Annotated in this window: 53 protein-coding genes and 1 pseudogene (2 of these 54 cut by a window edge); 33 read left to right on the forward strand and 21 right to left on the reverse strand. The window is 67.0% G+C overall.

The features are described from left to right. A protein-coding gene (gene greA / locus ACO6D6_RS06075) for a transcription elongation factor GreA (protein WP_484784108.1) crosses the window boundary here: on the reverse strand, nt 1-266 show its 5' portion. Its footprint begins 232 nt before the window's first position; the window shows 266 of its 498 coding nt (coding positions 1-266); it begins with the start codon at nt 264-266; its stop codon lies off the left edge, out of view. A 74-nt stretch (nt 267-340) separates the two neighbouring features. Between greA and mca the strand changes: the two genes are divergently transcribed. After that, entirely contained in the window at nt 341-1,252 is a 912-nt protein-coding gene (gene mca, locus ACO6D6_RS06080) for a mycothiol conjugate amidase Mca (RefSeq protein ID WP_484784110.1), read from the forward strand. A gap of 315 nt (nt 1,253-1,567) precedes the next feature. On the opposite strand, the gene ACO6D6_RS06085 is transcribed toward mca, so the two are convergent. Next, a complete protein-coding gene (locus tag ACO6D6_RS06085) occupies nt 1,568-2,101 on the reverse strand; it encodes a rhomboid family intramembrane serine protease (RefSeq protein ID WP_484784373.1) in 534 nt (177 codons plus the stop codon). A 421-nt stretch (nt 2,102-2,522) separates the two neighbouring features. On the opposite strand from ACO6D6_RS06085, the gene ACO6D6_RS06090 reads away from it, so the two are divergent. Next, entirely contained in the window at nt 2,523-4,535 is a 2,013-nt protein-coding gene (locus ACO6D6_RS06090) for a thioredoxin domain-containing protein (protein WP_484784112.1), read from the forward strand. 175 nt (nt 4,536-4,710) lie between these two features. On the opposite strand, the gene trhA is transcribed toward ACO6D6_RS06090, so the two are convergent. Further along, on the reverse strand, nt 4,711-5,322 hold the full coding sequence (gene trhA, locus ACO6D6_RS06095) for a PAQR family membrane homeostasis protein TrhA (RefSeq protein ID WP_484784375.1): 612 nt from the start codon (nt 5,320-5,322) through the stop codon (nt 4,711-4,713). A 549-nt stretch (nt 5,323-5,871) separates the two neighbouring features. On the opposite strand from trhA, the gene ACO6D6_RS06100 reads away from it, so the two are divergent. The 3 genes from ACO6D6_RS06100 to ACO6D6_RS06110 all read left to right on the forward strand — a co-directional run bounded on the left by ACO6D6_RS06100 (nt 5,872) and on the right by ACO6D6_RS06110 (nt 8,608). After that, entirely contained in the window at nt 5,872-6,552 is a 681-nt protein-coding gene (locus tag ACO6D6_RS06100; RefSeq protein ID WP_484784113.1) for a uracil-DNA glycosylase, read from the forward strand. 324 nt (nt 6,553-6,876) lie between these two features. Next, a complete protein-coding gene (gene msrA, locus ACO6D6_RS06105) occupies nt 6,877-7,530 on the forward strand; it encodes a peptide-methionine (S)-S-oxide reductase MsrA (RefSeq protein WP_484784114.1) in 654 nt (217 codons plus the stop codon). A 94-nt stretch (nt 7,531-7,624) separates the two neighbouring features. Next, nucleotides 7,625-8,608 (forward strand): hypothetical protein, encoded by a 984-nt coding sequence (locus tag ACO6D6_RS06110; protein WP_484784115.1) that lies wholly within the window; start codon nt 7,625-7,627, stop codon nt 8,606-8,608. Between the two features lie 145 nt (nt 8,609-8,753). On the opposite strand, the gene ACO6D6_RS06115 is transcribed toward ACO6D6_RS06110, so the two are convergent. The 3 genes from ACO6D6_RS06115 to ACO6D6_RS06125 are packed head-to-tail and all read right to left on the reverse strand — an operon-like array spanning nt 8,754 to nt 12,295. Beyond that, nucleotides 8,754-9,980, reverse strand: a complete 1,227-nt coding sequence (locus ACO6D6_RS06115; protein WP_484784117.1) for an acetyl-CoA hydrolase/transferase family protein — start codon at nt 9,978-9,980, stop codon at nt 8,754-8,756. 7 nt (nt 9,981-9,987) lie between these two features. Further along, the gene (gene ypfJ, locus ACO6D6_RS06120; RefSeq protein ID WP_484784118.1) at nt 9,988-10,866 is read right to left on the reverse strand and encodes a KPN_02809 family neutral zinc metallopeptidase; all 879 of its coding nucleotides are present in this window, start codon (nt 10,864-10,866) and stop codon (nt 9,988-9,990) included. 52 nt (nt 10,867-10,918) lie between these two features. Next, the gene (locus tag ACO6D6_RS06125; RefSeq protein ID WP_484784120.1) at nt 10,919-12,295 is read right to left on the reverse strand and encodes an aminotransferase-like domain-containing protein; all 1,377 of its coding nucleotides are present in this window, start codon (nt 12,293-12,295) and stop codon (nt 10,919-10,921) included. Nucleotides 12,296-12,580: 285 nt separating this feature from the next. Here ACO6D6_RS06125 and eutH point away from each other — a divergent pair, with 285 nt between their 5' ends. The 7 genes from eutH to ACO6D6_RS06160 are packed head-to-tail and all read left to right on the forward strand — an operon-like array spanning nt 12,581 to nt 20,002. Next, nucleotides 12,581-13,723, forward strand: coding sequence for an ethanolamine utilization protein EutH (eutH, locus tag ACO6D6_RS06130; RefSeq protein ID WP_484784122.1), 1,143 nt, complete (start codon nt 12,581-12,583; stop codon nt 13,721-13,723). Nucleotides 13,724-13,727: 4 nt separating this feature from the next. Then, entirely contained in the window at nt 13,728-14,018 is a 291-nt protein-coding gene (locus tag ACO6D6_RS06135; protein ID WP_484784124.1) for a EutN/CcmL family microcompartment protein, read from the forward strand. 4 nt (nt 14,019-14,022) lie between these two features. Further along, the gene (locus tag ACO6D6_RS06140; protein WP_484784126.1) at nt 14,023-15,486 is read left to right on the forward strand and encodes an ethanolamine ammonia-lyase reactivating factor EutA; all 1,464 of its coding nucleotides are present in this window, start codon (nt 14,023-14,025) and stop codon (nt 15,484-15,486) included. 54 nt (nt 15,487-15,540) lie between these two features. Further along, complete coding sequence (locus ACO6D6_RS06145; RefSeq protein WP_484784127.1) at nt 15,541-16,908, forward strand: ethanolamine ammonia-lyase subunit EutB; 1,368 nt, start codon at nt 15,541-15,543, stop codon at nt 16,906-16,908. A gap of 7 nt (nt 16,909-16,915) precedes the next feature. After that, complete coding sequence (eutC, locus tag ACO6D6_RS06150; RefSeq protein ID WP_484784129.1) at nt 16,916-17,833, forward strand: ethanolamine ammonia-lyase subunit EutC; 918 nt, start codon at nt 16,916-16,918, stop codon at nt 17,831-17,833. 10 nt (nt 17,834-17,843) lie between these two features. Beyond that, on the forward strand, nt 17,844-18,500 hold the full coding sequence (gene eutL, locus ACO6D6_RS06155; RefSeq protein WP_484784131.1) for an ethanolamine utilization microcompartment protein EutL: 657 nt from the start codon (nt 17,844-17,846) through the stop codon (nt 18,498-18,500). An 11-nt stretch (nt 18,501-18,511) separates the two neighbouring features. Continuing rightward, nucleotides 18,512-20,002 carry an aldehyde dehydrogenase family protein gene (locus ACO6D6_RS06160; RefSeq protein WP_484784133.1) on the forward strand — a complete coding sequence of 497 codons (1,491 nt, stop codon included), beginning with the start codon at nt 18,512-18,514 and terminating at the stop codon, nt 20,000-20,002. A gap of 33 nt (nt 20,003-20,035) precedes the next feature. Here ACO6D6_RS06160 and ACO6D6_RS06165 read toward each other — a convergent pair whose 3' ends face one another. Then, on the reverse strand, nt 20,036-20,197 hold the full coding sequence (locus ACO6D6_RS06165) for a hypothetical protein (RefSeq protein WP_484784135.1): 162 nt from the start codon (nt 20,195-20,197) through the stop codon (nt 20,036-20,038). Between ACO6D6_RS06165 and ACO6D6_RS06170 the strand changes: the two genes are divergently transcribed. From ACO6D6_RS06170 to ACO6D6_RS06195, 6 genes are all read left to right on the forward strand, one after another. Beyond that, the gene (locus ACO6D6_RS06170) at nt 20,196-20,486 is read left to right on the forward strand and encodes a BMC domain-containing protein (RefSeq protein ID WP_484784137.1); all 291 of its coding nucleotides are present in this window, start codon (nt 20,196-20,198) and stop codon (nt 20,484-20,486) included. The two genes, ACO6D6_RS06165 and ACO6D6_RS06170, sit on opposite strands and share 2 nt — an antisense overlap. A gap of 92 nt (nt 20,487-20,578) precedes the next feature. Further along, nucleotides 20,579-21,214, forward strand: a complete 636-nt coding sequence (locus ACO6D6_RS06175) for a cupin domain-containing protein (RefSeq protein WP_484784139.1) — start codon at nt 20,579-20,581, stop codon at nt 21,212-21,214. Then, on the forward strand, nt 21,211-22,035 hold the full coding sequence (locus ACO6D6_RS06180) for a hypothetical protein (RefSeq protein WP_484784141.1): 825 nt from the start codon (nt 21,211-21,213) through the stop codon (nt 22,033-22,035). The genes ACO6D6_RS06175 and ACO6D6_RS06180 overlap by 4 nt, the downstream gene beginning before the upstream one ends. A gap of 20 nt (nt 22,036-22,055) precedes the next feature. Further along, the gene (locus ACO6D6_RS06185) at nt 22,056-22,346 is read left to right on the forward strand and encodes a cupin domain-containing protein (RefSeq protein ID WP_484784142.1); all 291 of its coding nucleotides are present in this window, start codon (nt 22,056-22,058) and stop codon (nt 22,344-22,346) included. Nucleotide 22,347: 1 nt separating this feature from the next. Then, on the forward strand, nt 22,348-24,120 hold the full coding sequence (gene pta / locus ACO6D6_RS06190; protein WP_484784144.1) for a phosphate acetyltransferase: 1,773 nt from the start codon (nt 22,348-22,350) through the stop codon (nt 24,118-24,120). Between the two features lie 284 nt (nt 24,121-24,404). Further along, on the forward strand, nt 24,405-25,076 hold the full coding sequence (locus tag ACO6D6_RS06195; RefSeq protein ID WP_484784145.1) for an NUDIX hydrolase: 672 nt from the start codon (nt 24,405-24,407) through the stop codon (nt 25,074-25,076). A gap of 32 nt (nt 25,077-25,108) precedes the next feature. Here the strand turns inward: ACO6D6_RS06195 and ACO6D6_RS06200 are convergent, their stop codons facing one another. The 3 genes from ACO6D6_RS06200 to purS form a co-directional block, all read right to left on the reverse strand. Then, the gene (locus ACO6D6_RS06200; protein WP_484784147.1) at nt 25,109-25,936 is read right to left on the reverse strand and encodes a Bax inhibitor-1/YccA family protein; all 828 of its coding nucleotides are present in this window, start codon (nt 25,934-25,936) and stop codon (nt 25,109-25,111) included. A gap of 146 nt (nt 25,937-26,082) precedes the next feature. Continuing rightward, on the reverse strand, nt 26,083-26,757 hold the full coding sequence (gene purQ, locus ACO6D6_RS06205; protein ID WP_484784149.1) for a phosphoribosylformylglycinamidine synthase subunit PurQ: 675 nt from the start codon (nt 26,755-26,757) through the stop codon (nt 26,083-26,085). Then, nucleotides 26,757-26,996 (reverse strand): phosphoribosylformylglycinamidine synthase subunit PurS, encoded by a 240-nt coding sequence (purS, locus tag ACO6D6_RS06210; RefSeq protein ID WP_484784151.1) that lies wholly within the window; start codon nt 26,994-26,996, stop codon nt 26,757-26,759. The genes purQ and purS overlap by 1 nt, the downstream gene beginning before the upstream one ends. Nucleotides 26,997-27,044: 48 nt before the next feature. On the opposite strand from purS, the gene ACO6D6_RS06215 reads away from it, so the two are divergent. Then, nucleotides 27,045-27,902 carry a DUF2510 domain-containing protein gene (locus ACO6D6_RS06215; protein WP_484784152.1) on the forward strand — a complete coding sequence of 286 codons (858 nt, stop codon included), beginning with the start codon at nt 27,045-27,047 and terminating at the stop codon, nt 27,900-27,902. Between the two features lie 9 nt (nt 27,903-27,911). Here the strand turns inward: ACO6D6_RS06215 and ACO6D6_RS06220 are convergent, their stop codons facing one another. The 4 genes and pseudogenes from ACO6D6_RS06220 to ACO6D6_RS06235 form a co-directional block, all read right to left on the reverse strand. Continuing rightward, nucleotides 27,912-28,718 (reverse strand): TIGR02452 family protein, encoded by an 807-nt coding sequence (locus ACO6D6_RS06220; RefSeq protein WP_484784153.1) that lies wholly within the window; start codon nt 28,716-28,718, stop codon nt 27,912-27,914. A 37-nt stretch (nt 28,719-28,755) separates the two neighbouring features. Next, nucleotides 28,756-29,601: pseudogene (locus ACO6D6_RS06225) on the reverse strand (phosphoribosylaminoimidazolesuccinocarboxamide synthase); the annotation flags it as partial. Nucleotides 29,602-29,785: 184 nt separating this feature from the next. Next, nucleotides 29,786-31,684, reverse strand: a complete 1,899-nt coding sequence (locus ACO6D6_RS06230; protein WP_484784154.1) for an FtsX-like permease family protein — start codon at nt 31,682-31,684, stop codon at nt 29,786-29,788. Further along, nucleotides 31,681-32,391: an ABC transporter ATP-binding protein gene (locus ACO6D6_RS06235; protein ID WP_484784156.1), complete on the reverse strand. Its 711-nt coding sequence runs from the start codon at nt 32,389-32,391 to the stop codon at nt 31,681-31,683. The genes ACO6D6_RS06230 and ACO6D6_RS06235 overlap by 4 nt, the downstream gene beginning before the upstream one ends. A gap of 260 nt (nt 32,392-32,651) precedes the next feature. Between ACO6D6_RS06235 and ACO6D6_RS06240 the strand changes: the two genes are divergently transcribed. The 4 genes from ACO6D6_RS06240 (at nt 32,652) to ACO6D6_RS06255 (ending at nt 36,752) form a co-directional block, all read left to right on the forward strand. Further along, on the forward strand, nt 32,652-33,878 hold the full coding sequence (locus ACO6D6_RS06240; protein ID WP_484784158.1) for a sensor histidine kinase: 1,227 nt from the start codon (nt 32,652-32,654) through the stop codon (nt 33,876-33,878). After that, the gene (locus ACO6D6_RS06245; protein ID WP_484784159.1) at nt 33,875-34,534 is read left to right on the forward strand and encodes a response regulator; all 660 of its coding nucleotides are present in this window, start codon (nt 33,875-33,877) and stop codon (nt 34,532-34,534) included. Before ACO6D6_RS06240 ends, ACO6D6_RS06245 begins: the two co-directional genes overlap by 4 nt. Nucleotides 34,535-34,767: 233 nt before the next feature. Then, complete coding sequence (locus ACO6D6_RS06250) at nt 34,768-35,646, forward strand: ABC transporter ATP-binding protein (protein WP_484784160.1); 879 nt, start codon at nt 34,768-34,770, stop codon at nt 35,644-35,646. Next, nucleotides 35,643-36,752: an ABC transporter permease gene (locus ACO6D6_RS06255; RefSeq protein WP_484784161.1), complete on the forward strand. Its 1,110-nt coding sequence runs from the start codon at nt 35,643-35,645 to the stop codon at nt 36,750-36,752. Before ACO6D6_RS06250 ends, ACO6D6_RS06255 begins: the two co-directional genes overlap by 4 nt. Before the next feature lie 60 nt (nt 36,753-36,812). Here ACO6D6_RS06255 and ACO6D6_RS06260 read toward each other — a convergent pair whose 3' ends face one another. After that, nucleotides 36,813-37,307, reverse strand: a complete 495-nt coding sequence (locus ACO6D6_RS06260) for a hypothetical protein (protein WP_484784162.1) — start codon at nt 37,305-37,307, stop codon at nt 36,813-36,815. Between the two features lie 1,416 nt (nt 37,308-38,723). Between ACO6D6_RS06260 and ACO6D6_RS06265 the strand changes: the two genes are divergently transcribed. After that, complete coding sequence (locus ACO6D6_RS06265) at nt 38,724-39,947, forward strand: MFS transporter (RefSeq protein WP_484784163.1); 1,224 nt, start codon at nt 38,724-38,726, stop codon at nt 39,945-39,947. Between the two features lie 99 nt (nt 39,948-40,046). On the opposite strand, the gene purB is transcribed toward ACO6D6_RS06265, so the two are convergent. Then, entirely contained in the window at nt 40,047-41,477 is a 1,431-nt protein-coding gene (gene purB / locus ACO6D6_RS06270) for an adenylosuccinate lyase (protein WP_484784165.1), read from the reverse strand. Between the two features lie 319 nt (nt 41,478-41,796). Beyond that, nucleotides 41,797-43,023 carry a phosphoribosylamine--glycine ligase gene (gene purD, locus ACO6D6_RS06275; protein ID WP_484784167.1) on the reverse strand — a complete coding sequence of 409 codons (1,227 nt, stop codon included), beginning with the start codon at nt 43,021-43,023 and terminating at the stop codon, nt 41,797-41,799. A gap of 195 nt (nt 43,024-43,218) precedes the next feature. On the opposite strand from purD, the gene ACO6D6_RS06280 reads away from it, so the two are divergent. From ACO6D6_RS06280 to ACO6D6_RS06290, 3 genes are all read left to right on the forward strand, one after another. Then, nucleotides 43,219-44,961 (forward strand): WD40 repeat domain-containing protein, encoded by a 1,743-nt coding sequence (locus tag ACO6D6_RS06280; RefSeq protein WP_484784168.1) that lies wholly within the window; start codon nt 43,219-43,221, stop codon nt 44,959-44,961. Between the two features lie 118 nt (nt 44,962-45,079). Then, nucleotides 45,080-46,057, forward strand: a complete 978-nt coding sequence (locus tag ACO6D6_RS06285) for a WD40 repeat domain-containing protein (protein WP_484784169.1) — start codon at nt 45,080-45,082, stop codon at nt 46,055-46,057. 168 nt (nt 46,058-46,225) lie between these two features. Next, complete coding sequence (locus ACO6D6_RS06290) at nt 46,226-46,732, forward strand: EXLDI protein (protein WP_484784170.1); 507 nt, start codon at nt 46,226-46,228, stop codon at nt 46,730-46,732. Between the two features lie 177 nt (nt 46,733-46,909). On the opposite strand, the gene ACO6D6_RS06295 is transcribed toward ACO6D6_RS06290, so the two are convergent. The 4 genes from ACO6D6_RS06295 to ACO6D6_RS06310 form a co-directional block, all read right to left on the reverse strand. Continuing rightward, the gene (locus tag ACO6D6_RS06295; RefSeq protein ID WP_484784172.1) at nt 46,910-47,272 is read right to left on the reverse strand and encodes a DUF488 domain-containing protein; all 363 of its coding nucleotides are present in this window, start codon (nt 47,270-47,272) and stop codon (nt 46,910-46,912) included. Between the two features lie 4 nt (nt 47,273-47,276). After that, nucleotides 47,277-48,566: an ATP-binding protein gene (locus ACO6D6_RS06300; protein ID WP_484784173.1), complete on the reverse strand. Its 1,290-nt coding sequence runs from the start codon at nt 48,564-48,566 to the stop codon at nt 47,277-47,279. A gap of 93 nt (nt 48,567-48,659) precedes the next feature. Then, nucleotides 48,660-48,854 (reverse strand): YdeI/OmpD-associated family protein, encoded by a 195-nt coding sequence (locus ACO6D6_RS06305; RefSeq protein WP_484784175.1) that lies wholly within the window; start codon nt 48,852-48,854, stop codon nt 48,660-48,662. An 11-nt stretch (nt 48,855-48,865) separates the two neighbouring features. After that, the gene (locus ACO6D6_RS06310) at nt 48,866-50,149 is read right to left on the reverse strand and encodes an adenylosuccinate synthase (protein WP_484784177.1); all 1,284 of its coding nucleotides are present in this window, start codon (nt 50,147-50,149) and stop codon (nt 48,866-48,868) included. A gap of 215 nt (nt 50,150-50,364) precedes the next feature. Here ACO6D6_RS06310 and dhaK point away from each other — a divergent pair, with 215 nt between their 5' ends. The 6 genes from dhaK to ACO6D6_RS06340 form a co-directional block, all read left to right on the forward strand. Next, nucleotides 50,365-51,360: a dihydroxyacetone kinase subunit DhaK gene (dhaK, locus tag ACO6D6_RS06315; RefSeq protein ID WP_484784179.1), complete on the forward strand. Its 996-nt coding sequence runs from the start codon at nt 50,365-50,367 to the stop codon at nt 51,358-51,360. After that, entirely contained in the window at nt 51,360-51,980 is a 621-nt protein-coding gene (gene dhaL, locus ACO6D6_RS06320; protein WP_484784181.1) for a dihydroxyacetone kinase subunit DhaL, read from the forward strand. Before dhaK ends, dhaL begins: the two co-directional genes overlap by 1 nt. Before the next feature lie 3 nt (nt 51,981-51,983). Continuing rightward, nucleotides 51,984-54,386 carry a phosphoenolpyruvate--protein phosphotransferase gene (gene ptsP / locus ACO6D6_RS06325; RefSeq protein ID WP_484784183.1) on the forward strand — a complete coding sequence of 801 codons (2,403 nt, stop codon included), beginning with the start codon at nt 51,984-51,986 and terminating at the stop codon, nt 54,384-54,386. 79 nt (nt 54,387-54,465) lie between these two features. Next, the gene (locus tag ACO6D6_RS06330) at nt 54,466-55,245 is read left to right on the forward strand and encodes a hypothetical protein (protein WP_484784185.1); all 780 of its coding nucleotides are present in this window, start codon (nt 54,466-54,468) and stop codon (nt 55,243-55,245) included. Between the two features lie 129 nt (nt 55,246-55,374). Then, nucleotides 55,375-56,112: a hypothetical protein gene (locus ACO6D6_RS06335; protein ID WP_484784186.1), complete on the forward strand. Its 738-nt coding sequence runs from the start codon at nt 55,375-55,377 to the stop codon at nt 56,110-56,112. A gap of 334 nt (nt 56,113-56,446) precedes the next feature. Next, on the forward strand, nt 56,447-56,519 hold the 5' portion of the coding sequence (locus ACO6D6_RS06340; RefSeq protein ID WP_484784187.1) for a hypothetical protein. Its footprint extends 629 nt past the window's final position; 73 of the gene's 702 nt are visible here — the first part of the coding sequence; its start codon is at nt 56,447-56,449; its stop codon lies off the right edge, out of view.

The following is a 56,519-nucleotide window of genomic DNA, read 5'->3' on the forward strand; positions in this document are numbered from 1 at the left end:
ACCTCGTCGGGATCGCCCTGGGCCTCGCCCACCTGGGCGCGTCGCAGCAGGTGCTCGAGCTGGCGGATGCGCCCCTCCATCTGCCCCTGCTCCTCGCGGGCGGCGTGGTAGCCGCCGTTCTCGGAGAGGTCGCCCTCCTCGCGGGCGGCGGCGATCCTGGCGGTCACCTCGGGGCGACCCACGGTCTTGAGATGGGTGAGTTCGGCCTCGAGCTTGTCGTGGGCCTCCTGGGTGAGCCACACCGTTTCGGCGTTGGTTTCGGACATCCCGACATGCTAGCACCGGCCCTTCTCAATCCAAGGCGAGCCGGATTCGGCTGCTTCGCCCACGACCCGCCAGAATGTCTTCCATGACCTCGCACCCCAAGGGCCCATTGCGCCTGCTGCACGTGCACGCCCATCCCGACGACGAGTCGAGCAAGGGCGCCGCAACCACCGCCAAGTACGTGGCCGAAGGCGTGGAGGTCATGGTCGCGACCTGTACCGGCGGCGAACGCGGCGACATCCTCAACCCGGCCCTGGCCGGCGATCCCGGGATCCTCGAGAACCTGCCCGCCATCAGGGCAGCCGAGATGGCCCGCGCCCGCGAGATCCTGGGGATCGAGCAGGTGTGGCTGGGTTTCGTCGATTCCGGTCTACCCGAGGGCGATCCCCCGCCGCCGCTGCCCGAGGGCTGTTTCGCCCTGCAGGATGTCGCAGTGGCCGCGGGACGGCTGGTCAAGGTGATCCGCGACTTCCGCCCGCACGTCGTGACCACCTACGACGAACGCGGCGGCTACCCGCATCCCGATCACGTCCAGTGCCACCGCATCACCGTCGAGGCGTTCAAAGCGGCGGCGGATCCGTCGCTGTGGCCGGAGCACGGCCCCGCGTGGCAGGCGGCGAAGCTGTATTACCACATGAGCTTCCACCGGCGCCGGTTCGCGGCCCTGGAGGCGCTGATGCACGAGCAGGGTCTCTCCCCCAGCCATTCCATCCCGGCCCGCGACGACGACCCCTTCTCGGACGGCCGCCTCACCACTTTCGTCAACTGCGCCCAGTACTTCGGGGTGCGTGACGACGCATTGCGGGCGCACGCCACGCAGATCGACCCCGAAGGGCCGTGGTTCGCGGTGCCATTGGCGATCCAGCAGGCCGGCTGGCCGACCGAGGACTACCAGCTGGTGGTCTCGAAGGTGCCGACCATGATCCCGGAGGACGACCTGTTCACCGGACTGCGGGAGGTCCCCCTGGTACCGGAGTTCATCATCTGACCCTCACCCCGCCCAACCACCCGCTCCCCGGGTTTTGCTGGCCTTGTAACGGGTTTGCTGGCCTTGTGCCAGGTTTGCTGGCCTTGTGCCAGGTTTGCTGGCCTTGCGCCCGGTTTGCTGGCCTTGCGCCCGGTTTGCTGGCCTTGCGCCCGGTTTGCTGGCCTTGCGCCCGGTTTGCTGGACGTATTTGTGTTCGCCTGCGCTGTAGAGCCAGCAAACTTCAATACGTCCAGCAAACCCATGGGAAGGCCAGCGAAACAGGATCAAGGCCAGCAAACCGCAGCGCCGGCGTCAGGGACGCGCGAATGCCTGGTATTACACCCGGGACGCGGATTTCACCCGCCGGGTGGCGGGGTCGTTGCCGTGGAGGAACTTCGCTGCGATGAAACCACCGATGGCCCCACCGAGGTGTCCCTGCCACGAGACCCCCGACGCTCCGGGAAGCACGCCCAGCAGGATCGAGCCGTAGAAGAAGAACACGGCCACCGACAGCGCTATCTCCCAGATGTTGCGGGTGAAGAAACCTCGCACCAGCAGGTAGGCGAGGTATCCGAACACCAGGCCGGAGGCGCCCAGGGTGATGGTGTTGGAGGGCGCGATGAGCCAGACGGTCAGTCCGGAGGTGACGACGGTGATGAGGGTCACCGCCAGCCAGCGCCCCGGACCCGCCAGCCAGGTGAGCAGACCGAGGATCAGGAACGGCACCGAGTTGCTGATCAGGTGCGGAAAACCGAAGTGGAGCCACGGGGCCGTGAGGATGTGGGGCAGCGATCCGAAGCTCCGGGCGATGATGCCGAACTGGTCCAGGGCGTTGAAGGACGCGCTGTCGATGATCTCCAGCACCCACATGAGCGCGAGCAGACCACCGACGACCACGATTCCGGGTTTGACCCCTTCCAAAGAACGACGCTCAGCAAAGGCCTGGTTGCTCATGCCTCCAGTGTGACAGCGTGTTCAAGTCTTCCACGGCATGGTTTCGACACGGGCCGCTCCTTCGTCGCAGCCCGGCCCAACCAGCTTCAGGAAGGACGATCCCGACACGGGCCGCTCCTTCGTCACAGCCCGGCCCAACCAGCTTCAGGAAGGACCACCCCGACACGAACCACTCCTTCGTCACAGCCCGGCCCAACCAGCTTCAGGGAGGACCACCCCGACACGAACCACTCCTTCATCGCAGCCCGACTCAACCAGCTTCAGGGAGGACGACCCGGCTCGACCGGCTTGGGAGAGGATGGTCCCGGATTTCGCGGAAGCCCTAAGCTTGACCCTCATGGCGAACCGACTCGCAGATTCCTCCAGCGACCACCTCCTCCAATACGCCCACCATCCGGTGGACTGGTGGCCCTGGGGCCCCGAGGCGTTGGCGCACGCCGTGGAGACGGACAGGCCGATCCTGCTCAGCATCGGCTACGCGTCGTGCCACTGGTGCCATGTGATGGGGAGCGAATCGTTCGAGAACCCGGAGGTGGCGGAGTTCATCAACGCCCATTTCGTGCCGGTCAAGGTGGATCGCGAGCAGCATCCCGTCCTGGACCAGGTTTTCATGACGGCCACGCAGCTGATGAATGAGGGCGCCGGCGGCTGGCCCCTGACTGCTTTCCTCACCCCGGAGGGTCGCCCGTTCTTCACGGGCACCTACTTCCCGCCCGAACCGCAACCGGGACGCCCGTCGTTCACGCAGGTGCTCCAGGCCTTGGCCGAGACCTGGGAAACCGACCGGCAGACCCTGGTCGCGGGCGCGGACATGGTGGCCGGGCATCTGGCTGCCCTCGCCACGGCGCCCCTGACCGACGACGCCCCCGAGGTGCACGCCGCCGTCGCGACGATCGCCGCCGACTTCGACCTGATCCACGCCGGTTTCGGCACCGCCCCGAAGTTCCCGTCCGCGACCGTTCTGGATGCGCTGCTGGTGCGCGGCGACGCCCGCAGCCTGGAGCTGGCGCAGCGCAGCCTGGAGACGATGGCGCGCGGCGGCATCTGCGACCAGATCGGCGGGGGTTTCCACCGCTACGCCGTCGATCCGGGTTGGGTGGTGCCGCACTTCGAGAAGATGCTCGACGACAACGCCCTGCTGCTTGGCACCTACATCCGCGGCTGGCGGCGCACCGCCGACCACGACGAGGGGCTTCGGGCGTTGCTGGAACGCACCGCCTACGGCATCGCCGGTTTCCTGGAGCAGGAGCTGCGCGACGAGAACTGCGCCTTCATGGCGGGTCTGGATGCCGATTCCTGCGACATCCGTGGCGCAGTCTTCGAGGGCATCCACTACCTGTGGTCGCCGGAGCTGATCATCGACGCTCTGGGTGAGGAGGACGGCGACTGGGCCACCCAGGTTTTCCACGTCACCGCAGGCGGCACGTTCGGGGAGGGTCTCTCGACGCTGCAGCTGCGCGGCCGCCCCGATTTCGACAAGCTGGCGGAGGTCTCCGGGAAGCTCCTGGCCGAGCGGGGGCGCCGGTTCCCGCCCGCCAAGGACCGCCTGATCGTGACCTCGTGGAACGCCCTGGCGATCTCGTCGTTGGTCACGGGCGCCCTGATCTGGAACGAGCCGCACTGGCTGGAACTGGCCCTGGATGCGGCCCGCTACCTGGTGGACACGCATCTGGTGGACGGCGAACTGCGGCACTCATCGCGGGCGGGGCAGGTCGACGATTCACCCGCGACCGCCGAGGACCACGGCACCCTGGCCGATGCCCTCGCCACGCTTGCCGGGGCGACGGGGAACGCCACCTGGTTGCGTCACGCCGAGGTCCTCTGCGACCGGGCGGTGGAGCTCTTCGGAGCCGACGACGGCGGGTTCTTCGACGCTGCGGCGGGCGAGTTGTTCGTGCGCCCGCGTTCCCTGACCGACAACGTCACCCCGTCCGGGACGAGCGCCCTGGTGCGGGCGCTGCGACGGGTAGGGTTGCTGACGGAGCGCCCCGACCTGCTGAAGCGGGCCGACGAGGCGGCCACCACCACCTGGGCGACCGTGGCGGAGAATCCACGGTTCGCGGGCTCCGCCCTGGAGGACCTGATGATCGCCGAGGAGGCCCGCCGCGGCCTGAAACCCGCAATGGTCGTCGTCGCCTCCGATGATCCGTTCGACGAGCTGGCCCGCGCGGCCTGGCGGCTGGCACCGGCGGGGTCGGTGATCCTGACCGCCCCGGCGGGTGCGGAGGGTTTCGGTTCGTGGCTTGAGGGCCGCGGGGAACGGGCCGTGTACGTGTGCCGCGGGGAACGCTGCTTCGACCCGGTGACCGACTACACCGAGCTGAAAACCCCCCTCTGGCATCGGGCCTGACCCGCCCTCCTCGCCCGGGCGGTCAGAAAACACCCGGGGAAAGGATCCGGGCCGTACCGCGAAGATTCCTGCCGGGCTCCTCACGACCGGCGGCATCTGGATCAGCCCCCGCGATGTTCCCGGGTTTGCGCACCGTTCGTGTCCTTACCGGAAATGTGGCCCCTTTCGTCCCGGTTCAGAGCACCGCCAGTCCGATTGCGACCCCGTGACAGATGGCGGCCGCGATGGTGCAGGCGTGGAAGACCTCGTGGAATCCGAAGAGGCGGGGGTTGAGGCGCGGGCGACGGGTGCCGTAGGCCAGCGCCCCGAGTGAGTAGACCAGGCCGCCGGCAAGCATCAGCAGCACCACCGTTGGACCTCCCGCGGTCCAGAACTCACCCAGCCAGCCGAGGGCCGCCCACCCCATGGCGACATAGAGCAGCGTGTACAGCCAGCGCGGCGCACCCAACCAGCAGATCCTGAAGACGATCCCGAAGGCCGCGATCCCCCAGATCAGGCCCAGCAGCACCCACCGGGATCCCCCGTCGAGGAGGGTGAGGGTCAGTGGGGTGTAGGTGCCTGCGATGAAGACGAAGATGTTGGAGTGGTCGAGACGACGGAACAGCGCCTTCGTCGGCTCGTTCCAGTTCCCGCGGTGGTAGGCGGCCGAGATACCGAACAGCTGCACCCCGCTCAGGGTCCACACGGCGCAGCCGATGCGCCCGGGAAGGGTCGGGGCCAGGGCCGTCAGCACCAGTCCGGTGATCAGCAGTGCGGGCGCAAACCCCAGGTGCAGCCAGCCCCGCATGAGGGGTTTGCGGGGTCGTTCCCCGCCGTCGGTCACGGCGGCAATGTCTTCTTCGGGTTTGTCGGTCACAGCAATCATCACAAACCTACGCTTCCGTAACTTACGCTTCCGTAGGTTACCCCTGGAGACCCCGGAAACCAAGTCTCGGAGCCGACTGGTCCGGTCCGTGAGCGGGTCGTGTCGGAGCCGCCTCGCGCATGTCCGGGGACTTGTGGCCGGGCCTGCTGTTCAGGTTCCGGATGGTTTCGACTCGGGCCGCTCCTTCGTCGCGCCCCGGCTCAACCAGTTTCAAGAAGTCCCACACCCTCGTCGCCGCCCCCTGACCCCCTTCCCCCTTGTACAGGAATCGCAGAAGAAAAACAGTTCAACGTCGTGTGGCGACGTTGAACCGTCGAACCTCTGCGATTCGTGCACGGGACGGAGGGCGGGAAGAGGGGTGGTTTCGACACGGGTCGCTCCTTCGTCGCAACCCGGCTCAACCAGCTTCCGGGAGTTCACCGCGACCCGGCTGGGCCGGTTTCAGAGGGTGGGTCTCGCTAGAGTGACGCCATGGCACGCCCCCTGAAAGAACTCATCGCCCCCGACTGGGCCGAGGCCCTGGCCGATGTCGAGGACCAGATCCACGCCATGGGAGATTTCCTCCGCCAGGAGCTCGCGGAGGGACGCAGCTACCTACCAGCCGGCGACAACGTGTTGCGCGCTTTCAGCAGGCCGCTGGCCGATGTGCGGGTGCTGATCGTCGGGCAGGATCCGTACCCGACCCCGGGGCACGCGGTTGGTCTGTCGTTCTCCGTCGCCCCCGATGTGCGCCCCATCCCCCGTAGCCTGCAGAACATCTACCAGGAACTCAACGACGACCTCGGCGTCCCGCCCGCCCCGCACGGCGACCTGAGCGCCTGGTTCGAGCAGGGTGTCCTGCTGCTGAACCGGGTGCTGACCGTCTCCCCCGGAAAGGCGGGATCGCACCGCGGCAAGGGCTGGGAGGCCGTCACCACCGCCGCCATCACCGCCCTCGCGGAGCGTGGCGGCCCGCTGGTGGCGATCCTGTGGGGCCGCGACGCACAGTCCACCCGTTCCCTGCTGGGCCAGACCCCCGTCATCGCCAGCGCCCACCCGTCGCCACTGTCGGCGCGCAACGGGTTCTTCGGGTCGAAACCGTTCAGCCGCGCGAACGAGGCCCTCGTGTCGCAGGGCGCCGACCCCGTCAACTGGGACCTCAACAACACCTGAGAACCGGTCACGACGCAGCTCAACCAGCTTCGCGAAAAACAAAGCCGGCCCAGCCGGGTCGCGATGAACTCCCGGAAGCTGGTTGAGCCCGGCCGCGATGAACTCCCGGAAGCTGGTTGAGCCAGCACGTGAGCGAAGCGAACGGCTGAGTCGAAACCACCGGTAACCGAGAAGCAGACCCGACCACAAGTCCTTGGACACTCTCACCATGGTTTCGACACGGGCTGCTCGTTCCTCGCAGCCCGGCTCAACCAGCTTCAAAGAAGACAACTCCCAGCCCGGCTCAATCAGCTTCGAGGAGGCGTGCCTCATACACTGAATTTCATGGAGATTGACGTCCTCGGGTGGCTCAGTGGCCGCCGGAACCCCCAGCTCGTGACAGCCGAGGACGCCCTGCCCGGGCGCGACGTCCCGGTTCTGGACCCCATTCCCCGGCATGCCGTGCTCGGCCTGCGACTGGATGAGGTTCCCGAGGGCTGCGAGGTCGCATACTTCGCGATGGGCTGCTACTGGGGCGAGGAAAGGCTTTTCTGGACCACCGAGGGCGTGGTCAACACCGCCGTCGGGTTCATGGGAGGCATCACCCCGAACCCCACCTACCGCGAGACCTGCACCGGTCGCACCGGACACACGGAAACGGTTCGGGTGGTCTTCGACCCGTCGCGCATCGGCTACGAGGATTTGTTGAGGATCTTCTGGGAGAACCACGACCCGACCCAGGGGTTCCGGCAGGGCAACGACATCGGCACCCAGTACCGGTCCGCGATCTTCCCGGTCGACGACTCCCAGTACGCGGCCGCCGTCACCTCCCGGGACATCTTCCAGGCGCGCATGGCCGAGGCCGGGTTCGGTGAAATCACCACCGAGATCACCAGCGGCGCCACTTTCTACTACGCGGAGGAGGAGCACCAGCAGTACCTCCACAAGAACCCGGGAGGCTATTGCCCGAACCACGCCACCGGGGTCAGGTGCGGGTGACTGCTCGTCCCGGCCTTGTCCTCGTACAAAAATATGACGGGGATCCGGACTCGGGTGCTGCGACCCGAACCACCTCCCCAAGTAGACTGAATTGGTGAGTCTGCGCCGCGCCATCGCCATCGCGATGGTTGTGCTGCTCGCAGGATGCTCTTCCACCTCGGATCCCGAACCCACCCGTCCCCCCTCCGTCGCCGCCTCCGACAGCGCCACCCCGGAACCCAGTGCCACCTCGTCGCCGACGGTGGTCTTCCCGGTTCCCATGAGCATCACCCAGGACCTCATCAGGGGCGGCGCAAAGCAGGTCGTGCGGCGCATGATGGAGATCACGAACAACCTCCCTGCGCTGAAGCTCGACGTCTCCGCCTCCGAGGTGACCCTCACCGTGCTGGACACGAACGAAAAACCATTCACCCTGCGTTGGCGCGCCAACCAGATAGCCCCCGCCGAGTCCGACATCGAGTACCTCGGGCAGACCACCTTCCGCCCCACCGATTACCCGCTCGGCAACGTCAGCGAATTGTTCGACACCGCCACCCGGATGGGGGCCACCGGCACGGAGAAGATCCTGCAGATCGTCGAGCAGCGCTCCGGCGAGGTCTACCTCACCGTCACCACCACCCCCGAGACGAAAACCGTGTTCTTCGAGAAGGACGGCACCGCGGTGCGCAACCTCGGCTACACGTCCGTGGCGGACCTGACCGACGGTCTGGCGGCTGTCATCGCTGGAAGCCGCGCCGCCACTCAGATCGGATTCGGGCCCAGCACCGGGTATTGGATCGATCTTCCTGCGAACAACGGCATCACCGAACGACGCATCCGCTCCGCCGCCCTGCCCGTGTACACGACCAGGCTCAAGGAATCATCCTCCCTGACCCCCTTCGACCCGATCCAGCTCAACGCCCTGGTGCTGGCGCGTTCGATCCAGAAGTTCAACCCCGATTCCAAGACGGAATGCCGGATCGAGGTGGACAACCGCTACAGGCGCAAAACACCGATAATCCGCTACGACTGCGGCGGCAAGGTGCATTTCACGGACCCCGACGGCACCGAGTACACCGAGGACCAGCTGAAACAGTGAACCCCCGTCCTGAAACCGGTTGAGCCAGACCGCGACGAAAGAGCAACCCGACTCGAAACCACCCCGAACAAGGTCACCACGGTTTCGACACGGCCAGCTCGCAGAGCGAGCAGACCGGCTCAACCGGCTGCGGGGACGGGTTCTTTCAGCCGAGCAGCCCCATGCGTTCGGCCTCGGTGTGCAGCGACTCGCGGGCCTCGGGTCTGGCTGTTTCGATCAACCCCAGCGCCTGGTCGCGCTGGGAGGCCCCGAAGACGCGGGCGATGTTCTGTTCCGTGACCACCCAGGACGGTTGCAGCGACGTCGTGGGTTCCTTGAGTTTCGGCACGATGGTGGAGCGGTTGGCCTTCGGATGCCACGACTTCAACGCGATGATCGCCTGCCCGCCCGGGGAGTGCAGGGCCCCGACGATGAAGTCGGCCTGCCCTCCGGTGCCGGAGATGATGCGGTCGTTGACGCGGGTGGCGTTGATGGTCCCGAACAGGTCGACCTGCAGCGCGGTGTTGATGCTGGTCACCGCCGGTTGTTTGGCGATGTTCCCGGGGCTGTTCGTGGTTTCGCAGCGCAGCAGCCGCAGCTGTGGGTTGTCGTCGGCCCAGGCGTAGAGCTCCTCGGAGCCGTAGGCGAAGGTCGCGGTGATGGGGTGGCTCTCGTCGAGGGCACCGGAACGCAGCAGCCCGAAGAAACCATCGGCCATCAGCTCGGTCCACACCCTCAGGCCGCGGCTGTTCCGCAGCGCCTGCATCACCGCCTCCGGCAGCGCACCGATTCCGAGTTGGAGCGTGGCGCCGTCGGGAACCATCGCCGCGAGCCTCTCCCCGACCGCCGCGGATTCGTCGTCGATCCTGGCCTCGGGCGCCACCGGCACCGGCTCGGCGATCTCGACGGCCAGGTCGATGTCGTCGACCGACAGCACCCCGTCGCCGTGGATGAACGGCAGGTTCTCGTTGATCTGCGCCACCAGGATCGCGCCACGCTGTTTCGCGGCGTCAATGGCACCCGGCAGCACCTGCACCTCGATGCCGAGGCTGACCCTCCCGTCGACGACCCGCGAGGTCTGCACCGCGACGATGTCCGGGGGCAGCGAGCCACGAAACAGCTGGGGGGTGGTGGACAGCCGCGCCGGGTAGTAGTCGACGCGGGGGTTCCCACGCAACCCGGAACCGACGAAAGTGGTTTCGATCCGCACCCCCTCGCGGTCCGGCAGCCTGCCGAGCCCGTTGACGATGAACAACCGGTACTCGGGGATGGCCTCGTCCAGCAACCCGAGCAGGGCACGGGGGGTGCCGAAACTGCCCTGGGTGACGATGCGGGGTTTTCCGGGCAGCCCGGGTAGAGCAGCGGCCAGCTGCTCGGGGGCGACTATTCTCAATTCAACCTCACAGGTCCTGGGTGTCGAAGGTGTTGCAGGAAGAAGGATTACCGGAGTCGAACCCCACACTCAACCAGCGCTGCCGCTGCTCGGAGCTGCCGTGGGTCCAGGACTCGGGGTTGACGAATCCGCCCTGTTGTTTCTGGATGTGGTCGTCGCCGACGGAACGAGCCGCGTCGGCGATGCGCAGCAGATCGTCCTTGCTGACCGCCTTGATCGGCGAGTTCGAGTCCTTCATGACCTGGTTGAACACCACCCCTGCGTAGCAGTCGGCCTGGAGTTCGAGCCGCACCTGCGACGAATCAGCTCCGGTGCCACGCTTGACCTTGCGCATGGTTCCGTCCAGGTTCTGGATGTGGTGCCCGAACTCGTGGGCGACGATGTACAGCTCGGCCGCGTCCCCACCCGCGGCCCCCAGCTGTTTGAGGAGCTGGCCGACGTAGGAGTCATCGATGTAGACGGTGGAGTCCCCGGAGCAGTAGAACGGCCCCATCTCGGTCTGCCCCACCCCGCAGGCGGTGCTGATGGTGCCGGAGAACAGCTTCACCGTGGCGTACTCGTAGTTCGGTTTCGTTTTCGACCAGTAGTCCTGGAGGACCTTCTCGTAGAGCAGCCAGCGGCACTCGCGGTTGGTGTTGACGTTGACGTTCTTCTGTTTGCAGTGGTCGAGGTCGCTGCCCTGCACCGCCGGCCTGGGGTCCTGGCCCGAGCCGGAACCGAGCAGGTCGGAGACGTTGATGCCGAGCCGCGGACCGACGAACACGACCAGCAACATCAGCACCAACCCGCCAACACCACCGCCCAGGGCCATCCGGCCACCACCCCCACCGCCCGAGGCCCGCTGGGTGTGCGAACCGGAAAGGTCCACGCTGTCGCGATAGTCCATGTGCAACCTCCTCTGACCGGTTCAGCCTATCCGGATCCGGGCGGTCTGCGCCTCAGGACGCCAGGACTCCGCGCAGGCTCTCGGCGAAGTTCCGCGCCTGCACCGGCGCCAGGTCCCCGTACTGCAGCAGCAACGCGGGCGGATGGTCGCGCATCGCGAAGTCCCCCAGCGTCGAGACCTGGTACCCGGCATCCTCCAGCCGCATCTGCACCACCAGCTCGTCGGCTCTATCGGGCAGGTGCAGCACCAGTTCCGTGCCACTCGGATCGCCGCAGATCCGCACATCGGGCACCAGCTTGCCGAGCGCCGCGAGCAACGCCGCCCGACGTTCCCCGAACAACGCGAGCGCCCTGTTGCGGTGCCGATACATGGCCCCGGAGGACATGTAACGGGCCAGCGCCCGAGCCGAGAAGTCAGAAACCATCGCGACATCCGCGGCGCGCCTGCGGAACTCGTCGTCAACCACCAGCCACACCAGCCCCAGCTCTGGGGTGATGAGCTTCGAGGAGGAACCGATGTAGATCACCCTCGCGCCCTCCCCCGCCATGGAGAACAGGGTCGGCTGGGGAGCGTGCCCGTAGGTGAACTCGGCGTCAAGGTCGTTCTCGATGATGACCCCGCCGGCGCGAGCCGACCACTCCAACAGTTCCCGGCGACGCTCGGCGCTCATCGCGACCCCTGTGGGCCACTGCCGCGCCGGTGTGACGTAAACCACCTTGTCGGCGCCGGTCAGCATGTCAATCCTGAGGCCTTCCTCATCCACGGGCACGCAGTGCACCCGGCAGCCCTCGTTGGTGAGGTGTCGCTGCACCCTCGGATACCCGGGATCCTCGATGGCGACCCCGCAGCCTCGCAGTTCCAGCCCGTGGACGATGTCCGCAATCACGCTTCCAATGCACGGTCGCAACACGATCCGGTCAGGTTCCAGCACCATTCCACGGAAGGAACGCAAGTGGTCGCTTAGCGCCTTCTGCAGGGCCGCGATGCCGTTCGTCATCTCGAACGGATCAATGGCCTCCCGCCAGGCCCGGTTCCAGTCCCGCAGATTGATCACGGAATTGTCCGCACCCCCGGGAACGGTCAGGTTCACCGACGGGGCGGGCCCGGCCTGGTTCCGGGCCGACGTCTCCTCGGTCTCGGGCGGGCAACCCCTCAGGAGGTCCCGCGCGCCCTGACTGATTCGGGTGCCGCTGCCCTGCGAGGACGTGACCAGACCCAATCCGCCGAGGATCTCGTAGGCCTCGACGACGCAGGAACGTGAGATGTTGTACTCCTCGGCGAATCTCCTGGACGAGGGCAAGGGGTCGCCGTCGAAGAGGCTGCCGTCCTCGATCCCGTGTCTGATCGCCGCGACGATGCGATGGGGAATCGGCGTGATCCCGAGATCGAGGACCAAGCGCTGCTGGATTGGTAGTGCGGTCCTTGCCATGCCGGACAGGCTACCCAGCGGTCGACTCCTTCGGGCCGATTCAAACCCAATCCACAAGAAAAGTTGCCAAACGGAAAACATCCGAACCGCCCCGCGGGTATCGCACCATCGCTCAAGTGGTCTGTCGTTTTCGTGCTAAGTGGTCTGGGAAACTTCCTGCAGGGTCGGCACCATGTTCCTGTCCGTGAGTGCACGGGTGGCCGTGGGCGGCCTCGTGATACGCGGATGTGAGCGGGATCCCGACGAGGGATCTGAACAAGTTACGGGACGGACACGGGAGTCGCAGTGGGCATCAACGAGATCATCCTCTGGATATTGATGATTTGCATGGTCCTCGGCGGCATAGACCGGGCCATCGGGAACAAGTTCGGTTTGGGTGAACAATTCGAGGAGGGTTTCAACTCCCTCGGTCCCCTGGCACTCGCCATGGTCGGCATCATCTCGCTCTCACCGGTACTCGCGACGCTGCTGGGGCCGGTCATCAACCCGGTCTATGCGCTCGTCGGCGCTGATCCCGCAATGTTCGCGGGCACCCTGCTGGCCTGTGACATGGGCGGCTGGCCCCTGGCCCAGCAGATGACCGAGAACCCGCAGGCGGCTCAGCTGTCGGGTCTGGTACTCGGATCCATGATGGGCGCGACGGTCGTGTTCACGATCCCCGTCTCCCTCGGGATCATCGAGAAGGACGACCGTGGTTTCCTGGCCAAGGGAATCCTGGCGGGAATCTGCACCATTCCCATCGGTGTGTTGGTCTCCGGTTTGAGCGCGGGTTTCCCGATCGGCATGGTGTTGATCAACCTCATCCCCATCGTCGTGGCAGCCCTGCTCATCGCTTTCGGCCTGTGGCGTTTCCCCAACGCCATGACCACCGGCTTCGAGTGGTTCGGCAAGATCCTGCTCGCCATCATCACCGTCGGTCTCGTGATTGCCGTTCTCGAACAGGTGCTTAGCATCAAGATCATGCCCGAGGGCTGGGAACTCAAACCGGTCACCGAGGGTCTCGAAACGGTCGGGCTCATCGCCATCGTGCTGCTGGGTGCTTTCCCCGCGGTTTTCCTCATCATCAAACTCGCCGGTAAACCTCTCGGCAAGGTGGGCAAGCTCATCGGAATCAACGACACCGCGGCCGGCGGCATGATCGCCACCCTGGCCAACAACATCCCGATGTTCCAGGTCATGAAGGACATGGACAACCGCGGCAAGGTGGTCAATTCCGCCTTCGCCGTGAGCGCCGCCTTCGCCTTCGGCGACCACCTCGGTTTCGTGGCCGGGGCGGAGTCCAGCATGATCGCAGCGGTGATCGCCGGCAAACTCGTGGCGGGCTTCGCCGCCGTCGCCCTGGCGTTGCTGCTGTTCGGCAGGTCCCTGCCCAGGGCGGAGGACGCCCCGGCACCGGAGGCGCCCGAAGCGGCCGCAGAGGGGGTCTGAGACGATGCGGATCGCCCGCGTGATCGGCTCTGCGGTCTCAACCATGAAACCGGACAACATCCGGGGCTCGAAGCTCCTGATCCTCAGGGCCGCCACCCCCGACAACAAACTCTACGGCGATCCCTTCGTGGCGGTGGACATGGTCAGCGCGGGCACTGGGGAGCTCGTCCTGGTGGCCGACGGAAGCGCTGCCCGCCGCGGCCTGGACAACGACGACGCCCCCGTCGACTCGGTGATCATGGCAATCCTCGACTCCTTGGAGGTCGAGGGCGCCGTGACCTTCAGAAAGCATTGATCCCATGGCAACGAAATCCAGGGAGATGCTCAGCGTCGGGATCGACATCGGAACGACGACGAGCCAGCTCGTCCTCTCGCGCCTGTCGGTCAGCAACCACGCGCGCGTCGGCCTGGTGCCGCGCCTCGACGTCGACGAACGCACGGTCCTCTACCAGAGCGAACCCCACCTGACGCCGCTGTCAGCCCCTGATGAGATCAACGTCGGGGCGCTGGTGGGAATGATCCATCGCGAGTACGAACGCGCGAACATCGACTCATCGCAGGTGGAGACCGGGGCGGTCATCATCACCGGCGAAACCGCCCGCACCCGCAACGCGGAGGCGATCCTCCAGGGTCTGTCCGATCTGGCCGGCGAATTCGTGGTCACCGTCGCGGGGCCCAGCCTGGAATCCCAGATCGCCGGACGCGGCTCCGGCGCCAGCGACTGGGCCGCAGAGCATTACGCCACCATCGTGAACGTCGACATCGGGGGCGGCTCCGCGAACGCGGCGATCTTCCGGGCCGGCAAACACGTCTCCTCCGCCGCGGTCATGGTCGGCGGCAGGCAGGCCATGGTCAACCCCGACACCGGGGTGCTGGAGCACCTCAAACCCGGCGGCCAGGTGGTCGTCGAGACCCTCGGCCTGACCGACCTCAAGGTCGGCCAACCAGCCCCTGTGCCCGCGCTGCGACGATTCACCGACGCGATGGCCGATGTCGTCATCGACCTGGTGCTCGGCAAGACCTCACCGCTGGCCGAGAAACTGGCCCTCACCACCCCCCTCGACATCGACGGCCCGGTCGCTGCCTATTTCGTCTCCGGAGGGGTCGGTGCCGCCTATTACGCGAACCTGCCCTGCTCCACCATCCAGGAGATCGCCCGTTTCGGTGACGTCGGCCCTCTGTTCGCGCAGTCGCTGCGGGAGAACCCGCGCTGGCAGCAGCTTCACGTCGAGGAACCCGGACAGACCCTGCGCGCAACCGTGCTCGGGGCCGCGAGCCAACAGGTGACGCTCTCCGGTTCCACGATCTGGACCGAACGCGAACACCTGCCGTTGAAGAACCTCCCGGTGATCGAACCGAGGCTGCTCGACGCCGTACCCGAGTATCGCGACCCGGAAGGTGTCAGGCGTGCCGTCACCCGGGCCGTGAGGCGCTGGGACCGCGGAGAGGCGGACCAGGGGAACTTCGTGATCACTCTCGACCTGCCCCGGCGGATGGACTATCCCCAGGTGATAGCCATCGCCACGGGCCTGGCGCTGTTCGCCGAGGACTACCTGCCGCGGGGCAAGCCACTGATCCTGGTCACGGAGGAGGACTACGGGCAGGTGCTCGGCCAGACGATCAAGTCCCGCAGCCCCGACCTGCCGGTCATCGTCGTCGACCAGATCGGTCTCGGGGAGGGCGATTTCATCGACATCGGGGAGCCGCTGTTCGAGGGCCGGGTCGTCCCGGTCTCAGTGAAGACCCTCGTTTTCTACCAGTAGGACCTGAAAGGTGAAGGAAACAACCATGCGAAACGGTGTGAAGGAGGTGGCCTGATGCTGCTGCGCACGAAACTTTTCGGTGAAACCCACGAGTTTCGCGACCTGAAGGATCTGCTCGCCAAGGCCAACGAGGAGAAGTCGGGCGATCAGCAGGCCGGTATCGCGGCCAAGACCGCTGCTGAGCGGGTGGCGGCTCGTCTGGTCCTGGCGGAGGTGCCATTGAGTGCCCTGCGCGAGAACCCGGTCGTCCCCTACGACGAGGACGAGGTGACGCGGGTCATCGACGACGCGGTCAACGAGACCATCTACTCGGAGATCAAGAACTGGACCGTCGGTGAGTTCCGCGAGTGGATCCTCAACAACAACACCACCAGCGAGATGATCCACCGCATCAGCAACGCCCTGACCGGCGAGATGGTCGCCGCGGTCACGAAACTGATGAGCAACCTGGACCTGGTGGTCGGCGGCAAGAAGATCCACGTGGTCAAGCACTGCAACAACACCATGGGCCTGCCGGGTACGCTCGCCTCCCGCAACCAACCGAACCACCCCACCGATTCCGTCGACGGCATCCGCGCCGCCGCCTACGAGGGCCTGTCCTACGGGTCGGGTGACTCGGTGATCGGCATCAACCCCTCCGACGACTCGGTCAGCAGCGTCAGTCGTCTGCTGGAGATGACCAAGGAAATCATCGACCGCTGGGAGATCCCCACCCAGAACTGTGTGCTGGCGCACGTCACCACCCAGATGGAGTGCCTCAAGCGTGGTGTACCCGTCGGCCTGGTGTTCCAGTCGCTCGCGGGTTCGCAGAAGGCCATGGAGAGCTTCGGGGTCAGCGTCGAAATGATCGACGAGGCCTACGCGCTGGCGAAAAAGTACTGCTGGACCCCCGGCCCCAACTACATGTACTTCGAGACCGGTCAGGGCTCCGCGCTGTCAGCGGACGCGCACAACGACGCCGACCAGCTGTGCCTGGAAGCCCGCATCTACTCGATGGCCAAACGGTGGGACCCCTACCAGGTCAACACGGTCGTCGGGTTCATCGGACCCGAATATCTCTACGACGCCACCCAGATCACCCGGGCGGGCCTGGAGGACCACTTCATGGGCAAACTCACCGGGATCTCCATGGGATGTGACGTCTGCTACACCAACCACGCCAAGGCGACGCAGAACGACCTGGAGAACCTGGCCGTGCTGTTCGCCGCCGCCGGTGGCAGCTTCATCATGGGCGTACCGCAGGGCGACGACTCCATGCTGTCCTACCAGTCCACCAGCTACCACGACGCCCCGGCGTTGCGGCAGGCCCTCGGCCTGAGCCCGCTACCCGAGTTCAAGGCATGGCTGGAGGACATCGGCCTGTGGAAGGACGGACACCTGACCGACCTGGCCGGCGACCCCTCGTTCTTCCTGAAGAGGTGACCTCACGATGAATGAAAAACTCGAAGAGATCGTCGCCCGCGTCATCGCGGAGCTGAAACGCGACGGCATCACACCCCCTGACGAGGCCAACCTCATCCCCGTGGCCACGGGCAACGGCAACGGCGCCTCCGGGGAGCTGGTGATCGACCTGCCGGATCCCACCGTGGAATCCGAACGACGCAGGCTGAGGGTGGACAACCCCTACGACGCGGACGGCCTGCGCAACCTGTGCGCAACCACCACCGCCCGGATCGGGATCGGCCGCGCCGGCGCCCGCCCCAAGACCGCGTCGCTGCTGCTGTTCCAGGCCGACCACGCCGTCACCCAGGACGCCATCTACGGTGTCATCAACGAGGACACCAAGGAGAAGCAGAAACTGTTCACGGTGCACAGCCAGGCCGCGGACCGCTCCGAATACCTGCTGCGCCCCGACCTGGGACGTCGCCTGACCGACGAGGCCAAGGCCATCATCCAGGAACGCTGCAAAAAACAACCCGACGTGCAGATCTGCATCGGCGACGGCCTGTCCGCGGCGGCCATCTCGAACAATCTGGGCGACATCTACCCGGTGATCGAGCAGGGGCTCAGCTCTGCGGGGCTCACCCTCGGCACGCCCTTCCTGATCGAGAACTGCCGCGTCGGGATCATGAACGACGTGAACACGATCGTGCAGGCGAAGGTCGTGCTGCTGCTCATCGGTGAACGCCCCGGCCTGGGCATCGCGGACGCCATGAGCGTCTACATGGGCTTCGACCCGCAGCCCGGCAAGAGCGACGCCGACCGCGACCTGATCTGCATGATCACCACCCACGGCGGCACCAACCCCCTCGAGGCCGGCGCCTACGTCGTCGAGGTGGTCAAACGAATGATCCAGCACAGCGCATCCGGCGTGAAGCTGCGTGCGCTGTCCGGTGGCGAGGACTGAGGAGACGACCATGGCCATTCTCGATCCCGTCAGGCCCACCATCCTGGCGGCACGCATCATCCCCAACGTGGACCAAGGCTTCGCGAAGCACCTGAACCTCAAGGACCACCAGCGTTCCCTGGCGCTGGTCACCTGCGACATCGACGACGCGCTGTACGTCTCCCTCGACGAGGCGACCAAGTTCGCCGAGGTCGACGTGGTCTACGCGAAGAGTTTCTACGCGGGTTCCGGTTACCCGTCGGGTCCCCTCTCCGGTGAGATCATCGGCATCCTGGCCGGACCAACCCCTGCAGAGGCCCGCTCCGGTCTGGACGCCTGCATCGCCTACGCCGAGGAGGAAGCCTGCTTCTACACGGCCAACGAGGCAGGGGACCTGACCTTCTTCCCGCACCTGATCAGCAGCACGGGCAGCTACCTCAGCGAAGCGGCGGGCATCCACCGCGGCGAACCGCTGGCCTACCTCATCGCTCCCCCGCTGGAGGCCACCCTCGGTCTTGACGCAGCCATGAAGGCGGCCGGGGTGGAGATGAAGGTGTTCTACGAGCCGCCCTCGGAAACCAACTTCGCAGGTGGTCTGCTCACCGGCACCCAGAGTGCCTGCCGCGCGGCCTGCACCGCCTTCCAGGACACCGTTCTCGACGTGGCGGCCTCGCCTCGAAAATACTGAAGGGGAATTCAGTGACGGAAATCGACAAGGATCTGGCATCCATCCAGAAGGCCCGCGACCTGTGCAAACAGGCCCGCGAGGCGGCGCGCAGTTTCCAGTTCGCCTCCCAGGAGGAGGTTGACCGGATCTGTGAGGCGATGGTCGAGGCCGCGGTCACCGAGGCCGCCCGGCTCGGGCAGCTCGCCCACGAGGAAACCGGTTTCGGTTTCCCGCTGCACAAGAAACTGAAGAACGAGTTCGCGTCCCGGAACGTGTGGGAGTACATCAAGGACACCCCCACCTGCGGGGTGCTGCACCACGACAAGGAACGCAAGATCGTGGAGATCGGCGCTCCCGTCGGCGTGATCGTCGCTCTGACTCCCTCCACGAACCCGACCTCGACGGCGATCTTCAAGTCGCTGATCTCGGTCAAGGCCCGCAACGCGGTAATCGTCGCCCCCCACCCGTCGGCGTCGAGGAGCACCGCCGAGGCGGTGCGGGTGGTCAGGGAGGCCGGCGAGAGGGCGGGCATGCCTGCCGGGTTGATCTCCTGCCTGGAGAACCCGACGCTCCAGGGCACCACCGAGCTGATGAACCACTACGCCACCTCGATGATCCTGGCCACCGGTGGTCCCGGCATGGTCAAAGCCGCTCACAGCCAGGGCAAACCGGCCCTCGGTGTCGGCCCGGGCAACGTGCCCGCCTACGTGGACCGCAGCGCCCACGTCGTCAAGGCTGCCAGGATGATCGTCGAGTCGAAGTCTTTCGACTGCTCCACGATCTGCGCCACCGAACAGGCGGTGATCGCCGACAGGCCCATCGCGGAGCGTCTGAAGGCCGAGATGCAGGCCAACGGTGCGCACTGGCTCACCAAGGAGGAGTCCGACAAGCTGGCCGCGGTGATGTTCCGCCCGAACGGGATGATGGTCGCCGGTCTCGTCGGCCGTACCCCGCAGTACATCGCGGAGCAGGTCGGCATCCAGGTGCCCGAGACGGCCCGCGTCCTCGTGGCCGACCTCGAGGGCATCGGTCCCGACCACCCACTGTCGCGTGAGAAACTCACCACCGTGCTCGGCTTCATGGTCGTGGACGGCTGGCGTGATGGCTGCGACCGTGCCATCGAGATGCTCAATTTCGGTGGTGACGGACACAGCATCGTCATCCACTCACGCGACGAGGAAGCGGTCCTGGCCTTCGGGATCGAGAAACCGGCATTTCGGATTCTCGTCAACACCTGGGGTTGCCTGGGTGGGGTCGGATACACCACCGGGCTGGCACCGTCACTGACACTGGCGCCCGGAGGTATCGGCGGCGCGGCCGTCGGCGACAACATCTCCCTCAGGCACGTCCTCAACGTCAAACGTCTCGCCTACCATCTGCGCGACGCCCCCGAGGTCGCCAAGCTGTGGGGTGGCCGCGAGTCGGGCCCCGCCCCGGCCCAGGCCGCCTCGAACGATCCGGGACAGGACGCGATCGACCGGATCGTCGCCCAGGTGCTGGCCGAGATGCGCGGCACCAGATGAGCGTGGAAGGAGCTGAGGCGTGACCGCAACCAATCAGGCTTCAACGGCATCGACCGAGGAGGAGAACGCTCGAAACACCAGCAAGACACCGGTGCAGAAAACACCGGCATCCACGTCCGGGTCCGCCGCAGCGGCAAAGACCCCGGAAAAAACCGACCAACAGCCACAGACCACAAACAGAAGGAGCACTTCCATGGCTGATGTAACTATGACCGCTCTCGGCATGGTCGAGACCAAGGGCCTCGTGGGCTCCATCGAAGCGGCCGACGCGATGGTCAAAGCCGCCAACGTGACCCTGATCGGCAAGGAGCAGATCGGTGCCGGGCTCGTCACCGTGATGGTCCGCGGTGACGTCGGCGCAGTGAAGGCCGCCACCGACGCCGGGGCCTCCGCCGCGTCGCGCGTGGGCGAGCTGGTGAGCGTCCACGTGATTCCCCGTCCTCACAACGAGGTCGAGCTCATCCTGCCCAAGACGAAGGGCTGATCCCGTATTCACCGGGCCTGTGTGCTGGCCGGGAGATCTCCCGGCCAGCACACGGGGGCGGGTTCTCCGCCCCCGTTCACTGAAGGAGCATCATGTCCACACGCACCGTCATCACCGCGGATCAGGTCACCCGGGCCGCAGCCGCCGGACGGCTCACCGTCCCCGAGGAAGCGCTCGTCACCCCACTGGCCCGTGACCGCGCCACCGAACTGGGCGTCAGGCTCGAACCCGCGGGCTCCGCCCCCGCACCCGCAACCCATGCGGCCCCTGCACCGGCCACAGCATCGGACGACGACCTCACCCAGCGCATCCGGACCCTCGTCGCCTCGATGCTCGCCAACGACATCGCCACGACGACGGCGAACCCCACACATCCCGTCAAACTCTGCCGCGCATCCGAGGCGGTCACCGAACCGTTCCCCTACCCCGGGCCGAAACCCGGCCAGCAGGTGCGCACCGGGGACGTCGTCACCTCCGACGACGGTGCCCCGATGGCTGCCGGATACATGACCCTGACCGAGGGCAGTTTCCCCTGGGAGTTCAGCTACGACGAAGTGCAGATCGTGCTCGAGGGCGAACTCCACATCGGCACCCCCGAGGGCACGAGGATCGCCAAACCCGGCGACATCATGTACGTACCCAAGGGTTCCAGGATCACCTTCGGCACACCGAGCTGGACCAAATTCGTCTATGTCACCTTCCCGGCCGACTGGGAGTCGGGGCTGTGACCATCGTCACCGAGGCAGAACTCCGCGACCAGCTGCGTCGCCCCACCCTCGGGGCCACCATCAAGGTGCCTGCAGGGGCGCGGCTGACGCCCTCCGCCCGGGACTTCGTCAGACAATGGCAGCTGAACCGGGTCGACCCCTCGGAGCCGGAACCGGGGACCGCCCCCGCGGTTTCGTCGCCGAGCGCCCCACAGGCAACTCCCGATGGTGGGGAAACCGCCGACACCTCGTGGCAGCAGAAGTCGGTGTTCCCGATCAACCGTCCACAGCATCCACGTTGCGACTGCTGCGGCGGCGAGCTCACCCGCAAGGGCGACAACATGACCCAGCTCAACGACGAGGTCTTCGTGGTCAAGACGCATCCCCGGATCCGGCTGCGCGGAAAATTCGACAGCCTGCACGCGCTGGTGCTCATGACCGAATGCCAGGCCCGCAGCACAGGTCCGGACTGGCTGGCGGAGTCGCTGGCCATCCTGGCCGCGTACTGCCGGGAACTCACCAGCGCCGAATACCACCAGCGGGTCGTGGCGCCGCTTTCCCTGCCCGGATGGGACGAGAAGTCCATCCACAAGGCCACCCACGATCCGGAGTCCGTTCTGGGCGTGCCCCACGAAACCCTCGACGGTTCATCGCCGGTGCTGTCGCACTGGCTGAACCTGTGCCGCGCCAGCTCCCGCGAACTGGAGATCGAGGCGCTGACGGCACTGCCATCCCAGGACAACCCTTTCGCGGTTTCCCTGAACCACGCGCTCAACAGGCTCTCCAGCGCGTTCTACTTCCTGCAGCTGCGCCTGTCGCAGACCAGCCGGAAATCCAAGTGAACACTTCAGAAGGACAGGCCATGCCCAGACACGTGATAACCCAGCAGGACATCACCCAGGCTCTCGCTGATGGCAGGACCGAGCTGAGCCTGCGTCCGGACAGCATCGTCACCGCTTTGGCGGCCGAGGTGGCCCAGCAGAAGGGCATCCGCCTGGTGCGGAACTCCGAGGAAACCCAGAAGGCGACCCCCACGGAGGCGGCGGATCGACCTGCTTTCGGGCGCGCCGAGATCCGCAACGCCGTGATCGCGAACTACGGCGGCGAACCTGACGGTCTCGACCGTGTCCTGGACCGGGTGCTGGGAAACTGACATGACCCGAGCCATTCTTCACATCGCACCCACCCGGCCCGGAATCAACGTCGAGGAAACCGCTCGCCGTCTCCTCACGGAACTGGAGAACCGAGCCGTCCATGTGAACCTCGGCCCGCTCTTCGCCGCCGACCCCGTCACCGCCGCAAAGGATCCCGACCGTGTCCTGTCGGCCGCTGTGGAGGCGGTGGAAAAAGTCAGCGGGGATGTTGTGGTGACCTCCGCGCAGCTGCCGGAGGCACTTCACCCGGTGGCGTTCACACTTCAGGCCCGGTTGGCCACGGAACTGGGAGCCGGTCTGGTCCTGGTCACGGACGGCGACGACGGCTCACTGGAGCAGGTCGCCACGGCAGCGGCCGCCGACCTCCACGCCACGGTGGTCGGGGTGCGGCTCGTCGATGGCAGCTGGGCCGGAAACTCCGGTGGGGCCTCGTCCTACCGTTTGCTCAGCGGGTCATTCAGCAACCACGTCACCAATCCGATACACACCGCCATTGCCCCCGGGGAAAGCGCCAGCGACGTGCTGAAACGCCTGACCGGGGACACCTGCCCGGTGGTTCCCGTCGAGCGCATCGACATCCTGATCGGGTTGATCGTCGGCCTGGCCTCCGGACGGTTCCCGCTCCCCGCGGCTGTCATGGTCTCCGGAGCGGCGATTCCGGAGTCCATCACGCGCACCTGGAGTCGTTTCGTGCCCACCGTTGCCCTGGTGCAGCTCGGCACTTCCCAAAGCGGGGTTGATGTGCTGGCGCATGCGCGACAGGTCCGGGAAACCCGCCTCGTCACCCCGCTGCTGTTCCAGCGCAGGCTGTTGGACGAGGCACGTGCCGTGAACCAGCGCATCGTGCTGCCGGAAGGCACCGAGCCGCGCATCGTGCGAGCCGCCGCGGAGGTGCTGCGCACAGGAGGCGCCCGGTTGATCCTGCTGGGCGATCCCGGGGCCGTGCGACAGGTGGCCGCAGCGGAGGGCGTCGACATCTCCGGCGCGGACATCATCGACCCCGCGAACGATCCCCTGCGGGAACGATTCGCCAACGAGTACGCCGAGCTGCGCGCGAAGAAAGGAATCACCCGGGAGCAGGCCCACGACCGGGTCGCGGATGTCTCCTACTTCGGGACGATGATGGTGCGCGACGGCCTGGCCGACGGCATGGTCTCGGGTGCGGTCAACACCACCGCCCACACGATCCGCCCCGCCTTCGAGGTCATCAGGACCAAACCCGGGGTATCACTGGTCTCGTCGGTGTTCTTCATGTGTCTGCCCGACCGGGTGCTGGCCTTCGGCGACTGCGCGGTGAACCCGAACCCGACGGCCCCGCAGCTCGCGGACATCGCCATCGCCTCGGCGGTGACGGCCGAACAGTTCGGGCTCGAACCCAAAGTGGCGCTGCTTTCCTACTCCACGGGCGCCTCGGGCACGGGTCCGGATGTCGACCTGGTGAGGGAGGCCACCGCCATCCTCCACGAGAAGGCACCGGGGCTGTGCGCGGACGGTCCATTGCAGTTCGATGCGGCCGTGGCCGAGTCGGTCGCCCGTTCCAAGGCGCCGGACTCCCCCGTCGCGGGACACGCGAACGTGCTGATCTTTCCCGACCTGTCGGCCGGCAACACCGGATACAAGGCCGTGCAGCGCACCGCGGGCGCCCTCGCGATCGGCCCGGTGCTGCAGGGCCTCAACCGGCCCGTCAACGACCTTTCGCGCGGCGCCCTGGTCGAGGACATCGTCAACACCATCCTGATCACCGCCATCCAGGCGGGCAGGGAAACCCGGTAAATCACGTCCCCCGGCTGAAGGAATGTTTCTCGGAGATCACGGTTGCCCTGCAGCTGCTTCGTGACCCGGTCTGAGAAGACGACCGGCGGGTCGTGTCGACGGTGTTTGACCCACCCCACGAACTCCAACGAAGAGGCCGGTTCGAAACAGTGCCGTGGGTTCCCCGGGGGGTCGTGAGCAGGTCTGTTTCTCGACCCTCGGGAGCGGATTCGCGCCGGACCGCTCCTTCTTCACGACCCGGCACGACCGGTTCGCGAAAGCCATCAAACCCTTAAGATGCCAAGGTGCGTTTGATTGGTCTTCTCGACGACGACCCCGTGATCGAGCTGGTGCTCGGCCACGGGGAACACCCCGACACCGCACTGCACCGGGCCGGTTGGATCGCCGGGCGACCCTTGGAAGCGGAATGTCGTGACGGTGACGTCATGGTCACCCTGGAGGTCCGCCCCGCATCCCCCGCTGACACCCCGCCCGTCGACAGGGTGGTGGTCTACGAGGAGCCGGGGACCGATGAGGTGCCGCTGCTCCGCCAACGGGTCGGGGCCTACGGCATCGTGCTGTCGGAGCGGGGCCTGCTGGGCACGGTCATGTCTCGGCTCACCGGGGCACCCGGGGCCTGGAACCTGCCGGGCGGCGGTCTCGACGCCGGCGAGGAACCGACGGCGGGCCTGCTGCGCGAGGTCCACGAGGAGACGGGCCAGCAGGTCGTCCCCGGGCGGCTGCTGACCCTCCAGTCGGACCACTGGGTCGGCCGCGCCCCGAACGGCGGCCTGGAGGATTATCACGCCCTGCGCATCATCTACTCCGCGACATGCGAAAAACCCAGCCGCCCCCGCGTCCACGACCTGGGAGGGTCGACGGCGCGGGCCGACTGGGTTCCGGTGAAGGCCTGGCGCAGACTCCCCTGGACCCGAGCGGCTCGGCAGGTGCTGAGCCAGCACCTGCCGAGCCGCTGATCACCGGGTCCCGGAGCAGCCCGCTTACCGGGTCAATCCCTGAAGTAGGACAGGATGCGCAGGATCTCGATGTAGAGCCACACCATGGTGACGGTGATGCCGAAAGCAGCACGCCACGACTCCTGGGCCGGGGCCTGGGACGCGATGCCGCGCTCGATGTAGTCGAAGTCGATCACCAGGTTGAACACGGCAAGGCACACGGCCAGGATCGAGACGCCGATCGCCAGCAGGCCGGCGCCGCTGCCCACGGCCCGCAGCCCGGTGTTGATCCCGAGCAAGGCGAGCACGAAGTTCACCAGGAAAACACCCGCGAGGGCCATGGTCGCGATGGTGACCATCTTGCGGAACTTGGCGGTGACGCGGATGTTGAAGAACTTGTAGGCGGCCAGGGTGGCGGCTGCCGTCACGAAGGTGGCCAGCACCGCGGAGACGACGATGCCGGGCCACGTCACCTCGAAGTACTTCGAGATGCCACCGATGAACAGGCCTTCGAGTGCGGAGTAGACCAGGATACCCGCCACCGGGACCTTGTGCCGGGTGGCGACGATCAGGGAGACGACGAAGGCGCCGAGTCCGCCGACGATCATCACCGGGAGCACGAGGCTGAGCGGCAGCAGGGTGAACGTCGCCGCTGCGGCCGCGAACACCACGAGCAGGGTGATGGCGGTCTTGGCCAGGACGTCGTCCATGGTCATGACCCCCGCGGTGGGCTGCGGCTGGGGTTGCACATATCCGGGCTGCGGCTGGTAGCCGTAGCCCTGCTGCTGGTAGCCGTACGGCTGCTGTTGATAGCCGTAAGGCTGCTGAGGGGCAGCCGGCCGGTTGAAAGCCGAACTGCGGCTGAACACGGGATTCGCCATGTTGGGGTTCCTTCAGAATCGCGATGACTTTTGTTCTCAAGTGTATGTGGTCCCACCGACAAAGGTGCAGGCAAGACCGCTTCGAACGGTTGGGCCGATCATGGTGTTCTCGGCCGGGGCCGCCTCCCAGGACCCGGCGGGGACGTTCAGGCGCGGGTGGTGAGGAACTGGATCAGCGACTCGAAGAACCTGCGGCCATCCAGCGACGCCCCGGTCAGGGCCTCGACGTTGTGTTCGGGATGGGGCATCAGGCCGACGACGTTGCCGCGCTCGTTGGTGATCCCGGCGATGTCGTTGGCCGACCCGTTGGGGTTGTCGAGGTAGCGGAAAACCACCTGGGCGTTGCCCTCGAGACGTTTCAGGGTCTCGGGATCGGCCTGGTAGTTGCCCTCGCCGTTCTTCAGGGTGATGACGATCTCCTCGCCCCTGGTGAAACCGCAGGTCCATGTGGTGTCGATGGATTCGACGCGGAGCCTCTCGTCGCGGCAGATGAAGTGCTGGTCGACGTTGCGGATCATGGCGCCGTCGAGGAGGTGGGCCTCGCAGAGCAGCTGGAACCCGTTGCAGATCCCCAGCACGGGCAGTCCCTTGTTCGCGGCGTCGATGACGGTGTCCATCACGGGGCTGAACCGTGCGATGGCCCCGCAGCGCAGGTAGTCGCCGTAGGAGAAACCTCCCGGGAGGATGATGGCGTCCACGCCGTCGATGGAATCCGACCCGTGCCACAGCGGAACGGCCTCGGCCCCGCACAGCTTCACGGCACGCAGCGCATCATGGTCGTCTAGGGACCCCGGGAAGGTGACCACACCGATGCGGGGCATCAGCCGACCACCACTTCATAGGCCTCTATGACGGTGTTGGCGAGCAATTTCTCCGCGGCCTGGGAAACCCGTTCCAGGACCTCGGGGGTGATCTCGCCGTCCACCTCCACCTCAAAGCGTTTGCCTTGACGGACGGTCATTCCTTCGAACCCGAGGCGTTTGAGGGCACCGGTGACCGCCTTGCCCTGCGGGTCGAGGATCTCGGGTTTGGGCATGACGTTGACGACGACGCGTGGCATGACAGCACCCTATCGGGCCGGATCCCACCTGTCCTACAATTTCGTGCCATGTCGCAACCCGGTTGGTATCCGGATCCCGAGGATCCCGAGGACCACATGCGTTACTGGGACGGCAACGCGTGGAAGGGCGACCCCGAGCCCCGGCGACCCGCGACGACACCCGGCTCCACCGGCCGGAAGGGCGGCCGGGTGATGTGGGTAGTGCTGGCCGTGGGGGTCGTCACGGTTGCGCTGCTGGCGTGGAGCGTGCTCGGCCGGGGTCTCCAATCAACCGCCCCCGCGGACACCGTGTCCGCCAAACCAACGGGCAGCACCTGGGACGAGAAGGCACCGGATTCGCCATCCCCGTCCCCGACGGCACCGGATCCCAGCGGTGGACAACAGCTGCCCTGCCCGCAGGTCGAGGTCAGGACGGTGCCCTTGACGAATGGTTCCCGGCTGACCGCCGCCGGCCTCAGCGTCCCGACCCCGTCGGGCGGAACCAACTCCCCGGGCATCTCCCGGCTGCTGACCGACACCACCGCCCGCGCCTACCAGTATCGGAGTTCCGCCTGGGCGTCCTTCCTGTCCATCGGCAGGGCCCCCGCCTCCGAAGGGTTCACCGATCCGGCCACCACGGCCAGGCAGGTCATCGAATGCCACCTGACCGGCAGCAGGTTCGGGGGTTACGAATCCCACGAGGTGCTGGTCTCGGAGACCGTCACGGTGGACGGCAGGCAGGGACACCGGGTGCGGATCCACGCCGTCAATTCCCGCGCGCCGGGCGGCGGGGCGGTTTTCGACGCCATCGCCCTGGATGTCGGAAACCCGTCCGGCCTGTCCGTCTACTGGGGTGGGGCGGTGGACGCCGACGCCGACGCCGGCTCCATGCTCGACCAGGCCGGGAAGAGCCTGCGGATCGCCTGAGGAACCGGGTCAGATGAAGGCGGCCCGGAAGGGTTCGAAAACGCGCTGATCCCTCGTCCGGTCGAGGATGGCGAAGACCGCCAGGTCGAAGGCCCCGGAGAAGGGACCGGCCAACAGGTCACGGAAAGTGGCGGCGACGAAACCGGGATCGTTGCGGAAAACCCCGCAGCCCCAGGCGCCGAGCACCAGATTCCGGTGGCCGTGTTCGTGTGCGACGACCAGCACCCGCCGGGCACGTTCGCTCAGCGCATCCTCGAGCCGTGTCGTCTCCCCCGGGGTGCGCCACTTCGCCGCTCCCGCGTTGGGAGCCGGGGCGGTGATGACGGCGGTCAGCCACGGCACGTCAATGAGGGAGTCGTCCCCACCCCGGAACACCGGCACGGCGGGCGAGTAGATCATCGCGTGGCTGTAGGCCCGGTCGTGGTCGCGGTTGATGCGGTACATGTCGCGGCCGCGGATACAGGCATAGAGGGCGCTGTCGCGGGCAAGGGCCTCCTCCTGAGCCTGCGCACCCAGCAGGAAACCCCCGCCCGGATGTATGGCCGAGGCGAAGTTCAGGACGACCGGATCGGCCGTCCGTATCCGGTGAGCGGCCTCAAAAGTCCCCATCTGCTGCACCTTGACGTGTACTCTCCCGGGTTTCGGCTCCGGATTCGGCAGGTCGGCGTCGGGAGCGTACTCCACGGTCCCCGCGACGGCGTGTTCGATCTGTTCGCGCAGCTCGACGCGTTCACCGCGGCCGTTGAGGTAGAAACCGCGGTCGATGATCTCGACGGTCTCGCGGGCCAGTGCCGCGAGATGCTCCCGGTGCATCATTCAGTGATCATACGGCAGGGATCTCCCGGAACGACCGCCCGGTCAGGCGTTCGTAGGCCTCGACGTAGCGGGCGCGGGTGGCCTCGACCACCTCGGCGGGCAGCTCCGGTGGGGTCGTCTCGCGGTCCCAGCCGGACTCCTCGGCCAGCCAGTCGCGGACGTACTGCTTGTCGAAACTGGGCAGCGACTCCCCCGGCCTCCACAGTTCCGCGTCCCAGAACCGCGACGAGTCGGGGGTGAGCACCTCGTCGGCCAGGACGAGGGTTCCGTCGTCGCGGCGCCCGAACTCGAACTTGGTGTCGGCCAGGATGATGCCCCGCCCGGCGGCGATCCGCTCGGCCCGCGCGTACACCTCGAGGGTGAGGTCGCGCAGTTGGACGGCCAGGTCGTCGCCGTGGAGGCGGGCGATCGTGGCGAGGTCGACGTTCTCGTCGTGCTCCCCCAGCTCGGCCTTGATGGCGGGGGTGAAGATCGGTGCCGGGAGCTTGTCACCGTCGCGCAGCCCGTCGGGCAGCGGCACCCCGCACACCGTCCGCGACCGCTGGTACTCGGCCCAGCCCGACCCGGTGAGATAGCCGCGCGCCACGCACTCGACCGGCACCATGTCGAGTTTCTCGACGACGACGGCGCGGCCCCTGACCGCGTCGGGAACGTCAACGGAGACGACGTGGTGGGGCACCAGGTCGCGCAGCAGTTCGAACCACCACAGCGACAGCTGCGTGAGCACGGCACCCTTCCCGGGAATGGGGGTGGGCAGGATGTGGTCGAAGGCGGAGATGTTGTCGGTGGCCACCATCAGCACGTCACCGTCGGGCAGCGCGTACATCTCGCGCACCTTCCCGGCGTGGATGAGGGGCAGACCAAGCGATTCGAACTGGCTCACGACGTCAGCCTAGAGGCTCCGCTGCCGGACGGCGGGAAACGCCTGCCTTGCAGTCGTCCGCTTGCGCTACAGCGCAAGCGAGCGCCCGCAGGACAAGCGTTTCCGGCTGGAAGACAGGCGAACGACGAGAAGGCAGGCAAACGATGGGAAGACAAGCGTTTCCGGCGGGAGGGCAGGCGACCCGTCAGGCCCGTCCCGGGTCGTCCCCTGCCGCCAGGAACGCACCGAGAGCGTTTCCAGCGATTAGAAAGGCACTCATGAACCCGAAGAAGCCGAGGGTCTGCGGCAGCACGTCGAAGATCGCGGGCCCGACCAGGGATGCATCGCCGAGCGCGTATCGCGCGCCGAGCCCCAGCAGCGTCCCGAGGATCAGGATCGCCGAGGTGACCAGCAGGATCACCGCCTCCACAGCGACCACTCCCATCACTCCCCCACGACCGACACCGAGCGAGCGCAGGGTGGAGTATTCGCGGCGACGTCCGAGGTTCGACGCGATGGCCATCTGGGTCATGCCGACCAGGCTCATCAGATAGATGGTCCCGAACAGGCCGATGTTCGAATTGGCGGTGGCGAGGTGCCGGGCCTCCAGGCGTCGTTGCACGTAACCGGGCACGTCCGTGACGGAGCCCGCCACCGAGTTCTCGTCGAGCTCCCCTGCGAGCTCCCCGCTGCCGCCGGTTCCATTCACGAAAACCGTCGGCGGCCCGGCACGGCCGCCGGTCATTGCCACGAGCTGCGTCCAGTCGAGGAAGAGCCCTTCGTTGACGGGGTCGTGGACGACCGCCACCACCCTCAGGGTGACCGGCTGCCCGGCCGCGTCGTCGAGGGTGTAGGTTTCACCGACCTCGTCGCCCTTCTCGCTGGATGCGATGGACTTGCCCCCGACCTGTGAGAGATCCCCGGAAACCACCTGCTGGCTCCACAGTTCCGCGTACGCCAACGGGTCGACGAAGTTCAGGTATTTCAGTTCGAGTTTCCCGGCGGGATCGGCCACGGGCCACATCGTGGAGGTGTGCCGCGCGATGGTGGAGGCGCTGCCGCCGATGAGATCCACCACCCGGTCAGCGCTCGCCGCATCCGGCACGAACACCACGGCCGTCGCGGTGAGCAGCTCACCGTAAGTCCCGAACGTCCGATGCTCGTCAACCGCGTTTCCGACGTGGAAACCACCGAGCAGCCCGACCGCGAGTATGAACGGCGTCGCGACACCGACGTAACGGCGGCGGTCCTTGGAGGCCCGCCCGGCCGCCAGCATGGCGGGACCGGACATGATGGGCGCCAGCACCCTCCCGGCCAGCCAGGTGACCACGGGCACGAGGAAGGGAGCCAGGGCCAGCAAGGACACGACCGCGATCACCGGCACCAGGATCACCAGACCCACATCGCTGTCCGGACCGATCAGCACCACGGCGCACACGCACGCCCCGGCCACGACCAGCCGTCCCGCGACCTGCCGGGGCCGCATTCGCCCGGACAGCGGATCGGTGCCGCCGATCAGATCCCCCCGGGTGGCACTCCTCGCGGCCAGCAAGCCGGCCGTGGCGGAAGTGAAAACCAGGACCGCCGTCACCACCATGATCGGAAGCACCTGCACGGAGGTATCGAGCCCGACCCTGCTGAACATCCCGGCCGTCTTCAGCATCTCGAAGAAGGGCGAGGCGAGCGCGCCTCCCAGCAGCGCCGACGGCGCGGAGGCCACCAGGGCGAGCACCGCGCACTCCAGGAAGGCCATGACGCCGATGTGCCACCGGCTGGCCCCGGCCAGCCGCAACATCGCCAGCTCCCGCTGCCGCAGTGAGACGACCTGTTTCACGGCCGAGAACACCAGAAAACCGGAGACGACGATGGCCAGTCCACACATCACCGCCAGCAGCCAGCCGGCCAGCTGCGCGGTGCGCATCACATGCTCACGGGCCAGGCCGGCGACGGACACCCGCCCGGGATCACCGAAAGCCGCCGCGACGGTCGTCTCGGCACCCGTGACCACCGCCGTGGCGGCTATGGTGAAGGCGCATCCGGCGTACAACCCCAGGTGACGCACCACCAGCCGCGTCGACAAGTGGATCATCTCCAAGGCCCTCATGAGCGTGCCTCCAGATCGGTGAGCCTGGCGGCGATGTCACGGGCCCCGAGACCACTGCGGTCGTCCACGATCACGCCGTCGTACAGGAAGAGCACTCGTGATGCCGCGGCGGCGACGGTCGGGTCGTGGGTGACGACCACGACGGTGCTCCCGAGCGCCGGGAGCGCGGCGAAATGTTCCAGCACCTCCCGCCGGGATGCGCTGTCCAGGGCTCCCGTCGGCTCGTCGGCGAAGACCACCCTGCGTTCCGCGGCCAGCGCCCGCGCGATGGCGACCCGCTGGCGTTGACCGCCGGACAGCTCGGCCGGGTACCGGTTCTCCAGGCCTGACAAACCCACCAGCGTGAGCATCTCCCGGGCTCGCGGCTCCGTCACCTCGGCTCCGCCGAACAGTGACGGCAACCGCACGTTCTGGACAGCGGTCAGGGCGTCGATCAGGTTGTAGTCCTGGAAGATGAAACCGAAGGAGGTCCTCCTGAGCGCATCGAGTCTCCTGCGGCTGAGCCCCGTGATGTCGACATCACCGAGGAACACCTTCCCGGATGTGGCACGGAGCATGCCCGACAGGCAGTGGAGCAGCGTGCTCTTCCCGGACCCGGACGGCCCCATGATCGCGGTGACGGAGGCCTCATCGAAGGCCACGGAGACCCCGTCCAGCACCAGATTGTTCCCCCCGAATCTCTTCGACAAATCCACCGTTCTCAGCAAGGGACGATCCTTCCGGACAGTTCGCGATGGTCGGGAAGCGACGCCAGCCGTCGGTACGGAGTCACGGCACGGACCCCACGGACCGGAACACACCTTTCGTATCGCTGTATTAAGTGATTAATACACTAGCACAGTGGGAGCTGTCGAGGGCGGACGGCAGGAAACGCCTGCCTTGCAGTCGTCCGCTTGCGCTGTAGCGCAGGCCCACGACCACAGGACAGGCGTTCCTGTTTCTTCGCGGAGCATTTACCATCACTTCCATGGCTTCACGCACACTGCCCGAGAACTGGCTGAGGCAGGACCTGATCGTCACCGCCGCGGCCGTGGCGGCGGGATGTCTGATGGCCTGGCTGACCTTCGTCCTGGGTTCGACGACCTTCGCCACACCCCTTGAGATCCAGCTGATCGGTTGCCTGCTGCTCCCTCTTCCCCTGATCTGGCGGCGAAGCCACCCGCTGGCCTCCGGGATTGCCGTCAACGCGCTCTACATCGCCCTGTCCAACACCACCGGGATGGATCTCTTCGCATCCCAGGTCACGCTCTTCCTGTCGTTCTACTCGATCGGGGCGTGGTCGGCCCGACGCGGGGCGGCTCTGGCCACCCGGACCGTCATCAGCATCGCCATGGGCTTGAACGTCTGCCTGAGCATTCTGGTCAACCTGGGGTCGGCGAAACTGAACGTGCAGTTCGCCTCCGCCACCATCCTGGTGGCGCTGTTCGCCCTCTATCTGGTGATCAACCTCGCCTTCTTCGCGGGCGCCTGGGTCTTCGGCGACCGGGCCTGGCAGCAGGCCCTGGAGCGGCAGGAACTGGTCGAGGCCAACAGGAACGTCAAGGCGCTGCAGGCCGAGCTGATCACCCGCGCCATCGAGGAGGAGCGGCTCCGGATCGCCCGCGAGCTGCACGATGTCGTCGCCCATCACGTCACCACCATGTCGGTGCAGGCCGCGGCCGCCCGGCGCCTGCTGGGCAGGGACCCGGAGCACACCGAGAAGTCACTGAAACAGATCGAGGCCAGCGCGCGACAGGCGGTGAACGACCTGCGTTCGATGGTGTTCACCCTGCGGGAGACCAACGCGACGGAGGAGGGCCTGCCAACCGTGGAGGACATACCCGACCTGGTGGAGTCCGCGCGGCTGGCGGAGGCACGCGTCAGCTACGAGACGATCGGGGAGCTGCCCGAACTCAGCCCCGCTGTTGAACTGACCCTCTACCGGGTGGCGCAGGAGGCCCTCACCAACGCCGCCAAGCACGCCGGCCCGACCGCCAGCGTCGCCGTGCGCCTTCGCTCCCGACCGGATTCCGTGGAGTTGGAGGTCTCGGACGACGGTTTCGGGATGCGACGCAACATCCCGGGCACCGGCACCGGCCTCGCGGGGATGCGGGAACGGGTGATAGCTCTCGGGGGCAGCCTCGAGGCCGGTTCGAAACCCCGGGGTGGTTTCCGGGTGCGAGCCGAGATCCCGACGGCGGGAGCGACCGCATGATCCGCGTCCTTCTGGTCGACGACCAGCCCCTCATCCGCACCGGCTTCAAGACCATCCTGGAGACCGAACCCGGCATCGAGGTGGTGGGCGAGGCGGGCGACGGCACCCGGGGCGTCGAACTGGCCATCGAGTTGCGCCCCGACGTGGTCTGCATGGATGTGCAGATGCCCCGGATGAACGGGATCGAGGCGACCCGCGAGCTCACGTCCCGGGGATGCGGCTCGGCCGTGCTGATTCTGACCACCTTCGACCGCGACGACTTCCTGTTCGAGACCCTCCAGGCGGGCGCGTCGGGGTTCCTGCTGAAAACCGCGGAGGCCGAGAAACTCATCGAGGCCGTGCAGATCCTGGGGCGCGGCGAGGGGCTGCTGTCGCCGCAGGTCACCCGCCGGGTCATCGAACGCTTCACCGCGCCCCGGCAGGAGCCCCACTGCCCCGGCAGGGCCGCGGCGGGGGTGTTGACGGAGCGCGAACACGACACCCTGCTGCACCTGGCACGCGGCCTCAGCAACGCCGAGATCGCGGCCGAGATGTTCGTCAGCACCGAAACCGTCAAGACCCACGTGTCCAACATCCTCACCAAACTGGGGTTGCGCGACCGCATCAACGCAGTCATCTGGGCCTACGAGAACGGTCTCGTGTCCCGCTCGAACTGACCCGCGAGCACCAGCGAACAGGTCGAGTCGAAACCGGGCCGCGACCGAGCCACGGAAACGCCTGTCTTGCAGTCGTCCGCTTGCGCTGTAGCGCAGGCACACGACCACAAGACAGGCGTTCCCGTCAGGAGGGCAGGCGAACTACGCCATCTCGTATCCCCCGTGTGGGGGAGGACGGATTTCCCCCTGCCGCGGGAAGCGCCAACCGGGTCCCGATCCGTAGCGTTGAGGTCATGATCAACGTACGGAACGTTCACCGGTTCTTCGGTGACAAGCATGTGTTGAACGATGTCTCCTTCGACATCAGGCCCGGCCTCATGACGGGTTTCGTCGGCGGCAACGGGGCCGGCAAGACCACGACCATGCGGATCATCCTGGGCGTGCTGGCGGCCAATGAAGGGCAGGTCCTGGTCGACGGTCAACCCATGAACGCCGAGCAGCGCGCCACCATCGGCTACATGCCGGAGGAACGCGGCCTCTACCCGAAGATGAAGATCATCGACCAGCTCGTCTACCTGGCCCAGCTGCACGGCAGCGACGCCACCGAGGCGCGCCGCTACGGCCTGGAACTGCTGGAACGTCTCCAGCTCAACGGCAAACCCACCGACACCCTGGAGTCGCTGTCGCTCGGCAACCAGCAGCGGGTGCAGATCGCCGCGGCCCTCATCCACCGACCCAACGCCCTGGTCCTGGACGAACCGTTCTCCGGTCTCGACCCGGATTCGGTTGACATCACCGTCGACGTGCTCCGTGAGGTCGCGGCCACGGGCGCCCCCGTCCTGTTCTCCTCGCACCAGCTCGACGTTGTGGAGCGGCTCTGCGACCAGCTCGTGATCATCTCCCGGGGCGAGATCCGCGCCAACGGCACCCGGGCCGAGCTCCAGGCCGCCAACACCGGCAACGAGTGGGATCTGGAGACGAACACCGACACCGGCTGGGTGCGTGACATCGTCCCGGTGGTCGAGTTCGACGGCGGCTACGTCCGGTTCCAGGCACCCGACGAGGAAACCGCCAACCGTGTCCTGGTGGCCGCCCTGGAACGCGGCACCGTCAGCAACTTCCAGCGCGTGACCCGCAGCCTGCACGAGATCTACAAGGAGATGGCCCAATGAACACCCAGACCCCCGCCCGTCCGAGCTTCTGGAGCACCGTCGGTATCGTCGCCAAACGGGAAATCGTGGTGCGATGCATGTCGAAGTCGTTCATCATCTCGACCCTCATCACCCTGGCCGTCATGTTCCTCGCCGTCGTTTTCACCCCGCAGATCGGAAAGTGGATGGACGGCGGCGCCACCACCGTCGCCACCACCACGGACCTCGCCCCGAAACTCAGGAACCTGCCGAACATCACCGTGGTCGAGGTCGCGGACCCGGAGGCGGCGCGCAACGCCGTGCTCTCCGAGGACGCGAAAGCCGCCGTGGTTCCGGACACGTCGAACCCGCTGGGAATCGAGGTGCTGTCGCTGCGGGACACCCCGACCGGCCTGCTCTCGTCCCTTTCGGTGTCCCCGAACGTTCAGCTGCTCGACCCCAACGCCCCGCATCCCGCCCTTCGCTATTTCCTGGGAATTGGTTTCGGCATGGTGTGGATGATGGCAGCCATAGTCTTCGGCATGGGCATCGCCAACTCGGTGGTCGAGGAGAAGCAGACGCGCATCGTCGAGATCCTGCTGGCCAGCATTTCCTCGAAGGCGCTGCTCACCGGAAAGATCATCGGTAACTCCGCCGCGGCACTGGCGCAGATCCTCGCCATCGCGGCCACCGTCCTCGGGGGGCTGGCGATAAACGGCAGCGTCCTGCCGGTGGCGGACCTCGTGTGGCCCATCGTCTGGTTCGTCGTCCTGTTCCTGTTCGGGTTCGTCATGATCGCGGCCCTCTACGCGGCTGCCGCCGCGCTGGTCTCCCGCACCGAGGATCTCAACACCTCGCTGCAGCCCCTCACCTGGCTCGTGATGCTGCCCTATCTCGGTGTTGCATTCGGCACCAGCAATCCCCTGGCCATGACGGCGATGAGCTACATCCCGTTCTCCGCCCCGGTCGCCGTTCCGGTGCGCATCTTCCTCGGCCAGAGCGCAGGCTGGGAACCCTTCGCCTCACTGGCGCTGCTCATCCTCACCACCGTCGCGACGGTCTGGTTCGCCGCCCGGATCTACGACCGCGGCCTGCTGCGCACCGGCAAACCCCTGAAGTGGCGGGAAGCCCTCACCGCTGCCTCGTGACCTTCCCGGAAAAAGGGGCTGTCGACCGGACACGACCCGGTCGGCAGCCCCTTCGCAACGTCACCGCTGTACGACCCTGAACAGCGCCCCGGACGTCAGGCCGATGAGAAACAACAACCCCAGGACGATCCCGAACACGATCAAGGTGGCGCGAGCAAAGTTCTGCTTGGCGCGCGAGAAACTCGACGAGCACGCCATCACCAGAACCGCGACGATGTTCGCCAAGGGGATGGCCATGAGGATCACAACCCCGACCCAGCTCGCAACGCTGTCACGGCTCGGGTCCTCCCAGCGTTGGGATGGGAACTCACCCACGGCGTAGGGGTCGTACCTGGAAGATGACTGTTCGGGGGCGTACAGGTAGCGGTTGAAGGCGGCTGCCTCGTCCGCCCGGTGGGGCTGCCCGGTCGCGGCATCGGCGGATCCGGCTGACGCGCCGACCGGTTCGGCAGCTTCACCCACCTGACCGGTTGGTTCACCGAGCATGAAATCGGGGACTCCGCTACCCGAAGGTTCCGGCTTGGATGGATCAGTGTTCTGGGGAGACTGGTTCATGGTGCTCCTCTGATTTCCTGACGGTCTTGGCATGCTAACCCCTCCCAGGGTGCAGACGTGGCAGAAACCCGAGAGCTGCGGGGTGAAACCAAGGGGGTGTTCTTCCGGATGCGAGCAGGCCGGCTCAACCAACTTCCGCCCCTCAAGCTGGTTGAGCCAGCACGTGAGCGTCCTCTCCCTGAAACTGGTTGAGCCAGCACGTGAACGTTCTCTCCCTGAAGCTGGTTGAGCCGGGCCGCGACGAAGGAGTAGCCCGTGTCGAAACCATCCGACAGCCAAACAGCAGACCCGTTGAGGAAGCCACATCCTGCCCGGGTTACAGTGGTGATGCGCGCGGCAGTAGCGGTGCGAAGTGAGCTCGGCAGCCTTCCGGACGGTCGGTGAGCCGGGTTTTGCGCTTCATGGTGACGGTTACTCGAACCCGTCGACGAGTGACGCGATCCGACGTTTCCAGTCGCCACCTTTGACATGGCTCCAAGCGATCGCACCAGGGGCTCGCGACAACTGCCGCGGTCATCGCGTATCCCTTGAGGCTTGTTCACGGGCAACACCTCGGCCAGCGAAGCCCTGGTCAGACAACACTTGAGGACGGCTGTGAGTAAGCCTCCGTGATGGTTTTCGCACCATGACCACTGCCCACTGATGGTTTTGAGAGCCAGGCGAGGTGTCCGGCCACCTGCGGATTCATCCCCGTCGTGTGGCGCTTGCCCCAGTCACAACTCAGGACGCTTGGACCATGGTCAGCAGGACGCCAAGGTACCGTCGATGAGCATGCTGCCGGATCCGGGTCGAGGTCCCCCACATCAGGCACCCACGCCTTGGATGGCCTCGGCGATCAAGGAAGTGTAGACCGTGACCACTCGTGAGCCGGTGGTTTGGGAAACCCGCGTGAATGTCTGTCAGCAACTCCTGAGTGAGATTGTGCCCGAGCATCAACAAAGTGACCTGGATTCGGCGGAACAATCCCAGGGCACGAGACCCTGCTGCCGGATGGGTTTCCGGAACGGGGGTGTATCAGTTCACACGGGTCAAGGATCTGGTCACGGTCAAGGCTTGTGGTAGCATTCACGGCAGCGGTTTGTTTTTCTCCTGAGATTCTTTGCGGTGGAACACTTTGATTGTCTCAGATCGGACAAGTCACCCCCACGCCCCCTCGGGGCAAAACGTTACTTGGGGAAATTCAAAAAACCCCGTGAATAAGCCCCAAGGACGCAACATCATGGATTGAACACCGACTGCAATCAAACCAGGCTTCATTCCACAATCGGATACCGCACCCCGAACGAAGCCCATCAGGAATGGAGACAAACCGAGACGGCAGCCTAAACCACAATCCAAGTTTTCGCCACCCTCCACAAAACCTATAGCAGTTCGGCTTGAAGAGGACGTGAACATGCCGAGAGCATCGGAACCTTCGTGAGGAACCTCGAATACCGCAAGCTGTGGGTCGGGAACGCAGCATCCAATCTCAGCGATGGACTGGTATTCATCGCCATGCCCCTGATTGCTACTGCACTGAGCAAAGATCCGTTGACCGTCTCCGGTTTGACTGTTGCCTACACGGTTCCCCGAATCGGTGCGGTGCTCGGTATCGGCGTCATGATCGACCGTTTTGATCGCCGTCATCTGCTGTACATGGCGAATCTCTTGCGATTCCTCGCCTACGGCGCCCTCGCCATCCTGTTGGTCAAAGGTGCCGTGAATATATCCCTTCTCTACGTCATCTACGCCGCGGTGGCGCTGGTCGAGGCCACATCCGACACGGCAGTGTTCTCTGTGCTCCCGTCAATCATCCCTGCCAAGGAACTCGACCGGGCAAACTCGCAGATCACCGGCACTCAGCTCGTCATTGATGAATTCGTTGGGCCCCCGTTGGGAGGCTTCCTGTTCGCGGTGACCGCCGCACTGCCCATTGGGGCTAGTTCCTTTGCCTGCGGCGTCGCCTCCCTGGCCTTCTTCCTCCTACGGGGACCGCACCGAGGCAGTGAGATGGGCACGGAACGTACATCCATCTGGAACGATCTGAGTACGGGCCTGGCGTGGCTCCGCAGGAACGAGATCGTTGCTGGCCTGGTCGCGATCAATGGGCTAGCGAGCGTCGCCTACAGCCTGCCGTTCTCGTTCCTCGTTGTCTTCGCTCAACGCATCCTTGGGCTGGACAGTGGAGGCTACGGACTCATGATGTCTTTCTCGGCGTTGGGCGGGCTTCTAGGAAGCTTCGTTTCGCCGCGGCTCCGTAAGCAATTCGGGTACGGCACCAGCATCGTCCTGGCTCTGTTTCTGGGGGCTGCCTCGATCACCATCTGCGGAGCCACTTCGAACACCTTCGTCGCAGCCGTAGCGATGGCCGCATACATCTGTCATGCGGTGGTCTGGAGTGTGCTCGCCGGCTCGGTTCGACAGAAGATCATTCCGCAGGACCTGTTGGGACGAATCGGGTCTGTGGGACGGTTGCTGAGCTATCTCGGCCTTGCGACCGGGGCTGCTGCGGGTGGGTGGATGGCTGCGACACTGGATCTGCGGGTCCCGTTCTACGTGTCCGGGCTGTGTTTCCTGGGCTGCGTGGCGATTTCGGTTCGTCTCCACGGCGCGATCCGCGCCTGGGAGAGCGCTCAAGACGAGACGGCCGTCACGGAATGAGGCTCAATCACAGGCGGCACATCGATCGGTAAAACCCATGGTCAGAGCGCGGTTGAGGGTGGCTGCGAATGAACTTCCCTGAATGCGGGGTTCTTCCCCTTACAGCACGGCTCCCGGGCGGTAGGCGGCCGCCTCCGGATGGGTCGCCGTGATTTCCGCGACCTCCTCCGCGATCCGCGCCACCTGCGACCCTGCGGTGCCCGCCAGGTCGAGGGGATCGGTGACCAGCGCGCCCAGTTCGTCGCGGGTCAGCCTGAGGCGGGGATCGGCGGCGAGGCGGTCGAGGAGGTCATTGATCCTCATGCCGTGGCGCATCTCCAGCGCGACGGCGACCGCGTGTTCCTTGATGACCTCGTGGGCCTCCTCGCGACCCACTCCCCTGCGCACCGCCGCCATCAGCACCTTCGTGGTGGTCAGGAAGGGCAGATAGCGGTCCAGTTCGGCGGCGATCACCTCAGGGAAGGCCCCGAAGTCGGCGAGCACGGTGAGGAAGGTCTCGAACAGTCCGTCGAGCGCGAAGAATGCGTCGGGCAGCGCCACCCGCCGCACCACCGAGCAGGAGACGTCGCCCTCGTTCCACTGGTCCCCGGCCAGCTCACCGATCATGGAGACGTGGCCGCGCAGGATCACCGACAGCCCGTTGACGCGCTCACAGGAGCGGGTGTTCATCTTGTGGGGCATGGCGGAGCTGCCGACCTGTCCCTCCTTGAACCCCTCCGTGACCAGTTCGAGACCCGCCATCAGGCGGATGGTGGTGGCCACGTTCGACGGGGCCGCGGAGGTCTGCGCCAGGGCGGTGACGACGTCGTAGTCGAGGCTGCGCGGATACACCTGTCCCGTGGAGGTGAGAACGGCCTCGAAACCCAGCTCGGAGGTGACCCGGCGTTCCAGCTCGGCCAGCCTGCCGGCGTCGCCGCCGAGGAGGTCGAGCATGTCCTGGGCGGTTCCGACCGGCCCCTTGATCCCGCGCGCCGGGTAGCGGGCGATGAGCTCCTCCAGTCTCCGGTACGCCACCAGCAGTTCGTCGGCGGCGGTGGCGAACCGCTTGCCCAGGGTGGTGATCTGGGCCGCGACGTTGTGGGAGCGACCGGTCAGCGGCTGATCGGCCCATGCGACGGCCAGCCGGGCCAGCTGCGCCAGGGCGGCGACGACGCGGTCGCGGATCACGCGAAGCGAGGACAGGACCTGGTACTGCTCGATGTTCTCGGTGAGGTCTCGCGAGGTCATGCCCTTGTGGACGTGTTCGTGGCCGGCGAGGGCGTTGAACTCCTCGATCCGCGCCTTGACGTCGTGGCGGGTGACGCGTTCGCGGGCCGCAATGGATTCGAGGTCCACCTCTTCGACGACCGCCTCGTAGGCGGCGATCACCTCGTCGGCCTCGGCGCCCCCGAAGTCGACACCCAGGTCGCGTTGGGCGCGCAACACCGCCAGCCAGAGCCGCCGCTCGGCGACCACCTTCGCCTCGGGCGCCCAGATGGCGCGCATCTGCGCGGAGGCGTAACGGGTGGCCAGCACATTGGGAACGCTCATGCGGGCAACTCTATTGGCTCCACCGCATTTCTCCCGATTTCCGAGGTTCCGTGGGGCGATGGGCCCCTTGAACCCGGTTGAGCCGGATCGCGAGCCCCCTCCCGAAGCTGGTTGAGCCAGCATGTGAGCGAAGCGAACGGCTGAGTCGAAACCACCACTGGCGCCCGGTCGGCAAACCCGACCACAAGACCCTAGACACCCTCACCATGGTTTCGACACGCCCCACTCGCTGACGCTCGCAGGCCGGCTCACCAACTTCAAGGTAAAGCCTCGCGGGCCGGTCCAACCGACTCTGGGGAGGGTTCTGCCCGCGGGTCTTTCAGTGCGGGATGCCGATGTCGGTGCGGTGGAAGCCGTCGGGGAAATCCACCTGCGACAGGTGGTCGTAGGCGCGACCGCGGGCCTGGTCGAGGTCCTCTCCCAGCCCGACGATTCCCAGCACGCGTCCCCCAGCGGCGACGAGACCGTCGTCTGCCGATGCGGTTCCGGCGTGCAGGGTCCATGCGCGGTCGGTGTCGGCGGGCAGGTCGATGCTTCCTCCCCCGACCGGGGTGCCCGGGTAGCCCTGCGCCGCCTCGACGACCACCACTGCGGCGCCGTCACGCCACCGCAGCGGCGGCAGGCCGGCCAGTTCACCGCGGGCCGCGGCGCGCAGCACACCGGCGAGGGGGGTTTCCAGCAGCGCCAGGACGGCCTGGGTCTCGGGGTCGCCGAACCGGACGTTGAACTCCACCACCCGCACCCCGCGAGCGGTCAACGCCAGCCCTGCGTACAGCAGCCCCACGAACGGTGTGCCGCGGCGGCTCATCTCCGTCAGCGTCGGGTCGATCACCTGGGCCATGACCTCCTCGACGAGCCCGTCCGGCGCCCACGGCAGCGGGCAGTAGGCCCCCATGCCGCCGGTGTTGGGGCCGGCATCACCGTCACCGACGCGTTTGAAGTCCTGGGCGGGCAGCAGCGGCACCGCGGTGACGCCGTCGCAGATCGCGAACAACGACACCTCCGGTCCGTCGAGGAACTCCTCGATCACCACTTTCCCACAGGCCTCGGCGTGCGCCAGGGCGGCGGTGCGGTCGGGGGTGACGACGACCCCCTTGCCGGCCGCCAGGCCGTCGTTCTTGACGACGTAGGGCGGACCGTAGGCGTCGAGGGCGGCGGCGGCCTCACCGGGCGTCGCGCACACACGGGCATCGGCGGTCGGCACCCCGGCGGTGCGCATCACGTCCTTGGCGAAGGCCTTGGAGCCCTCCAGTTCGGCGGCCGCCGCGGACGGGCCGAAGCAGTCGATCCCTGCTTCCCGGACGGCATCGGCCACCCCCGCGACCAAGGGCGCCTCCGGTCCCACGACCACCAGGTCGGCCCCGATCCGACGTGCCAGCGCGACCACGGCCGCGGGGTCGGAGGGTTCGACGGCGTGCAGGGTCCCGATCGCGGCCAACCCGGGATTCCCGGGGGCGGCGTGCAGCTGGACGGAGGGATCGGCGATGAGGGCGCGGCCCAGGGCGTGTTCACGCCCACCGGAGCCGAGAAGCAGAACAGTGGTCACAACCCGAGCCTAGGCCCTGTTCCGGAAGTCATGCCCGACTGCGGCACGCCGGGTCGGGCGAACCGGCATTCGTGCCGTCGTCATCGACACGGTTCCCAGGCATGTCAGGCGTTCGGCCGACAGTGAAACGCCGTCGCTGAGCCGGGGTCTCGATATAACCTATGATCACCGGCCACCAGAGGCACGAGGAGCCAGATGAGCATCCACCCGGGATCGACTGCACATCTCGCCATGCACGCCGCCATCTCCCCTGACGAGGAGGTGACGCTTCCCGCCCGGTCGGGGGTTCAGACGTGGCTGCAGGAACTGGCCGAGAACGAACTCGTCATGGACTGCATCAATCCACGCGAGCTGACCCAGCGGATCATGCAGGACGCCTTCGGGCGGTACTCGTTGCCGCCCCGGGTCTCGGGGATGCTGGCCGCCAGTCATCTGCTGCGCGACGCGGACCCGCAGGACCGGCAGGGCATCCGGCAGCTCGCCACCGCCTGGTTCACGTCCATGCCCCCGAGTGCCGTCGACGAGTCCACCTGGTTCGTCCGGCAGGCCGTTCGGCGCCCCCAGACCCCACATCTGACGTTGGTGGGAAACACCGGGGAGGTCACCGAACTCTCCAGGTGCAACGCCCGCGACGGCCGCACCCTGCTCGTCTCCGAGAGCAACGACGCCGCCACGCGGCGCTGGGATCCCGGCACCGGCGAGGAAACCGACGAACCCGTCGACTCCCCCCTGTCGGGCATCTCCGCCAGACGCGAGGCCACGTTCACCAACGCCTACGGCCGGACGCTGCTGGCGGTTCCCGACGGCAACAACGTCAAGATCACGGACCGCGCCACCGGCGAGGAGGTCGGGGTTCCACTGCGCGGCCACGGTTTCCAGGTGACGGCCGTGTCCTCCTTCTACGGCCCCGCCGGCCGTCCGCTGCTGGCCTCCGCCTCCCGCGACCACACCATCCGGATCTGGGACCCGGCCTCCAAGTCCCGTCCGGCGGCCAGATCCGTCGAGCAGCTGGACGAGATGCAGGTGGTCACCTGGTTCACGGCCCCCGACGGATCGCCACGGGTCGGCACCATCCGGAACACCTACGACGACGTCCTCCAGATCTGGGAAACCGACACGGGCCAGTGGGTCGGGGAGTTGAACGCCCGCCCCGGGCAGCCGTGGACCGAGGCCCGCAGCGTCCGGTTCACCACCCGGCGGGGCGACCAGATGCTCGCGGTCGCGGAGCAGGAGTCCCTGCGGATCTGGGACCTCGGTTCGGAGCAGCTCGCCGGTGAACCCCTCACCGGGCACGCCGCACGCATCAACGACGTCCTGGCCTGGACCACCCCGTTCGGGGAGATCCGGCTGGCCACCGCCAGCAGCGACGGCAGCATCCGGCTCTGGGATCCGGTCAACGGCACCCAGGCCGGCCGGTCACTCACGGGCCATGTCGGACCGGTCAGGGCCCTGTGCACCTTCAACACCCGTCACGGCGACGCCTGGTTGGCCTCCGTCGGTGACGAGGGCGCCATCCGCATCTGGGACCCCGACGTGGGGCGGCCGATCGGCAGGCCCCTGAAAGGACCGTCCTGCCCGATGACCTGCGTGGTCGCCTTCTCCGCGGCAAACGGTGAACCCCGGCTGGTCACCACCGGGGACGATTGCATCGTCCGCGTCTGGGACCCGGGCAACGGACGGCAGCTGGGTCGGCTCAGCAACGGCGAGGAGAATCTCTGCGATGTCGTGCTGGTGGGAACGAACCGGGAGGGCCGCACACGTCTGGTCACCTCGGGGCTGGACCGTTCCATCAGGTTCTGGGACATCGCGACCGGCAGGATGACCTACGCCATGCACGCCCTGGACTACGCCGAGACCATCGTCTCGTTCCGCCACGGAGACCTGGCCGTGAGCCTCGACGACGGCTGGGCGTTGCTGAGGCTGCCACCGGAGGTCTGAGCATCGCATCCGTTTTGTCGGTGGTGCCGGGTACTGTTCAGGCCATGATCGACCTGCATGCCCGCTCCGGGGGACACCGAACGAGACGCGACGCCGCGAACCCGGGAGGCTGAATCCGATGCGTCGGTTCCCGAGGAAGTTCGTCGCCGCCACCACCCTGGGGATGTTGACCCTGGCCCGGCTCAGGCAGGCGCGAAGACGCGGTCCGGTCAGGGCCATCACGACGTTCACCACGCCGGACGGCAAACCACGGGTGGTCACGCTCGGGCGTGGTCGTTTCGTCTGTGTCTGGGATGCCGTTTCGGGACGCCGGTTGCGCAGGTTGCCGGTCAGTGACGGCCCCGTTCACGCGGCCGCCTTCACGTCGAGCACCGGGGCTCCCCGGCTGGCGGTGCTCACGAACAACCGGAGCATCCAGTTCTGGGATCCAGAGACGGAAGACCGGGTCGGTGAGCTACAGGTCGGTGAAACGACCCCGGGTTCCCGGTTGACGACGTGGTGCACCCCGTCGGGCCGGCCGCGGGTCGCGATCATCCGCGGCGACGTCGGAATCCGCGTCCTCGATCCAGAGGCCGGGGAAGAGGACGGGATGCCGCTGATCGGCCACGAGGGCGCGGCCACCGACCTCACCACCTGGCGCACCCCCGACGGCCAGCTGCGGCTGGCATCCAGCGGAGACGGTGTCACCCTGCTGTGGGATCCGGAGACCGGGCGCAGGGTGGGCCGACTGGAGGGTCCCCGCGAATGGCTGAGCAGCGTCACCGCCCACACGGCCCCGGAACGAACCCTGCTGGTGGTGATCGACAAGGACGGCGGATACACGCTCTGGGACCCGGACGCCGAGCAGCAGGTCGCCTCCCACCGGCTTCCGGTGGGGCTTGCACCGGGGCTGGCGGTGCCGCTGCCCCGCCTGCGCATCGCCACGGGGCATCGCGACGGCACGGTCCGGGTGACGGATCCCGCGACGGGGGATCAGCTCCACGAGACCCGTTTCAGGAGACCGGTGCGGGCCATCGCGGCTCTTCCCGACGGGGTGGCGGTCGGCCTGGACATTGGTTGGAGGACGGTGCGGCTCGCCGAGGACAGCACGACGTGAATCACATCGTCCGGCCGGATGGCGCCCCGGGAGCCGGTCTCGACGACGGCTGGGTGATCATCCGGGTGCCCGCATGAACCCCGTCGATGCCTTCACCTGAGGTCGGTCGCAACGTCCGTCCCGGCAGTTCATTACCTTGGTTAGTATACGTATGCATATACTCACCCCATGCCAAGAAGGACCATCTACGTCTCGGACAACGACCAGGAACTCTTCGAACAGGCCGCTCAGGAGGCCGGGGGTCTGTCCCCCGCCATCGCGATAGCACTGCGAGAGTACATGGCCAGGGCGAAACTGCGCCACGAGGGGATGGATGCCATCGACTTGACCATCGACGAACACGGCGTCAGCCACACGGTTCGTTTCACCGGCCGGAAACTGTTCCGTCTCGCGGAAAAGGTGGAAAACGGGGTCCGTGTCCGGTTCGTCTACATCACCAAGCAGGGCCGGTACGCCGTCCACGAGAAGATCACGGCCGACCCGGAGGACTGGGAGGGGCAGGGAGAGCGCCTGTGGCGTGATCCCGTCACCTGGACCCGCAGCTTCTGGCTGCGCAGCGACCGGACCCTCGACATCTTCGACACGCTCGACCAGTTGCGCGAGAAGGACCCGGAACTGGCCGACCGGATCGCAGTGGCCCAGGAGGTCCCGGCGTTCAAGGAGCTCGACATCTAGAGACCTTTCACGAAAACCGACGGCGCCATGGGGTCGCGGCGATGGTGGGGTCCGATCCGCGAGTACCCCGCCCCGAAAGAAATCCAGCCCACCTGGGTGCCGCCGCCGAACAGCTCAGGCAAACACTCCGGGCCGGTCCCGGCTCCGCAATAAGCACACGAGCGGCTGTTCCTCACCTCATGAGGCGATCTGAGGATCGCGCAGAACCTCCTGCAACACCACCGCCTGGTTGATGCTCGGGTCGTGGGCCGCGTACAGCAGCGTCACCACCGGCCGGTTGGTCAGCCGTTCCGCCAGGGCCGCGGCTGCACCGGAGGCCGCCAGTTCGGCGCGGTAGCGGGCCTTGAACTCCCCGAACCGGGCCGGGTCGTGTCCGAAGTCGCGCCGCGCCTCGGTGCTCGGCGCCACGTCCTTGCACCACTCGTCCAGGTGCGCGGCCTCCTTCGAGATCCCGCGCGGCCAGAGCCGGTCGACGAGGACGCGGTAGCCGTCCGCGTCGGCGGGTTCCTCGTAGATGCGTTTGACGCGCCAGGTCGTCATGGTCTCATCCTCCGCCGGAAGCCGGATCCTTCAAGACGTAGTGGAATCCGCGGCCCTTCCGGTGGGCCCACGCGGGCTGCACCACCCCGGTTCGTTCCAGCTTCTGGATCAGCGGGACCGCCCCCGCCGCCGATATCCCGAGGATCGATCCCAGCTCCGTGGTGGACAACCTGCCCCGCGACTGCACGTAGCTGCGCGCCACGGCCTGCCTGTCGCGTCCGGGCATGGCGAGTTTCAGCCGGTCGTACAATTCCGTCATCCCCTCCCGGGCCGGCGGGGACAGGGTCCACACATCGGTGCTCTCGGGCGGCACACCGGCGACCGGGACGAGCAGCGGGGTCCCGGAAACCTCGATTTTTCCCAGTCTCCTCAGCAGGGGGCGGGCCAGCAGCTCCGGGGTGTGGGTGATCCTGGCTGCGGTCCTGACGTCGATCCAGCGGTGATCCGCCACCCGCCGCAGCAGCAACAACAACCGGTGATCCTCCAGTTCCCGTGGCCACCCGAGCCCGGTGATCCAGAGCCGCCAGGCCGGGTCGGGTGGGCGACCACCCAGAAGCACTTCGACGCTGCTGCCCTCGACCTCCCGGAAGGTGGGGGCGGGTTGGCCGTTGCCGATCAACTCGGTGACCATCCTGCCGACCCCCGCACCCCGGTTCTCCACCAGCCCCAGGGGTTTCATGAGTTTCATCAGCTCCGGGTTCCGGGGGAAAGGCGACCGGGAGAAGATGTTGTACTCCCCGAATCCCCTGACGAACCCCCCGGGACTGCGCACCCGCAGCGCCCCGAAGCGATGTTCCTGTTCCACCTCGGTGGCGTGCGTGGCCACCCAGTCCCGGTGCGCCACCCCGTTGACGACGGCCTCCCGGGCAGCCAGCGCGCTCAGCGCCGGGGCGGTCTTCTCCTCCACCCGGTCGGGCATCTGAACCTCGGGGTTGTTGTCGCGGACCGCATCGAGCACCAGGGTCAGCTGCTCCAGAACCGAGAGTTCCGCACCCGGCCGCAACTCCTTGTGTCCTCCCCGCAACCGGTACTCGATGACCGAGTGGCCGGTACCAACGAACAGCAACCATGCCGCGTTGGTGAGCAGCCCGTCGTCACCGAACGCACCCAGGCGCTGCAGGAGTTCGGCGTCGGAGGACGACGCAAACCCACGGGCCCGCTCGTCCCCGGCTTCCTCAAGGTACTTCCTGGCCAGTTGCAGGGCCTCGGGACGCACCGATTCCGCACCGGCGCCGGATGACTGCCCGGACCAGTTCAGTTTCGCGCGTTTCCTACGAGTTCCCACCGAGGCCATGCCCAATACTCACCTAACTTTCAGGCAGATCCGGGGAACCGCAACCCCTCCGACCCCAAACTGGCCCAAAAGCCGACACAATCTTGGGGCGGATCAGTTTCCCAGGAGTTTCTCCCTCAGCTGGGTCACGCGGCGCTGTTTGGTCTCGGGACGCTTCGCGTCGTCGATGCTCCTGATCCATTCCCGTTGATGGCTGGGAGGAAGTTTTTTCCAGGCTGCCAGCAGCTCCCCGTCGCCGGTAAGAGCCGCCTCCAGCGGCGGTGGGACGATGCTCGGGGTGGCGTTCATGGCAGGTCCTCTCACAATAGGTCGTTGATGATGATGCTCTGTTCGCGTCCCGGACCGACCCCGATCCCGGAGATGCGGCAACCGATCAGCTCCTCCAAGCGTTTCACGTAGGCGCGGCAGTTCGCGGGCAGTTCCCCGAAATCGCGGCAGGCCGAGATGTCCTCGCTCCAGCCGGGCAGTTCCTCGTAGACCGGTGTGGCGTGGTGGAAGTCCGACTGGGTGACGGGCATCACGTCGTGGCGTGTCCCGTCGACGTCGTAGGCCACACAAACCGGGATCTTCTCCCAGCCGGACAGGACATCCAGTTTGGTGAGGAAGACATCGGTGAAGCCGTTGATCTTCGCGGCCTGTTCCACCACGAGCGCGTCGAACCAGCCGCAGCGACGCGGCCTGCCCGTCGTGGCCCCGAACTCGCCGCCGTCGCGGCGCAGCCGGTCGCCGTCCTCGTCGTGCAGCTCGGTGGGGAACGGCCCTTCACCGACGCGGGTGGTGTAGGCCTTCGCGATGCCGATGGCCCGGTCGATGCGGGTGGGGCCGACACCCGCCCCCGTGCATGCTCCCGCTGCGATCGGGTTCGACGAGGTCACATAGGGGTAGGTGCCGTGGTCGACGTCCAGGTGGTGCGCCTGGGCCCCCTCGAACAGCACCACCTCGCCGCGGTCGAGGGCGTCGTTGATGAAACGTCCCGAGTCGATGACGTGCGGCCGGATGGCATCGGCGTGCGCCAGCAGCGCATCGACGATCGCGTCGGCCTCGATGGGACGGCGGTTGTAGACCTTGACCAGCAGCTGGTTCTTCTGGTCGAGGGCCGCCTCGACCTTCTGCCGCAGGATCGGTTCGTCGAAGATGTCCTGGATGCGCACCCCCATCCGGTTGACCTTGTCGGAGTAGGCGGGACCGACGCCACGTCCGGTGGTGCCGATGCGCCGCTTGCCCAGGAAACGTTCGGTGACCTTGTCGAGAACCTTGTGGTACTCGGTGATGATGTGGGCGTTGGCGCTGATCAGCGGGTGCGGCACCTCGATCCCGCGGGAGACGAGGGTCTGCAGCTCCTCGGCGAACACGTCGAGGTCCACCACCACGCCGTTGCCGATCACGGTCGTGGTGCCGGGGTTGAGGATCCCGGATGGCAGCAGGTGCATGACGAAGGTCTCACCCCCGACCACGAGGGTGTGGCCCGCGTTGTTGCCTCCCGAATAGCGCACACACAGGTCGACGCGATCCCCCAGCTGATCGGTTGCTTTGCCCTTGCCCTCGTCGCCCCACTGGGCTCCGACCACGACAACACCCGGCATTGGTTTCCTCCAAGACGTGAAGCAAGCCCCAGCAAAGCCGGGGCCTTACCGCCGTATCCTACCCACACCGGCACCACAACCCCAGCTGGGAGTTGTCGCAGCAGCGCCTCCTCTCCCGGCACGATCGTGCAATATTCACGCTCTCTGCTTGAACCGCAAGTGGTTTCGCGCGAGCATCAGAGGCAAACGGTCCGCAACGAAGCAGGAGCACCCCGATGAAGAAACTGATCAACTCGCCAGACGACGTGATCGCGGAAGCCCTCAGAGGCATCGATGCTGCCGACGAGAACGTCCGGGTCGATCACGAGAACCGCGTGATCTTCCGCGCCGAGCCCACCCGCGCCGGGAAGGTCGCGGTGATCTCGGGGGGTGGTTCCGGCCACGAACCGCTGCACGGCGGTTTCGTCGGGGTCGGGATGCTGGATGCGGCCTGCGCGGGTCAGGTGTTCACCTCCCCCACCCCCGACCAGATGCTGGCGGCCACCGTCGGCACGGATGCGGGAGCGGGTGTGCTGCACGTCGTGAAGAACTACACCGGCGACGTCATGAACTTCGAGATGGCCGCGGAACTGGCCGCCGAGCAGGGGGTGCGCGTCGAGACGGTGGTGGTTGCCGACGACGTCGCGGTGGAGGATTCGCTCTACACCGCGGGGCGCCGCGGGGTCGGGTTGACGGTGTTGCTGGAGAAGATCGTCGGCGCAGCGGCCGAGGAGGGCCGGGATCTGGATGCGGTGGTCGCGGTGGCGAAGAAGGTCATCGAGAACGGCCGTTCCATGGGCATGGCGCTGACCTCCTGCACCGTCCCCGCCGCGGGAAGACCCACCTTCGACCTGCCCGAGGACCAGATGGAGATCGGCATCGGCATCCACGGCGAACCGGGCAGGCACCGCGAGCCGCTGACCGGCGCGAAGGACATCGCCCGCCAGCTGGTGGAGCCGATCCTCGCGGACCACGACTTCGCCGGCTCGGAGACCATCGTCATGGTCAACGGCATGGGCGGCACCCCGCTCATCGAGCTGTACCTGATGTACGGGGAGGTCAAGGCCCTCCTCGACGCCGCCGGGGTTCGGGTGGTGCGCAACCTGGTGGGCAACTACATCACCAGCCTGGACATGGCGGGATGCTCCGTCACCGTCCTGAAGGCCGACGATGAGCTGCTGGCCCTGTGGGACGCACCCGTCAGGACGGCGGGGCTGCGGTGGGGACTGTGATGCTCACCCACGAGCAGTGCGTGGCCTGGCTGCGCGCCTTCGCCGCCCTGATCGACGACAACATGGAGTTCCTCACCGACCTCGACGCGGCCATCGGCGACGCCGATCACGGCACCAACATGGCGCGCGGCGCGACGGCGGCCCTGAGCAAACTCGGCGACACCATCCCCCTCGGGTCGATGTTCAAATCCGTCGGCATGGCCCTGGTCAGCACCGTCGGAGGGTCCGCCGGGCCGCTGTACGGCACCTTTTTCATGAAATTCGGGGCGAAGCTGGGTGGCGTGGAGGACGTGTCCCTGCACACCTTCGCGGCCGCCCTGAAGGCCGGACGGGACGGTGTGGTCGCACGCGGCAAGGCGGCCGTCGGCGAGAAAACCATGATCGACGCCATGACCCCCGCGGTCGAGGCCTTCGAGTCGCATGTCACTGACGGCCCGCTGGTGGCCGCCGAGGCGGCCTCGGCGGCAGCGCAACAGGGCCGGGACGCCACCATCCCGCTGGTGGCGAAGAAGGGGCGCGCCTCCTACCTGGGGGAGCGTTCCGCCGGGCACCAGGACCCGGGCGCCACATCCACCGCCTACCTGTTCGAGGCCCTCGTGACCGCCGTCAAGGGGGGCTGACCCGTGGCTCTGGTCGGGCTCGTCGTCGTCTCCCACTCCCGGGCCCTCGCCGAGGCCGCGGTGGAGTTGTCGCTGCAGATGGTGCACGGAACCCGGCCGGAGATCGTGGTCGCCGCCGGGACCCCGGACGGGGGGTTCGGCACGGACGCCACCCAGGTGGCGGACGCACTCCGGGCCGCCGACCGGGGCGCCGGGGTGGTGGTTCTGATGGACCTGGGCTCCGCGGTGCTGAGCGCCGAGTTCGCCCTGGACCTGGTCGAGGATGTGAACGCAATCCTGGTCGCGGCCCCATTCGTCGAGGGTCTGCTGGCCGCCACGGTGCGCGCCGCCACAGGTGGCACCCTCGAGGAGGTGGCCGACGAGGCCCGTGCCGCGCTCGGCCCGAAACTTGCGGCCTTGGGGCTGGACCTCCCGGCGGATGCGGAACCGCCCGAGGAGTCCGGTGAGGTGCCGTGGGTGGCCGACGCGGAGACCCGGGTCACGCTCCCGAACGCATCCGGCCTGCACGCCCGGCCCGCCGCCCTGCTGGTGGCGGAGGCCGGGCGTTTCGACGCCGAGGTGCGGCTTCGCTGCCACGGCGTGGAGGGCGGGGCGTCCTCGCCGATCGCCCTGGCCACCTTGAACGCCCGGAAGGGCGACGAGGTGTGGATCGGGGCGCGTGGCCCGCAGGCCGCCGACGCGGTGGCGGCCCTGGAGTCGTTGATCACGGATGGGTTCGGGGAGTCCGCGGGGATCCCGGAAGCGACCGTCGCGGCGCCGGCCGGTCCGCAGGGGGTCAGCCCGGGCCGGGTCGTGGGCATTGCCCGGTTGATGTCGGCCCCACTGGTCGACCCCCCGGCCGAGGCCCGCCCGCAGCCGTCGCAGCTGCCCGGCGAGAAGACCCGCCTGGCGACCGCGCTGGAGGAGGTCGCCGCCGGCTACGAGGCGAGGGCCACGTCCTCTGCCGGCGAGGCCGCCCAGATCATGCGGGCCACCGCCACCCTGACCCGCGACCCCGAGCTGCTCCGGTCCGCTCAGGCCCTGATCGATGCCCTCGGCGTGGGGGCGGCGACGGCGATGTGGCGGGCCGCCAACGACGTCGTGGCACGTCTGAAGGATGCGGGCGGGCTCCTGGCGGAACGCACCACCGACATCACCGACATCCGCGACCGCGTCGTATGCCACCTGACGGGCCGCCCCATGCCGGGCCTCCCGGATTCCGAGGAACCCTTCGTGCTGGTGGCCCACGACCTGGCGCCCTCCGACACCGCCACCCTCGAACGGGAACGCTGTCTCGGCATCGTCACGGCGGGGGGCGGCCCAACCGCCCACACCTCGGTTCTGGCCCGCAGCATGGGTATCCCGGCGGTGGTTGGTTTCCGTGACGCGCTCGCGATTCCCGACGGGGCCGAGGTGCTGGTTGACGGGACCTCGGGTGAGGTGATCGTCTCCCCCGACCGGGTTCAGCGCACCGGCGCCCGCACCACACCCAGTCCCCTTGAGCCGTTGAGCGCCCCCGGTGTGACCCGTGACGGTGTTCCCGTGCCGCTGCTGGCCAACGTGGGTTCCGTCGCCGAGGCGCGGGCCGCGGTGAAGGCGGGGGCCGAGGGGATAGGTCTTTTCCGCACCGAGATCTGCTTCCTCGACGCCGATGTGGAGCCGGATCCAGAACAGCAGTTCACCATCTACCGCGACACCCTGGCGCAGTTCGCGGGACGCCGCGTGGTGGTGCGCACCCTGGACGCGGGCAGCGACAAACCGATGCCCTTCCTCACCATCCCCGGTGAGGGGAACCCGGCGCTGGGTGTACGCGGCTACCGCACCGCCGCCCGCCGCCCCGGGGTGCTCGCCCAACAGCTGGAGGCCATCGCCAGGGCGTCCCGGGAAAGCGGCGCCGAGACCTGGGTGATGGCGCCCATGATCTCCACCCCCGCCGAGGCCGCGGAATTCGCGGGGCTGGCCCGCGACACGGGATTGGGGACGGTCGGGGTGATGGTGGAGATCCCCTCGGCCGCGCTCCAGGCGGAGGAGATCCTCGCCGAGGTGGATTTCGTCAGCATCGGCACCAACGACCTCGCCCAGTACGCGATGGCGACCGACCGTCAGGCACCGGGGCTGGGTGGGCTCCAGGACCCGTGGCAGCCAGCCGTGCTGCGGCTCCTCGGCATGGTTGGCCACGCGGGAAGATGCGCGGGCAAACCGGTGGGGGTCTGTGGGGAGGCCGCGGCCGATCCCGCACTGGCTGCGGTGCTGGTCGGGCTCGGGGTGACGTCGCTGTCCATGGCCCTGCGCGCACTGGAACCGGTGCGTCGCGCCCTGGCCCGGGTCACCGTCGAGGACTGCCGCCGGGCCGCCGAGGCAGCGCTCGCTTCCGGCGATCCCGCTGCCGCCAGGGAGAGTGTTTCCCGTATCCTGTCCACAGAGTGAAACGATCCAGATTGACGGAGCGGACCACCTCCGCACCACACCATTCGTGGCCGCAAATCCCCGGACTGAAGGAACTCCGATGAGCCAACGCATCTCCACCGTCGTGATCACATCCTTGGCCGCCCTCACCCTCGGTCTGAGCGCCTGCTCGAACACCGCCCCCTCCCCCGCCGAGGCCACTTCCTCCCCCGCCGAGGCCACTTCCTCCCCCGCTGAGACCACTTCCTCCCCCGCTCCCGAACCGACACAGTCGAAACCCGAGGACGCGGCCCCCACGGATCCGGCGGCCCTCAAAGCCGAACTGTCCTCCAAGCTCCTGATCGGCCAGGTGGCCGGTTTCACCCTCGCCCAGGTGCGGGTGCACGAGGACGCCAGCAGTCCGTTCCCCGACCTGGAGAACCCCTACTACGACAGCGACATCGAGGCCACGATTGATCCCGCCGGCTGTGAGGCCACCGGTATCGAGCAGCTAGTCGTGGGCTCCGAGGGGGAGGTCGAGAACGAGAATGTCCGGGTCGCGCTGGGCACCGGCACGTCCTCCCCCCGGAAGCACGAGGAGTACACGCGAAGGTGCGCCGAGATCACCAACCGCCTCGGCGACACGGACGCCCTGACGAACATCCAGACACAGCAGATCCCCACCATTGACGGCGCCACCGATGTCGTCGCGACGACGACCTACCACGGTTTCTCCGGCACGGATGGCGACGCGGGCTTCTCCACCTACCTGGTCACCGGCAACGTCGGTGACATCAACGTCACGGTCCAGGCACACCCAGTATCCGCCACGGGCAAGGAGGCGTCCCTCGACACCGCCGTGAAGATCTTCGAGGCCCAGGTCAAGAAACTCAACGGCTGAGATCCGGCCCCGGCCCCGAGGCGACCTGCGGATACGAGCCCTCCGCAGGTCGTCCTCCGCTTCTCCCGGGGCCGGGGACCCACCGGGATGCGATGATGCCCGGCCCATTCCCAATCGCAAGGAGGATTCATGTTCCGTCACGTTTCCGCCATCGCAATCACCTTGTTGACGGTCCTCGCCCTGGGGTCCTGCTCGGGGGCCTCATCCACCAACCGGCAGACGACACCCCCGCAGCAGGATTCCCGGGCCTCACAGGCCACCGGAAGCCTCGAAGCGACCGCGTCCCCGAGCCCTGCCGACGCGTCCTCGTCCTCCGGTTCCGCCCTGTCCGCCAAACTCCTGACAGGCCCGGTCGCCGGTGTCGAACTCCAGGAAATCGACCGGATCATGCTTCCACACGACATAGAAAGCATCTTCGGTCACTGCGGGGACTGCGAGGTCGATCCCCCCGAATGCCTCACGACCGGCCTCGGATCTCCCGAGGTGGCCTCCCAGGCAAAAGACGACGTCACAACCGCCACGGTCATGCTGGGCTCCGACACGTCCTCCCCCGGAAAACACAGGGAGTACGCGCAGAGGTGCCCCTCCGCCAGCGGAACCGCCGGTTCAGCGCCCTTCACCATGAACGTGGAGTTGCTGCCGGAACCTGATGTCGAGGGCGCCAGCGACGTCGTCGCGACGACGACCATCTGGCACGACGACGGTGCAAGTACGACGGGAACCACCCCACGGCTGATCGTCATCGACGGCAATGTCGGTGACATCAACGTCGTGGTTCGTACGCGCCTGTCATCAGACGACCCGGGTTCTTCCGCCGAGGTGGCAAAGGAAATTTTCAAGGCCCAGGTCAAGAAACTAAACGGCTGACCCCGCGCCCCGGCCCGGCCCCGGCGCGACCCGTCCGGGCCGGGTCGTGGGACACCATGTCCCATCGGTTCGAGGAGCACCGGCTCGGCTCTGCCGTGTGAGGCGGCCGGCATCGAGAAACTCGCTGTGGGATCCCAGGCGCAAAACCGGACACGAGATCTTCGCGGTCGCTTTGAACAGCGGCGTCATGCCTCCCGCAAGACACCGGCAACACGCGGGAAACACCCGAGGTCAACAGCCCCGTAGACGGGCCGTCTGTGCCGTAAATGCCAGGAGTTGACCTCGGCGGGTGCGACACTGGGGTCGTTCGTTGAACCAATCGCGAGGATTAACCATGTTCCGTCGTTTCCCCCATATCGCAGCTGCTTCGCTGGCCGCCCTCACCATCGGCTTGAGCGCATGTTCGG

Source organism: Arachnia sp., assembly GCF_057238465.1.

Coding starts and splice junctions, on each gene's coding strand:
- mca (WP_484784110.1), top strand. CDS start 341: ATGTCTTCCATGACCTCGCACCCCAAGGGCCCATTGCGCCTGCTGCAC.
- ACO6D6_RS06085 (WP_484784373.1), bottom strand. CDS start 2,101: ATGTGGGTGCTGGAGATCATCGACAGCGCGTCCTTCAACGCCCTGGAC.
- ACO6D6_RS06090 (WP_484784112.1), top strand. CDS start 2,523: ATGGCGAACCGACTCGCAGATTCCTCCAGCGACCACCTCCTCCAATAC.
- trhA (WP_484784375.1), bottom strand. CDS start 5,322: ATGCGGGGCTGGCTGCACCTGGGGTTTGCGCCCGCACTGCTGATCACC.
- ACO6D6_RS06100 (WP_484784113.1), top strand. CDS start 5,872: ATGGCACGCCCCCTGAAAGAACTCATCGCCCCCGACTGGGCCGAGGCC.
- msrA (WP_484784114.1), top strand. CDS start 6,877: ATGGAGATTGACGTCCTCGGGTGGCTCAGTGGCCGCCGGAACCCCCAG.
- ypfJ (WP_484784118.1), bottom strand. CDS start 10,866: ATGGACTATCGCGACAGCGTGGACCTTTCCGGTTCGCACACCCAGCGG.
- ACO6D6_RS06125 (WP_484784120.1), bottom strand. CDS start 12,295: ATGGCAAGGACCGCACTACCAATCCAGCAGCGCTTGGTCCTCGATCTC.
- ACO6D6_RS06135 (WP_484784124.1), top strand. CDS start 13,728: ATGCGGATCGCCCGCGTGATCGGCTCTGCGGTCTCAACCATGAAACCG.
- ACO6D6_RS06140 (WP_484784126.1), top strand. CDS start 14,023: ATGGCAACGAAATCCAGGGAGATGCTCAGCGTCGGGATCGACATCGGA.
- ACO6D6_RS06145 (WP_484784127.1), top strand. CDS start 15,541: ATGCTGCTGCGCACGAAACTTTTCGGTGAAACCCACGAGTTTCGCGAC.
- eutC (WP_484784129.1), top strand. CDS start 16,916: ATGAATGAAAAACTCGAAGAGATCGTCGCCCGCGTCATCGCGGAGCTG.
- eutL (WP_484784131.1), top strand. CDS start 17,844: ATGGCCATTCTCGATCCCGTCAGGCCCACCATCCTGGCGGCACGCATC.
- ACO6D6_RS06170 (WP_484784137.1), top strand. CDS start 20,196: ATGGCTGATGTAACTATGACCGCTCTCGGCATGGTCGAGACCAAGGGC.
- ACO6D6_RS06165 (WP_484784135.1), bottom strand. CDS start 20,197: ATGGAAGTGCTCCTTCTGTTTGTGGTCTGTGGCTGTTGGTCGGTTTTT.
- ACO6D6_RS06175 (WP_484784139.1), top strand. CDS start 20,579: ATGTCCACACGCACCGTCATCACCGCGGATCAGGTCACCCGGGCCGCA.
- ACO6D6_RS06185 (WP_484784142.1), top strand. CDS start 22,056: ATGCCCAGACACGTGATAACCCAGCAGGACATCACCCAGGCTCTCGCT.
- pta (WP_484784144.1), top strand. CDS start 22,348: ATGACCCGAGCCATTCTTCACATCGCACCCACCCGGCCCGGAATCAAC.
- ACO6D6_RS06200 (WP_484784147.1), bottom strand. CDS start 25,936: ATGGCGAATCCCGTGTTCAGCCGCAGTTCGGCTTTCAACCGGCCGGCT.
- purQ (WP_484784149.1), bottom strand. CDS start 26,757: ATGCCCCGCATCGGTGTGGTCACCTTCCCGGGGTCCCTAGACGACCAT.
- purS (WP_484784151.1), bottom strand. CDS start 26,996: ATGCCACGCGTCGTCGTCAACGTCATGCCCAAACCCGAGATCCTCGAC.
- ACO6D6_RS06215 (WP_484784152.1), top strand. CDS start 27,045: ATGTCGCAACCCGGTTGGTATCCGGATCCCGAGGATCCCGAGGACCAC.
- ACO6D6_RS06220 (WP_484784153.1), bottom strand. CDS start 28,718: ATGATGCACCGGGAGCATCTCGCGGCACTGGCCCGCGAGACCGTCGAG.
- ACO6D6_RS06230 (WP_484784154.1), bottom strand. CDS start 31,684: ATGAGGGCCTTGGAGATGATCCACTTGTCGACGCGGCTGGTGGTGCGT.
- ACO6D6_RS06240 (WP_484784158.1), top strand. CDS start 32,652: ATGGCTTCACGCACACTGCCCGAGAACTGGCTGAGGCAGGACCTGATC.
- ACO6D6_RS06245 (WP_484784159.1), top strand. CDS start 33,875: ATGATCCGCGTCCTTCTGGTCGACGACCAGCCCCTCATCCGCACCGGC.
- ACO6D6_RS06250 (WP_484784160.1), top strand. CDS start 34,768: ATGATCAACGTACGGAACGTTCACCGGTTCTTCGGTGACAAGCATGTG.
- ACO6D6_RS06255 (WP_484784161.1), top strand. CDS start 35,643: ATGAACACCCAGACCCCCGCCCGTCCGAGCTTCTGGAGCACCGTCGGT.
- ACO6D6_RS06260 (WP_484784162.1), bottom strand. CDS start 37,307: ATGAACCAGTCTCCCCAGAACACTGATCCATCCAAGCCGGAACCTTCG.
- purB (WP_484784165.1), bottom strand. CDS start 41,477: ATGAGCGTTCCCAATGTGCTGGCCACCCGTTACGCCTCCGCGCAGATG.
- ACO6D6_RS06280 (WP_484784168.1), top strand. CDS start 43,219: ATGAGCATCCACCCGGGATCGACTGCACATCTCGCCATGCACGCCGCC.
- ACO6D6_RS06285 (WP_484784169.1), top strand. CDS start 45,080: ATGCGTCGGTTCCCGAGGAAGTTCGTCGCCGCCACCACCCTGGGGATG.
- ACO6D6_RS06290 (WP_484784170.1), top strand. CDS start 46,226: ATGCCAAGAAGGACCATCTACGTCTCGGACAACGACCAGGAACTCTTC.
- ACO6D6_RS06295 (WP_484784172.1), bottom strand. CDS start 47,272: ATGACGACCTGGCGCGTCAAACGCATCTACGAGGAACCCGCCGACGCG.
- ACO6D6_RS06300 (WP_484784173.1), bottom strand. CDS start 48,566: ATGGCCTCGGTGGGAACTCGTAGGAAACGCGCGAAACTGAACTGGTCC.
- ACO6D6_RS06305 (WP_484784175.1), bottom strand. CDS start 48,854: ATGAACGCCACCCCGAGCATCGTCCCACCGCCGCTGGAGGCGGCTCTT.
- ACO6D6_RS06310 (WP_484784177.1), bottom strand. CDS start 50,149: ATGCCGGGTGTTGTCGTGGTCGGAGCCCAGTGGGGCGACGAGGGCAAG.
- dhaK (WP_484784179.1), top strand. CDS start 50,365: ATGAAGAAACTGATCAACTCGCCAGACGACGTGATCGCGGAAGCCCTC.
- dhaL (WP_484784181.1), top strand. CDS start 51,360: ATGCTCACCCACGAGCAGTGCGTGGCCTGGCTGCGCGCCTTCGCCGCC.
- ACO6D6_RS06330 (WP_484784185.1), top strand. CDS start 54,466: ATGAGCCAACGCATCTCCACCGTCGTGATCACATCCTTGGCCGCCCTC.
- ACO6D6_RS06335 (WP_484784186.1), top strand. CDS start 55,375: ATGTTCCGTCACGTTTCCGCCATCGCAATCACCTTGTTGACGGTCCTC.